Below are 57,379 nucleotides of genomic sequence, written 5' to 3' on the forward strand. Positions count from 1 at the left end.
AGCCTGTTCCCGCTATAGATCTTAAAGAATATTTTCCCTTAGCTATCACGCTTTGTGAAATTATGAAATGCGCGATGTTGCCCTGATACCGCCAAAAATCGTAACAATTCCAGCGATTGCAGCCGCCAGTTGCAGTAAAACATCTGTTAGTGCTTCGGGATCTAGATGCCGTCCGCACTCCCGATAGCGCCCGCCAGCCCCTTAATTATCGGGACCTGACCGTGCGGGGAAAATACTAGGATTTGTAGTCCGTCACGTCGTTTCTCCAGAAATTATAGGCCAGCCGCCAGATTGAGTATAGCCGTATCACCAGCGTCGATTTCGTGCTGACCATCGCTACACCGACTGGAACGCATCCGCGTCGACGTCGGCGGCGCGAATTACCTTGGCATAGGTCCAGGACGGTACAGCGACCTGTTCGCTACGAACCGAAACGCCATTTTGCCAAATCTCAACTGCGTAATGTTCGCGTTCCTCGCCGAGCGGAATGTCTTCGCCAAGCGAGTTGTCGGCATCAACCCGCCCGTGCCGCCAAATAGGTGAGAACGGATTTTAGTCGAGCGAGAGCGATTGCGAGAACGTAATGTGCATATTGCGCGTTAGCGCAGAGCTAAGCTGAAAGCGCCACGCTCACTCACCCCTCGCCGTCTAAGCCAGAAATGTTTTGTAGCCCAAAAAAGCCGCGGTCGATCTCACATCATCCAGCCTTAGCGATGAGCGTTTGGCTTCGAACATCCGGCTTCCCCATTGGAGCTCCTTGCAGAAGGTAAAATGCCCGGTAGGGCCGCATTTTTAAGTCGTTCGCTGAAACGCTTACACACCCCAAGAGCCGACCAGGAGGCAAGGCTCGCCGAAGTCGATCCTATGAGCATTAGTTCCGTTCGTCCAAGTACCGCTTCAAGCGCTAACGCTTTCGTGATCTTGACGCTTGCAGCGCCACCGAAAACTATGCCGCAGATAATGCCGACCACGAAGCGGGCCGCCGCCTCTCGTCTGCCATGCGGCGGCATATAGAAAAGAGATATAATCGCGCCTGCAATTGAACCTGCCACCTTGGAGAACCACAGCCAGGCGATGTCGGACGCAAAAAAAGTGTCGTTCAGGGTGCTCATAACGACCTCCAATCTTGTTGTGAGGCTTATAGACAACCGCGCGCCTCTTCTCGTCGAGGAGAACAGGGCACACGCAAATGGCTGCGGCGGGTCGTGCGCTGGGAGTTCTGCGATAACGTTAGGTAGTAAGGAAGGCGAGAATTCTGCCCGAAAGCACCCCTGCAGCGCTGAAAGCCTTGGCTTTATGCCCATCCAAGGCAGCACCGTCCGCCGGAACGAAGACCGACAGTCTATTCGAAATTGAGCTAGTTGTTGTCACAGGGAATTCCGAGCAGCATGTGCGGGGTTTCTTAGACCGTTACTCGGTGCATAAACCCGTACGCTTAATGCGCCTGCTGAATGCCCAGCAACGTCGTTTTCCCGTACGCCCGCAGCATTATGCGAACCAAGCGCCATCAGCGCGGCTTGCAGCGGCACGGAAGCAAAAAACGTAAAGCGGGATAAAGAGATGCCAACCACCACCAAGCAAAATCCGCCACGCCTGTCTTGTCGTGATATCCAACTGCGGCACCTGTGCTCATAAAAACCCCGGAAGCGCGAGCGCCTTCGGGGTTATGAACATGTTTGGTTCGACAAGTTAATCCCGCAGTCAGCGACTGCGGTTACACTTCTTCGACCGTACCGAATGACTACCAAAGCACCGTTACGCAGTCAAGGACTTTTTTCCTATTTAACGAATATTTTCCTGTTTTATGATATGGGCTGCAAATTCCATATTTAAGCATATACTTGAAAATAACATCTGCCCGGAACATCCGCTTCACCCTCAGCTCAAAGCGCCGAATTATAAAATAGCGGGCAACATTATGTTTCTGCTGCTTTTTCACGATTGCCATTAAAAATTTGCTCCTCCCTCCTTTGGCAACCAATCGTCAACTTCCACCCACTAGGCTCCTGGCCTATTAGTTTGCTATAATAAAAGAGCAAGTTCAGTGCATTTCCCAATTCTCTAGTGCCGAAGTCAGAGTTTATGCGTCATACGGCAGACAAAGATTCCGGAAAAAAAGCAGCGGAAACCCTTCCGGGTTTCGCGCCTGATTGGACTCGACGCCTGGATTGATTCAGGCCTGTACAATCTGCATTTCCGTCTCGGCGAATGGTGGGAAAACATAACCATCTTTTCGCGCCGTTTTCGTGTGCGCGGTTTCCGGCGCTTTGTCGTCGAGGTTCTGGACGAGGGTTTTACGCTCGGCGTCGCGGGTTCTGTCGTGCTTTTGATGCTGGCGCTGCCCGCTTTTGAGGAAACCAAGAAAGACTGGCGCGCGCAGGACGATTATGCCGTCACTTTCCTTGACCGTTACGGCAATGAAATCGGCCAGCGCGGCATTCTCCACCGTCAGGCCGTGCCCATCGATGAATTGCCGGATCATGTCATCAAGGCGGTACTGGGCACCGAAGACCGGCGCTTCTTCGACCATTATGGCATCGATTTCTGGGGCCTCAGCCGTGCGCTCAGCCAGAACATGCGCGCCAATGGCGTTGTGCAGGGCGGCTCGACGATTACCCAGCAGCTTGCAAAAAACCTGTTTCTCTCCAACGAACGAACGCTGGAACGCAAGATCAAGGAAGCCTTTCTGGCGCTCTGGCTGGAAAGCAATCTGAGCAAGAAGGAAATCCTTCAGCTCTATCTCGACCGCGCCTATATGGGCGGCGGCACATTCGGTATTGCAGCCGCGTCCGAATTCTATTTCGGCAAGAACATCAAGGATGTCTCGCTCGCGGAAGCCGCCATGCTGGCGGGTCTGTTCAAGGCACCGGCCAAATTCGCGCCACATGTCAATCTGCCCGCTGCACGCGCACGCGCCAATGTCGTCTTGTCCAATATGGTGGAAAGCGGTTTTCTGAGCGAAGGTCAGGTCGCCGTCGCCCGCCGTCATCCGGCGAGTGTCATCGACCGCGCCAAGAATGAAAGCCCGGACTATTTCCTCGACTGGGCCTTCGATGAGGTGAAGCGCGTGGCAGGCCAGATGCCGCAGCACACGCTGATCGTGCGCACCACGCTGGACAGCAATATCCAGCGGGCAGCGGAGGAATCGCTCGAATATCACCTGCGCCAATATGGCAAGGACTATAATGTTGCGGAGGCCGCAACTGTGGTTCTCGCCAATGACGGCTCGGTGCGGGCGCTTGTCGGCGGGCGCGACTATGGCGAAAGCCAGTTCAACCGCGCTACCCGTGCGCTGCGTCAGGCGGGCTCGTCCTTCAAGCCTTATGTCTATGCGGCAGCAATGGAAAAGGGTCTGACGCCCAAAACCATCGTCTCCGATGCGCCCGTCAGCTGGGGCAACTGGTCGCCGCGCAATTATGGCCGCAGCTTCGCGGGTCGGGTCGACCTGACGACGGCACTCGTGCGCTCGCTGAACAGCGTGCCGGTGCGCCTCGCCAAGGATTATCTGACCACGGCACCGATTGTCGCCTTGACCAAGGCGATGGGTGTGGAATCGCCGATCTCCTCGCACAAGACGATGGTGCTTGGCACATCCGAAATGACGGTGATGGATCAGGCCACCGGCTTCAATGTGTTTCCGAATGGTGGCATGGCGGGCAATCGTCACGCCTTCACGCAGATCGTTTCTTCGGACGGTCGTGTATTGTGGGATTTCACCCGCGATGCGCCAAAGCCGCACCGCGCTCTGTCTGAAAAGGCCGCTTTCGAGATGAACTCGATGCTGGTTCAGGTGCCGGAGCGCGGGACGGGCCGTCGCGCCGCGCTGCCCATGACCCGCGTGGGCGGCAAGACCGGCACGACGCAGAACTATCGCGATGCCTGGTTTGTCGGCTTCACCGGCAATTTCACGGCGGCGGTCTGGTTCGGCAATGACAATTTCACGCCGATGAAGGATTTGACCGGCGGCATTCTGCCTGCCATGGCATGGCAGCGCATGATGTCCTATGCGCATCAAAACGTCGAACTGAAGCCGATACCCGGCGTCACGCCGCCTTTCCCCGCCCAGCCGAAAAACCCTGCGCCACAGGTGGCCAACGCCAAGCCGGAAGAAACCATGGCAGCGCCGCCACGGGTTCTTTCTCCGATGGCAACCAAGGTTCTCAAGGAGTTGCACGACCGTTTCATGGCCGCACCGCCTCTGCCGAAAATTGCCGAGCGGACCAAGATTTCGGTGCTTTGAGGATATATGCTTAAAACCATTCTCAAAGCTGCTTTTGTACTGGCGCTTGCGCTCGGCGGGGGCATATTCAGCGTCCATTTCATCCTCGACCGTTTCAACGGTTTTGGAGAATTGCAGGTTGGTGCCTGGACCGCATTTCCCGACGATGGGACGGCGAATGCCGATCCCTACTCGCGCGCCCGCGCCGCCCGCAAGGCCTATCTGGCGCTTGGCGCCGCAGAGGGGCTGCCCTTCTTTGCGCGCCGCGACAGCAGCGGACGCGACTTGCAACGCGGCTGCACCTATCGCCTGACCGGAGCCACGCCGCCAGCCCGTTTCTGGACGATCTATCCGGCCACGCCCAACCTCACTCCGATCAAGCCGCGTGACGGCCTGCAAGCAGCGCTTCATTCAAGAGAAGTCCTCTATGAAAGCGACGGCAGTGTTTCCATCACCATTGGGCCCGATGCCCGCCCCGGCAACTGGCTGCCGGTGGAAGGCCGTGGAGGCCTTATTCTCGTCATGACGCTTTACGACACGCCCGCCGCAAGCTCGTCGGGCCTGTCCGATCTCGTCATGCCTGTACTCGTGCGCACGGGGGACGACTGCCATGGGTAGGATCATCCGTCTCATCCTGCTCGGCCTCGTCGGCGCAGCCATCGTCCATATCTGTGTGCTGTTGCTGGTCCCGGTCTATTCCGACACGAATGCGTGGGCGCGTATCGAAAGCGCCACCACGCCCTATCGTTTCTTCGCTCTCGACGAGAACAAAGGCCCGGTCGGCGACAGCGACCCGCTGGTCAAGGAAGCGACCTGCCGTTTCGATCTGGCCGACGGGCCGGTTCATATGACCACGGCGGGCATTGTCCCCTACTGGTCCTTGTCGGTCTATGCGCCGAATGGCGACAATCTCTACAGCATCAACGATAACGTCTCCAATGAGCGCAAGCTTGATCTCATCATCGCCGATCCCGTCGGCATGGCGAGCCTCAAGGCGGACGGGTCGCAGATTGATGCGCAATCTCTGGCCGTCGAGCAGAACATTGGCGAAGGGGCTGCCGTGTTGCGTGTTTTCATGCCCGACGCGACCTGGAAGAAAGAGGTGCAACGCTTCTTCGATGACGCCCAGTGCGCGCCCTTCGAGGGCAGCTAAAGGCATCCAGATCTTCTGCGGCACGGTTAATGAGTTGCTAAGGCTTCATGCCTATTATCCGGTGTGCTGACCATTGCGGGGACCTTTGATGGCAGCGAGTGTATGCCTACCGGAGTATTCTGCGTGACAAATGATCAGTTCCGCGCCCTGGAGGAAATTTCAGGCAACCGGAGCCCGTCGAATTCAAAAGCGGGGAGCAAAGCGGACGACCTTCTGGCGGCCGCGATTTCTGCGTTCGCCGGTATCACGCGCCCCGGTCGTCAGGACATGCAACAGCTGGAAGATCTGGTCACGCCGCTTTTGCAGTGCGCGACCACGCGCGGCAAGCGTCACGCAGCCAATGCCCTTGCCCAGTTGGAAGAAGCCCCGCGCCGCATCATTCTCGCGCTTGCCGCCGAGCCGGTGGAAATCTCGGCCCCCATTCTCCTGCGTTCGCCGCTATTGCGTCCGGGCGACCTGATCGATCTCATCGGCCAGAACGGGCTTGCCCATGCCCGCGCCATTGCCCGCCGTCAGTCCGGCGATATTCTGCTGCAAGGCGTGTTGCGCAGCTTCGCCGATCCGGTGATCGACCGCACGCTGACGCTGCAGGACAATCTCGCGAATATCGAAGCCGAGCCGCTTGAAAAGCCGCAAATACCCGATCTGTCGGCAGCGAAAGCGCCGCTGATGAGCGGCGGCAGCTCGGAACGTCTCGCGCGCACGCTGCAACAGCCCTTCTTCAATGCGGGAACCTTGATCGGCTCTGACCGCCTGATCGAAACGGCGCTTTTGATCGACAGCCAGTTTTTCCGCAACGCGCTTGCCGATGCGCTCGACCTGTCGTTCGAGCGTGCTGACGCCGTCATCGGCAGATGGCCGGAGTCGCATCTGCCGATTGCTTTGAAGGCGCTTGGCCTCCCCGCCGCCGAATGCTTTCTGGTGATGACCGCTGTTCTGGGAACCATCGACACCGATCGCGACGGGCTGCGCGAATTCGTGCAAATCTACCGTTCCATCGATCGGGAAAAAGCCATGGCGCTGGTGCGCCGCTGGAAAGCCGAGGATATGTCGGCCATGCTGCGCAGTAAATTGCGTGAAATGGCTCATGATGATGAACCGCTGGCCGAGGCCGCCAACAGCGATGGACCGGCTGCGGATAGCAGGTTCGCCAAGTAAAGTTCAGAACGTCTCGCCGTCCTGCGCGATAGTGAAGAACAGAGACGCGTCGGTCACATCTTCCAGTTCGACCAGCCACAGGTCCGGATCAAAACGGATTTCCCGCTGCATCCTGTCGCCTGCCGCTATGTCGTCGGCATCGTGGAGAATGCGCAGAAACTTGCGCTCGCCATCATTGTCTTCTTCATAGGACGTCTGCGGCGCAGGCGAATAAAGATCGCATGTGCCGAAACGCGAACTGACCTTGATGAATATCGCGCCTGCTTCCGTCGAACCGCGCCGGGCGAGATAGGCAAAGCCACCCTCACCCTGCACTCGGCGGATCAATGCGGAAACCCAGAAATCCGATGTCAGTCGCATGGCCGCGTAACTACTTTTCTTTCGCATTATCCGACGCAAAACCGCTTCGCACTTTTGCTGGAAATGCTTCTAGCTGATGAGCCCGATTTCACGCATCTTGGCAATGAGCGTGGAATCGATTTCGCCTGTCTGGCGCATGCCGAACAGCTTCTGGAACTCGCGAATGGCTGATTCCGTCGCCTTGCCCGGCTGGCCATTGACCGGCACCATATCATTGCCGAAAGCCTTCAGCCCGGCCTGCACGCGGATGATATCCTGCGAAGAGATTTTCCCCGCCGGACCTGCCGGTGCGCCAGCCGGTTCGCTCTTCTGAACCGGCTTTTGATAGGCGGCAAGATCAGGCTTCGGCTTGGCCGGCGTCTCGCTTTTCAACACAGCCGGTTGTGCGGATAGTTGCGGGCGCGGCGTCGGCACAGCCACGACTTCGATAGCCTTGGCGACCTCATCCTGTTGCGCAGGCGCCGGGCTTTCGACCTGCGCCGGAACGCTGGCCTGCTGCACGCCCAGTTTCTGCTGCAAGGCGCGCCAGCGATCCACAGCCTCGCGGGTCTGCGGGCCGGTAAAGCCATCCACCGGGCCTTTATAGACGCCAAGCATGGAAAGACGCTGTTGCAGACGGGCAATCTCCAGATCGGCATTCGGCGCAAGCGCAGGCAGCATATCGTCGGTGGCCGTGACCGGCATGCGATCTGCCGAAAGGTCGGCATCGCTCACGCCCTGCGTGGTCGTCTTGCCCGTTGCCTGCGGGTCAGCCGTTGCCGTTTCTACTGGCTTTGTTTCCTGCTGACTGGCGGCGGCGGTGCCGGGCAGAACGGCGCGTGGCGTCGGCTTGAAAACGAAATCAGGTCTCGTACGGAAGAACACGGCATTATGCGCCTCCGGCTGATACCAGAGCGCATTGGCCGACACGAAACTCATTACCACGAGAAAGGCCGTCGCTCCGCCGGTCAGAACCGGATTGCGCACGACAAAGTCACCGGCAACGATCGCCAGTGCCGAGGCCGAGTTGAAGAAGAATTGGAGGAGCCGTGTCCCCAGACTACGCTGTTTTGCGGGTCTGCGTGTGGAGCGGTTCTGCGATCCGCTCTGGGTTCTGCTCCCGGTCTTCGTCGTTCTGCCAGTCATTGCGCCTTTCTCCCTGGTGACGGTGCATATCGATCACCGTGCCAAGTTCCTGTTGTTCGTCATCTCCCGCGAGATATTGCGGACCTGTCACCGGAAGACGGACGGTCACAACCGTGCCTTCGCCGGGACAGCTCTTGAGGTTCATCGATCCCTGATGCAATTCCACGAGGCCCTTGACCACGGATAGTCCAAGGCCACTTCCTTCCTGAGCGCGCGTATAGCTGTTATCGGCGCGCACAAAAGGCATGCCGATGCGCTGCAAATCTTCCGGCTCGATACCGATGCCGGTGTCCGAAACGCTGATTTCCAGCATAGCGCGACCGTCAGCCACCACACGGGCGGCGTCAATGGTGACGCAACCGCCGGTCTCGGTGAACTTCACGGCATTGGCCGCCAGATTGAGCAGGATCTGCTGCACCGCGCGACGGTCGGCCATCAGTTCGCCAACGCCGTTGCCGACGCGATGGCAGAAGGCAACGCCCTTCTTTTCCGCCTGCGGCAGCATGACCGAGGTGCACATTTCGGCCACGTCGCGGAAGGCAAAGTTCTGCGGCGCAATCCCGTAAGTGCCGGTTTCCAGCCGCGAATTGTCGAGAACCGCATTCACCAACTCCAGCAGATAATGCCCCGACTGATGGATCAGGCCCGCATATTCGCGCTGCTTTTCATTGGCGAGCTGACCACCCACCCCATGCGACAGCATGTCGGAGAAACCGATGATGGAATTGAGCGGCGTGCGCAGTTCGTGGCTGACCGAGGCGAGCAGACGGCCCTTGCCGACGCGCTCCGATTCCAGCTCCGCCTTCAAGGTTGCGATTTCATCCAGAAGCTTTTGTTCGCCTTCCAGCGACCGACCGACCAGCGTGATTACGCCAGCGGCAGTCAGCCCTTCCAGACGATAGGCACGGAAAACCGGGCTTCCAGCTTCGATGGAGCGCAGACGGATATCGACACGTTTCGATGCAATCCCCGAACGCAGATCGGCCAGAAGCGAGAGATATTGCACGCGGTCGGCAACATGGACGCGGTCGACCAGAGCGGTCGTTTCCAGCATTTTTGGCTGCATGCCGAGAAGCTTTGCGGTCTTGTCGCCGACCGATGCGATGACGCCTTCTGCATCCAGTACGAACTGCACGTCGCCCTCGGCAATAGCAACCTGCGGCATGGCGGTTTCATTGTTCTGTGGCTTGACGGCCAGACCCACGCTGCGCGCGACAAGGCTTGCCGCATAAAGAACCAGCACTGTGACGGAGGCCAGCGAACCACCGGCAATCACGCCGCCGTTTGTCATCGCAAAAGCGCCGACAATGGCAAGTGCTGCAACAGCGCCAGCAATTGCGGCAGCAGGCTTGCGGCTGACAAGCCAGATTTCCAGCGGCAAGGCAGCCGCCATCAGCCACAGAGCGGCATCGCTACTGGAGACCATGCCAATGGCGGCAAGTCCCGCGCCATAGGCGACAAAATTCAATGTTCCGAGGAGAGCGGCGCTCAATCCCATCAGTGAGAGAGCGCAGAAAATCATCGCCATACCGGCGAAGCTGGCGGCGAGAATGGCAAATTCAGTCGGCCCGGATGCGAGACCGGAAGCCAGAACGGCAGCAACAAGCAGCAGCGGCACAACAACGACCGAACCGACAACACGCATAGCCGTCGCGTCGGGCGTGTTCACCCAGCGGCGGCAAAAACGTTCGTAAAAACGGCCGAGCGTCTGCACACCAGTGCGAACGGTCTTAGCTGCTTTCAAAAGAATGGCGTTCAACGTGCGCTACTCACTCAAACTCATACACATACTCATCCGCCCGAAACATTCGGAAAAGAACATTCCCGGCGATCTTCAGATTGCAGGTGAGGCTTTAAGGAAACGATAAAACGAGGCCCATGAATGCAGATAAGCATCGCGGGAGCCGTGCTTTTCGACCTATGGTAAACAGAGGGTAGCGATTGCTTGTACGAAAGCGCGAAGATTGCACAATCTTCCGCCTACCACTGCGCACATCACAGAATTGCGAATCGCGCGGTTACGGAATCTTTTCGATTTCATCGGACATTGGCGACATCGTTCGATTAGCTGAAGGCGAGCAACAGCAACAAGGCCATGATCCGTTTCCTCATCAAATCCGCTATCTGGCTGTCGCTGGCATTCATTGTAATGCCGCGCTTTTTCCCAGCGGAACAGGAAAACAAAAGTGCCGAAAAGCCCGCTGCCATCGCTGAGACGCGTGGCGAGCCGAGTACCGTGGATCAGCTTTTGGCCAATGGCAAAACGGCGATTGAGATCGGCAAACTCTGCATGAACAATCCGAGTTTCTGCGAGAATGGCACGTCGATGATTTCAAGTGCGGGCAGCGGTTTGCTCAAGGGCAGCGGCCAGATGCTCGATTATCTGAGCCAGCGTTTCGGCAACAAAAGCGAAACGCCTGCTGACCCGCAACCCGTAGCCGTCGCTGAAAAACCCGAAACGACAGTCTCCGAAATCCTGTCCGAGCAAGCCGCTCCTCAAACAAGCGGTTTGATCAATATCCCGATCCCGACCTCTCGTGCGGCAGCCTTGCGGGCACTGGATCGCCGGACGACTGGCGCGATCCCTGCAAAACACTGATCTTTCCCGTGACCTTACCACCATTCATGACTATATAAGCGGCACAACACCCCAAAGACGGCATTTCAGGCGAGTATCATGACGACCACAATCGATAGCATCATGTCCGACTTCGAATTTCTCGACGACTGGGAAGATCGCTATCGCTATGTCATCGATCTCGGCAAGGAACTGTCGCCCTATCCAGATGACGCGCGCGATGCAGAACATAAGGTTCAGGGCTGCGTCAGTCAGGTCTGGCTCAAGACCATGCCGCATAGCGGCGCAGATCCGGTGATCGAATTTCTGGGCGATTCCGATGCGCATATCGTGCGTGGTCTGGTCGCCATCGTTCTGGCGCTCTATTCCGGCAAACGCGCCTCGGAAATTCTCGCCATCGAGCCGGAAAGTGTGCTGAAAACGCTTGGCCTTGACGAGCATCTGACCCCACAGCGCTCAAACGGTCTGCGCGCCATGGTCGCCCGCATCCGCCGTGAAGCGGAAGCGGCCAAGCTCTCAGCCTAGTACCTTTTCCACCGACAGAGCAGCTGCAAGCAGGTTTTTGTCGGTGTCGCCGCGTGCGGTCAGCATCAGGCCTGTCGGCAGCTTCATGTCCGGCATAGGCAGCGTGATGCTGCACAGATCGAACTGATTGCCGACCTGCGTATCGCGTAGCGTCAGACCTTCCACACGATCATATTCGTCCTCGTCGTGACTGACCGAAGCAATCGTCGGCGCGACAATCGGTGTGGCGGGCGTGGCGAATGCATCGAAGCCATTCAACCGCTCATCCATCTCGCGGATCAGCTGATTTCGGGTTTCCACCATGGCGCGATAGGTTTCATCCGGCACGTGCAGGCGCACCGATAGCGGGCGCTTCACCCGCAGATCGACATTGGCGTCGGGGTCGCGCAGCCAAGTGTCGGCATGAATGCGGCTGGCCTCGATGCCGACAATCGACCCGGAGCTGCTTGCCTCTCGCCAGCGCTGGATCAAATCGTCCAGCATGATATCGACAAGCTTTACGCCTGCCTTTTCAAGCACCGCCAGCGACGCCCCGAAATGCGCAGCCACATCCGGCTCCATGGCGTCCAGCAAATAGCCCCTCGGCACGGCGATCCGCAGGCTGGAAAGCGGCACCGCATCCGGCAGAATCGGTGTTTCGCCCGCCATCACGGCATCGGTCAAAATGGCATCCGCCACCGTCCTGGTGAGCGGCCCAATGGAATCAAGCGAAGGCGCCAGCGGAAAAGCGCCATCCAACGGAATGCGCCGCGCCGTCGGCTTGAAACCGACAATGCCGTTCAGCGCCGCGGGAATGCGCACCGAACCGCCCGTATCCGACCCGATGGCGATTTCGCTGGTGCCTTCCGCTGCCGAGACCGCTGCGCCCGACGACGACCCACCCGGAATGCGCGTCGGATCGACGGCATTGCCCGGCTCCCCATAATGCGGGTTGAGACCGACTGGCGTGAAAGCAAATTCAGTCATATGCGTCTTGCCGACGATCACCGCTCCCGCCTCGCGCAGCCGCTGCACGATGGTCGCATCCTGGACCGCAGGTGCGGCTGTGCGCCGAACCACAGACCCGGCCAGCGTCGGTTCGCCCGCGACATCGAAGAGATCCTTGATCGAGACAATGCGGCCATCCAGCGGACCAAGGGCCTGCCCTGCTCCAAGCCGTGCATCAGCGGCATCTGCTTCCGCCCGCGCCCGCTCCGCATAAACCTTGCTGAAAACACGCTCATGATCGCGGCGGGCCTCAAGCCGCGTCAGAATAGTTTCCAGCCGATCCCGGACATTCGACGACATGCAAATTCTCCCCAATTTCCCCGCCCGGTCACACCGGCTTTTCCCTTGCGATAAGGTGGTGTTCGGTCACTGTCAATCGGGGGTATCTGGCCCCGCCTGAAATGACCGTGCGGCAAAACAGTCGCGGATTGCGGGCAGCGCTTCCCTCCCCGTTTGCGTGGTTGGACCACTGGTCGGATAGGCCAGCACCAGACGCTGGCGCAGCGTTTCATCCTCAATCGGCAGGCACACGACTTTTCGTCCATCATGGCTGAAATCGTGGCCGGGCCGCGTGAAAAGCAGCGACACGCCGAGACCATTCGCCACCATGCCGCGCACCATCTCCACCGAGGTGGTCCGCAGCACGATATTCGGCGACAGACCCTGCTGCCAAAATGGCACCAGCAGAAATTCGCGGCTGAGCGGCAGATCGACAAGAATGAACGGATAGCGCGCCAGTTCCGCCAGCGTCACGCTCTGCTTCGCGGCCAATGGATTGTCCGGCGGAACGACCGCATGCGGTGCGTAAGACAGCATGGTTTCCCATGTGACTGTCTCCGGCAGACCGACATCATAGGTAATGCCGAGATCGACAATGCCTTTTTCCAGCGCCCGCGCCATGCCTTCCAGATCGAACTCGCGCAGCTTCACGCGCATATCGGGAAACGCCTGTTTCAAATGGCCCAATATGCCCGGAACACAGACCGGCCCCAGCGTGCTGAAATAACCGAGCGTCAACCGTGCCGCACCCTCACCCTTGCCCGATAGAGCAAAATCTTCCGCGCCAGCCAGAAGCAGCCGCGCCTCTTGCAGCTTGCGACTGCCGAAAGGCGTCAGCTCCAGCCCCTAGCCTGCCGCCGCTCGAAAAGCGGTTGCCCCAGATCATGTTCCAGATCGCGGATTGCCGCCGATATGGAGGGCTGCGAAACATTGAGCTTTTCGGCAGCGCCCGTTGCGCTGCCAGCCTCGGCGGCAGTGACGAAATAGTGGAGTTGACGAAGCGATATCATTAGAGGATTTTCCTATAATGACTGCTCGATTTCAATTCTTTTTCCGATACTGAACTGCGTTTAGCCTCCCCTTAAATTAAACAATAAGGGGATACGAACATGTTCAACGAAAGGGCGCCGTGCCTCGACGGGATTCGCGTTTTGGATTTCACGCGCGTTCTGGCCGGGCCGTTTTGTACGGCCTTGCTTGGCGATCTGGGCGCGGAAGTCATCAAGATCGAAAGTCCGGAAGGCGACGATTACCGGCACATCACGCCGGGCACAACCGACGGCGGTGGGCTGTTCCTGCTGATGAACCGCAACAAGAAGAGCATCTCCATTGATCTGCGCAAGGAACGCGGGCGGGATATTGTCCGCCAACTGGCAAAGAATACCGATATCATCGTGGAGAATTTTCGCCCCGGCGTGATGGACCGGCTGGGGCTCGGGTTTGCCGAGCTTGCCAAAAACAATCCGCGCCTCATCCATGTGGCGATTTCCGGCTTCGGCCAGCAAAGCCCGATGGGCAATCTGCCTGCATATGATCTCGTCGTGCAGGCGGTAACCGGCTTCATGGATATTTCCGGCGAACCGGATGGCCCGCCGATGATGACCGGCGAATCCGTTGCCGATCTGACCGCCGGGCTTTTTGCGTCCTGGTCGGCGCTGGCCGCACTTCTTGCCCGCGAACGAACCGGCAAGGGCCAGTTTGTCGATGTCGCCATGTATGATTGCCTGTTCAATCTTCTGCCTGCGGCGCTGACCCAGCAGCTTTATGGCAGCAAATCGCCGAAGCGGGTCGGGAATCGCCATCCTTTGAGCGCGCCATTCGGTGTCTTTGCGGCAGCGGACGGCTATCTGACGATTGCCGTTTTGAGTTCGAAGCAATTTGCCGGTCTGGCCGAAGCTTTGGGCGAACCCCAGCTTGCGACCGACGAACGCTTTGCCACGGCAACCGCACGCAACGAAAACCATGCCGAGCTGAAGGCCATCATCGAAGCATGGAGCACGGCAATGGGTGTCGAACAGGTGATCGACGCCTTGCAGGCCCATGACGTGCCCTGCTCGCCGGTGCTTTCTGTCTCCGATGCAACCGCCAGCGAACAGGTGCGCGCGCGTGGTCTCCTGCCGGAAGTCACGTCCGCCAGCGGCCCGGTGCGCGTTCTGCGCCAGCCGGCCAAGTTTTCCGGCATGGATTGCCCCGCCCCGACACCGCCACCCGCACTGGGCGCGCATGCCACCGACATATTGCAGGAAAAACTGGAACTTACTGCCGACGATATCGAAAGCCTCGTGCGCGACGGCGTGTTGCACGGCCTGACATTGCAACCGCAGCAGCTTCTGAAGGAACCCAACCATGACGCATGATTGCCTGCTGACCGACGAACAACGGATGATCCGTGACAGTGCGCGCAGCTTCGCCCGTGAAAAACTGGCCCCAACCGCAGCCATGCGCGACCGTGAGCACCATTATTTTCCGCGCACCGAAATGCAGGAACTGGGAGAGCTGGGTTTTCTCGGCATGCTGGTTTCCGAGGAATGGGGCGGCGTTGCAACCGACCATCTGAGCTATGTTCTGGCGCTGGAAGAAATCGCCGCCGCCGATGGCAGCATCGGCGCGATGATGGCGCTGCACAATGGTCTCATTTCGACTCCCTTGCGCGTACATGGGAGCGATCGGCAGAAGGAACTTTATCTGCGTCCGCTGGCGGAAGGTCGCTTCAACGGTGCTTTTGGCCTGACCGAACCGGAAGCAGGGTCCAATGCCTTTGCGATCCGTACCAAGGCGGTCCGGGTCGATGGCGGCTTTCGCCTCACCGGCGCAAAACAGTTCATGTCGAATGGCAAATCCGCCGATATCGCCATCATATTTGCGGCAACCGAGAGCGATGACCCGCGCCGCCGCATCACCGCGTTTCTGGTCTCCCCGACCGCGCCCGGTTATGTCTGCGTTCGCATCGAAGACAAGCTCGGCCTTGCGGCCTCGGAAACCTGTCAGGTGCAGCTTGACGATGTCTTCGTTGCCGACGACCATGTGCTGGGTGAAGTCGGCGGCGGCTATGCTCTGGCGATGAGCACGCTGGAACTCGGACGCCTTGGCATCGCGGCGCAGTCGCTTGGGCTGGCGCAGGCGGCCTTCGACCATGCCCATGCCTATGCGCTGGAACGGCAGACATTCGGCAAAGCCATCATCGAACATCAGGCAGTCGGTTTCCGGCTGGCAGAAATGCACACGCAAATCGAAGTGGCGCGCAGCTATCTGCATTATGTCGCAAGGCTGCGTGATGCAGGTCAGCCCTGCAAGACGGAAGCCGCCATGGCGAAACTGTTTGCCTCCGAGATTGCTGAAAAAGTCGCCTCTGAAGCGATCCAGGTGCACGGCGGCTATGGTTATCTCAAGGATTTCGCCGTCGAACGCATTTATCGCGATGCCCGGATCTGCCGCATCTACGAGGGAACCAGCGATATTCAAAAGCTGATTATCGCTGGGTCCCTCGCAAAGAAAGGCAAGGCCGTTTGACTGCCGAGTGCGGCCTCAACGCATCTGGGGCCGCGCTGCGGGGCGGTAGTCATCCGCCCCCCAATGCAGCACCACGCCCCGGCGACGATCACTGTCACGTGGCGGATTATAGTGCCGGTGCAGCATGGCGAGGCCCGCTTTCAGCATGACCTTGGCGGAACGCACCGGCCATTGACGCTCGCGCTCCACCCGCTCCAGCCCTTTCAGGAAACAGCAAACATCGACCAGCACGCGGCTTAATTCCGGCCCGACCGCCTCCAGCGCCCGCTCCACCCGCATTCGGCTCGCAAGTGCGATGTCGGTCAGTTCCGCCATGCCGCCTGCCCCACCGCGCCCGCCGCCGCCAACGCTGATATCCCAGCGCGACGTGATCGACGGCATCAGCGAACCCCGCGTGAAATCCGCCCGCAAGCGTTCTCCTGCGTGGAACTCATCCTCCGAAATGAAGGCATTGCCGTCAGGACCTTTACGGCGATAGAGCATGGCCAGCGGCGATTCCGCCAGATTGACCTCGACCTTCTCCCCCGATGCCAGTTCAATCAGCGCCGTCACCCGCCCGCCGCCATGATCTGGCTCAGGCGGCGCGATTTTGGTCGATTGCGTGCGCCTACGCCCATTACCGGAGAGCGCCAGCTTCTGACCGTCCATCCGCAGCAAACCTTCGCCGCACATGGCGGCGACTTCATCGCGGGCAACCGCAATCGTCCCCTGCTCGCCAACCAGCAGCATATGCGAATCGCGAACCGAATCCTGCATTTCGCAAGCACCTGTTTTGAGGAACCGCATCACGCGCATTTCGGACGTCGAGATCTGTGTGGTCATGCCGCCATCCTCCAGGTTGAAAAAGCCGAATTCACGATGCGCTCAAAGGCGGTCACGATGGCGTCGAAATCGACATCATCGCGCATATCTTCCACGAGATGGCAGGCATGCATCACCGTTGTGCGATCCCGCGCAAAGCCGGTGGCCACCTCCCGCATGGCCAGACCGAAGGACGTATGCGCCACATACATGCCGATCTGCCTGACCCGCGCCACATTGCGCCTGCACCGGGTTGGCGCACGCAGTTCCTTGCCATCCACACCGAACGACGCCACGAGGAGATCAATCAGCGTTTCGCACAATTGGACGCTGTATTCCTGCCGCTTTCGATCTGGCAATCCCTCAACGGGGTCGAGAAGAAGGGGCCTCCCATGTCGTGCCGCGATCAACCGCAAAGCATCAAAAGCATCTGCCCGCGTATGAATGACATCCGTTAGTTCCAAAGACATTCATCTTCCCTCATCTGAATAGGAATATCTTCTTATAATGAGAAAATTGCAAGGGAGGATAAGTTTGCGGGATAAAGTTTGGAGTGTCCGGCACCGCGTTGGAGGATGACGCTTCTGGCGCTTTGGCTTGAGCCACCTGACCGCCCACCCCAAGGGTTTCTCTAACTATTTGCTTTAGAGAGCGTTTTTCAACAGCCATCCGCAAGATCGGCGACACCGAGAGTAAACCGACCGTCCCTCCGCCCGTCAAACAGATTCACAGATTTTAGGAATATTATCCACACCATACAGAAATCGCCGATCCTGTTTGTATCGACAAACGAGGACAAGGCGTATGAAAACAGCGCTGGAACAGGCCCGCAGAATCTTTCTCGCCGAACGGGAGCAAGACCGGATGAGCGCCATGCAGCGCGTGGCCCTGCAAATCGTGGCGGGAATCGATATCGACTGGCTGGTGCAGGCATCGGAGACGGAAAAGCAGCAAGCAGCGCGCCGCCTCACGCGACTGATCGAACGCGAACGCCTCAAGGGCACCAGTGGTCACTGGAGTTATGATCTCAACCGCCACATTGCCTTAAAACAGGCGCTCGACAGGTTGGAAGGCAAAGCCGATCGTGATGTTGCTGCACATATACGCGGCCCGCGAAAGAGTTATAGTCAACGCCGACGCATTCGAACGACCGCGCCTGATAGCAATCACAAGCAAAAGCCCATCTCGATATAAAACAATCTTTGTCGCGTCCAAATCGAAAGCTCAAATACGAGAAGCACAGTGCTAAAACACAAAGAGCGCGCCCGGGCCTGCTCATGGCAGGTCAGGGCACGCTCCATATTTTTGCTTCAGGCACATTAATATCCGAAAACCGCTTCACGGTCTTCGCGATGCGCCGTCAGGATCGCTGATTAAGCGCCCTTCGGCTTGCGGCCGAGGCCCATCTTCTTTGCCAGACGCGAACGAGCGGCAGCATAGTTCGGAGCAACCATCGGGTAGTTAGGATCGAGATCCCACTTTTCGCGGTACTGTTCCGGGGTCATGTTGTAATGGGTCATCAGGTGACGCTTGAGCGACTTGAACTTCTTGCCGTCTTCGAGGCAGATGATGTAGTCGTCATGAACCGACTTCTTCGGATTGACGGCTGGCTTCGGCTTTTCAACAACAACCGGCGCTTCTTCACGTTCCACGTGACGCTTGAAAGCGGCATGAACATCAGCAATCAACAGCGGCAGCTCGCCCGCACGAATCGAATTATTGCCAACATAAGCAGCGACAACATCCGCGGTCAGGCTCAGAAGCAGTTCTGCGCTTTCGTCGTGCGTATCCAGATTTTCCATCGGTTTTCCTTTTTTTACTTCTTATGTTTTTGTTTTTCCGCAACTTTCGGCATCGATGACACATCTGAAGTCGGGATTGCGTATCTCAGAACTCTACCTAGCTCTTTTATGACCGCACTTAACAACTATCATGATCTTTTGCAATAGAATTGTTGTGCGAAACTACATTAATAATAGCCTATTATTCTTTAAGCCACAAATAAAAAGAACGAAAACAAAGCCTTTTCATGGAAATAGCACCCCGGCAATCTCACTGGCACAATCATGGCGCGCATCGTTTATTGACGATAAAGCAACCGCATATAGTTTTTCAGCAAGGCTCGCATAATTTGCATGACCAAGTTTAGCAACCGTTTTTGCTTTAAGCTATGATCTGGCCTCGCGAAACAAACACATTTTGCTGATTGCAGCACTGCCTCTAAAATCGGGCGCGAAAAAGGCATAGCTTAAATATATTTCATTGAAATCAACTCGCTTTCGACCGTGCCTGAAACTATATATGCCTCAATATCCGCCTTTCCAAAGGGTCGTTAAAGCGATCCGCAACAATTTGAAACAATGTTCATCGGATTTCAGAATGCCTCATAACGCTCGCCCGCCACAGCCTCCGCACGCCCCGAAACATCCGCATAGCGACACCCGCCACGGCATCACCCGCACCGACGATTACGCCTGGCTTCGTGCGGAAAACTGGCAGGACGTCTTCAAGGACCCGTCGGTTCTTTCCCCGGAAATACGCAAACATCTCGATGCCGAGAACGCCTATCAGGCAAGCCTGATGCAGAACACGGAAGCCCTGCAGAAAGAGCTTTTCGCGGAGATGCGCGGCCGCATCAAGGAAGATGATTCGTCGGTTCCGTTGAAGGATGGCCCCTATGCTTACGGCGTTTCATACCGCACCGGCGGCGAGCAGCCCTATTTCATCCGCACGCCGCGCGACGGCGGTGCCGAAACAATCCTGCTCGACGGCGACAAGGAAGGCGAAGGCAAGGCCTATTTCCGTCTTGCTTCGGCAGACCATGCCCCCAATCACAATCTGTTGATCTGGGGCTATGACGACAAGGGATCGGAATTCTACAAGCTGAAGGTTCGCGATCTCACGACCATGGCGGAACTTTCGGACATCGTCACCGATACCAATGGTGGCGGCACGTGGGATGCGGAAAGCAAAGGCTTTTTCTATACACGGCTTGATGAAAACCATCGCCCATCGAAAGTATTCTATCACCGCATCGGCACCGACCAGTCCGAAGACCGACTGATCTTTGAAGAACAGGACGCTGGCTTCTTCCTCGGCGTCGGCGGCTCCGCGCTGGACGACTATATCTTCATCGATATTCACGACCACGAAACATCGGAATGCTGGCTGCTGCCCGCCAATGATCCGGCGGCCAAGCCGGAACTGATCATGGCGCGCAAAAGCGGCACGGAATACGACATTGCGCCGGGCGGCGATGAATTTTTCATTCTGACCAATGCCGATGGCGCGAAGGATTTCAAGATCTGCAAAGCGCCAGCCAGCGCGCCGCAGCCGGAAAACTGGGTGGATGTGGTGACGGAAAAGCCGGGCCGCCTGATCCTGTCCCACTCTGCCTACAAGCATCACCTCGTCTGGATCGAGCGGGACAACGGCCTGCCGCGCATCGTCATTCGGGATCGCAAGAGCGGCGAAGAACATGCCATTGCCTTTGACGAGGAAGCCTATTCGCTCGGCCTGCATGGCAGCGCCGAATACGACACCGAGGTCATCCGCTTCTCCTATTCGTCGATGACGACGCCGGAACAGCTCTTCGATTACAATATGCGCACCCGCGAGCGGACGCTTCTGAAGACGCAGGAAGTGCCGTCCGGCCATGATATCGACGATTATGTGACGCGCCGCATCCTTGCGCCCGCAGCCGATGGCGAGCTGGTGCCGGTCTCGATCCTTTATCACAAGGATACCAGGCTGGACGGTTCGGCTCCGTGCCTGCTCTACGGCTATGGCTCCTATGGCATCACCATTCCGGCAAGCTTCAGCACATCGCGCCTGTCGCTGGTGGATCGCGGCTTCGTCTACGCCATTGCGCATATTCGCGGCGGCAAGGACAAGGGCTTTGCCTGGTATGAAAACGGCAAGCGCGACAAGAAGACGAACACTTTTACCGACTTCATCGCCGCCGCCAAGCATTTGGTCAGCGAAGGTTTCACCAGTCATGACCGCATCGTCGCCCATGGCGGCTCCGCTGGCGGCATGTTGATGGGCGCGGTCGCCAATCTCGCGCCGGAAGCCTTTGGCGGGATTATCGCGGAAGTGCCGTTTGTCGACGTGCTGAACACCATGCTCGACGATACGCTGCCACTCACCCCGCCGGAATGGCCGGAATGGGGTAACCCGATTGCCTCGGAAGCGGATTATCGCACCATCGCCGCCTATTCGCCTTATGACAATGTGACGGCGCAAGCCTATCCGGCCATTCTGGCTGTTGCAGGCCTGACAGACCCGCGCGTCACCTATTGGGAACCGGCGAAATGGGTTGCCAAGCTGCGCGAGTTGAAAACCGATGACCACCCGGTGCTGTTCCGCATCAATATGGATGCCGGCCATGCGGGCGCTTCGGGCCGTTTTTCGCGGCTGGAAGAAGTCGCCTATACGCAGGCTTTCGCGCTGAAAGTCGTGGGCAAGGTTACAGGCTTCGAAGGTTGATACACGATCACGCTCCAGGGGGTTTATCTCGCTGGAGCAAATGAAAAGCAGCTACACGTTTGACAATCAACGCCCTATACTATCGCAGATTGAATGTCGTCATGGAGATTGCATCATGAAAACCGGATGCGTGACTTTTCTGGCGAGCTTGGCATTGGCGCTTCCAGCCCTTGTGCCCGCCACCACGGGCGCGAATGCGCAAGTGCGGAAAGACGTGAGCGAATATGCGGGACGGCGCTGCAGCGCGCCGCCAAAGGGCAGCGGCATTATTTTCGGTCAGTTCAGCGGTGTGGACGATTCCCCCATGGTCAGCATGGACGGCATCGTTCCAGTCGATCGCATGCGCTGCTTCACCAACCTGTCCGAGTGCAAAGGCTGGCTCTATACCATGCAGAGCAAATATACCAATGCCGGTCCGGCAACAGTTGCCCGCTGCATCAAGCGATAAACGCCGCCCAAAAAACTGCAATTTTTGGCAGCACCATAAAATGGCAATATCATTGTCGGACGATAAGCGCGGGGCCGCATAAGGGGAACGAGAAGAACACTATCGGGGGGCTGAAATCGATTTGGGAGGATCGACTATGCAGCAGGCGAGCTATGTTCATGGCGCGAGTGACCGGCTTCTGATCGGCGATACGATTGGCAATCATCTCGACCGCATCGCCCGGCAATATCCCGACCGGGCAGCAGTGGTCGTCCGTCACCAGAATATCCGCCTGACATATGCAGAATTGAACGCTCGCGTTGACGCCCTTGCAGAAGGGCTCCTCGCCATTGGCCTGCGCCCCGGCGAACGGGTCGGCATCTGGTCGCCAAACAATCTGGAATGGATATTGACCCAGTTTGCCACGGCGAAAGCGGGCCTGATCCTCGTCAATATCAATCCGGCCTATCGGACGCATGAATTGGAATATGTGCTTGCCAAGGTCGAATGTTCGGCGCTGATCCTCGCGCCATCGCTCAAGACCAGCAATTATCTGGATATATTGCGCTCTATCGTGCCGGAAATCGATAGCGCGCGGCCTGGCCATCTCGTGGCGGAACGGCTGCCTGCCCTGCGCTGTGTGATCCGGCTTGGCGAAGAACAGACCGCTGGCATGATGAATTTCGATGCGGTTGCCGTCGCAGGCGATGAGGCCGCGCGCGACGAACTGCGCCGGCTGTCGGAGGAGCTGCAATTCGACGATCCGATCAATATCCAGTTTACCAGCGGCACCACGGGCAGTCCCAAGGGTGCAACCCTCTCCCACCACAATATTCTCAATAACGGCTTTTTCGTCGGCGAAGCCATGCGCCTCACCGAACAGGACCGGCTGTGCATTCCCGTACCATTCTACCACTGCTTCGGCATGGTGCTCGGCAATCTGGCCTGCATGACCCATGCCGCCTGCATGGTGATCCCGAATGACAGTTTCGATCCGCTTCTGACATTGCAGACGGTGCAGGATGAACAATGCACCGGACTGCATGGTGTGCCGACCATGTTCATCGCCATGCTGGATCATCCCGAGTTCGCAACCTTTGATCTTCAGAGCTTGCGCACCGGCATCATGGCCGGATCGCCGTGCCCGGTCGAAATCATGCGCCGGGTGATCAGCGAAATGCACCAGAGCGAAATCACCATCGCTTACGGCATGACCGAAACGAGCCCCGTCAGTTTTCAAAGCTCGACCAACGACCCGCTGGAAAGGCGCGTTTCAACCGTTGGCCGCATCCATCCGCATCTGGAAGTCAAGATTGTCGATGCAGATGGCCGGATTGTTCCACGCGGCGAAAAGGGCGAGTTGCTGACGCGAGGCTATAGCGTCATGCGCGGTTACTGGAACGATCCGCAAAGCTCGGCGGGCGCTGTCGATGATGCGGGCTGGATGCATACCGGCGACCTCGCCACCATCGATGCGGAGGGCTATTGCAACATTGTCGGGCGCATCAAGGACCTGATCATTCGCGGCGGCGAGAACATCTATCCCCGCGAGATCGAAGAGTTCCTGTTCACCCACCCGGCGATCAGCGATGTGCAGATTTTCGGTATTCCCGACCGCCGGTTTGGCGAGGTTATCTGCGCCTGGGTCAAGCTCAGTCAGGACGGACGCCTGAACGAAGCGGAACTGGTCAGCTTCTGCCAGCAGCGGATCGCCCATTATAAAATCCCGGCGCATATCCGCTTTGTCGATCAATTCCCCATGACCGTTACCGGGAAAATCCAGAAATTCGTCATGCGGCAAACCATGATCGAAGAACTCGAATTGGAAGAAATCAAAACCGCCTAAACCTGTTATTGCGTCTTATAGCCATTGGCATGCGGTGGAATGGCTTTCAGATAGGCTGCGATTGCAGCGCGGTCGGCCTCGGTCAGATGCGCCATATTGGACACCACGTCCGTCATCGATCCCCCAAGCGAATCGAAGTCGGGCGTGAAGCCGCTTTGCAGCGCATAGGCGATATCGTTTTCGCTCCAATCGCCAATACCGCCCTCGCCGGTGGTGATATTCGGAACCACGCTCTTCTTACCGTCGCTGCCGGTTTCCGCCGATAGCGCGCCCGCCAGCCATTGGCTGGTTTGCAGCCCGCCAATCAGATTGCGCGGGGTGTGGCACTCGCCGCAATGACCGAGCGCTTCGGTCAGATATTGTCCGCGCGTCACGAGGTCGGATGCATCGGCAATATCCACGGCGGGCGCATCCGACAGGTAAAGATGCTTCCAGATGCCGAGGCTGCGGCGAATATTGAAGGGAAATCCAAGCTTGTGGGGTGCTGCGACATTATCCGATGGCGGCAATGTCTTCATAAACGCGTAGAGGTCGGCCACATCCTGCGGCTCCATTCGGGTGTAGGATGTGTAGGGAAAGGACGGGTAGAGATGCTCGCCCTGCTTTCCGACGCCTTTGAGCATGGCATTGGCGAAATCCTGAATGGTCCAGGTGCCGATGCCCTGTTCGGACGGCGAAATATTGGGCACGACGAAGGTGCCGAAATCCGAGACCAGCTCATACCCGCCAGCAAGCACCTTGCGCGCATCGCCTGCAGCGCCCGGCGCCGCATGGCAAGAGGCGCAACCGCCCGCCCAGAAAACCTGTTCACCCCGCACCGCATCGCCGGGCTTCATGGAAGCCAGAACGGCGCTATCCACTTTTTGCGGCGTGGTCAGAATCCAGAAGGCGGCAGCGCCAATGACAAGCACAGCGCCCGCGGCATATGCCAGTTTGCGGACCATCCTACCCATTCCATTGTGGCAGTTTCGGTATCAAACGAAACTGCCGGTCTTGCAAAGCTGATCAGTTTTTCTTGACGCGATAGGCCTGATGGCAGGAACCGCAATTGGCAGCGACCTGCTGAAATGCCGTTTTCAGCGCATCTACATCCTGCGGCTTGGCAGCCAGAGCAGCGGCTGCATCGGTGCGGAATTTTTCGACATGCTTGACGAAATCGTCCTTGTTTTCCCAGATTTTCGGCGAAGCTTCGGTGTCGCCCTGATCTGACCCCGCCGGGAACAGCGTATCGACATCGAGCTTTTTGGCGTCGGCGTCAATTTTCTCAAGCGCCGCCAGAACCGCCGCTGCATCGAACGGCTTTTCGCCTTTGACCACCGGCGCGATCTGGCCAACCGAACGGCCCAGATCCTTCATGATGGCCTGACGATCAGCAATCGCATCGGCCTGTGCCAACCCGATACTGGCGACGAGCACTGCCGCAGAACCAAGTGCAGGAAAAAACAAGCGCATGTAGTCCTCCGCATTTCATTGAACAAAACCGATCTATTGGCAAAATATCCGATACAATCTCTGCCATTGCAACGATCGTTCCCAACATATCACCATCAAGAAAAGTAAAACGCGCACATTACAGAGGTTTATACAATTCCTTCACGATAACGTGAAAAACATGATAGAATTAGTACTGTTTAATTTGAGCATTTTACTGGACAGCTCAATAAGAAGAAAAAAGCCTCGCCATTCCGAATGCATACAAAAAAAGCCCCGCATGGACGGGGCTTTTTCCCATAACATCAATGGGTTGGCATTATGCCTGTTCGTACATTTCCAGCACGTAATCCCAGTTGATCAGGCTGTCGACGAAAGCTTCGAGATATTTCGGACGCAGGTTGCGATAATCGACATAGTAGGAGTGTTCCCACACGTCGACGCCGAGGATTGGCTTTGCGCCATGAACCAGCGGGTTTTCGCCATTCGGCGTCTTGGAGATTTCCAGCTTGCCGTCCTTGACCGAGAGCCATGCCCAGCCCGAACCGAATTGGCCGACGCCAGCAGCGATGAAATCTTCGCGGAACTTGGCGAAGCCGCCGAGATCGGATTCGATTGCCTTTTCAAGCTTGCCTGGCAGCTTGTTGCCGCCGCCGCCCTTCTTCATCCACTTCCAGAAATGGATGTGGTTGTAATGCTGGCCGGCATTGTTGAAGAGGCCCTGATTCTTGCCGTAGCTTTCCTTGACGATGTCTTCCAGGCTCTTGCCTTCGAGGCCGGAACCTTCAAGCAGCTTGTTGCCGTTGGTGACATAAGCCTGATGGTGCTTGTCGTGGTGGAGTTCAAGCGTCTCGCGCGACATGAAAGGCGCAAGTGCTTCATAGTCATATGGAAGGGCGGGCAGTTCGAAAGCCATTGGAAACTCTCCTCTTTATCTCTCAACGCGCGGCGGGCAATGGGGTTGCCTACCCGAAAAATTGCGTGCGGACTCTACATAGGCCCCAACCGCGTGAGCGGCAATGAAATATTATTGAAATCACAGTAGGATGAACCCCATTCAGGATTTCCGCATCGCCGCATCGATAAAGGGGTAACCGTGTCCGGTACAATTAGTTCCTATGTCTTCGACGCCTATGGCACATTGTTCGATGTCCATTCGGCGGTGCGGCGGCATGCGGACAAGGCCGGGCCCGACGGGCGCGCCTTTTCGGAACTGTGGCGCGCCAAGCAGCTTGAATATTCATGGGTGCTGAGCCTGATGGGCGCTTACAGCGACTTCTGGAAGCTGACGGAAGAGTCGCTGGATTTCGCCTTTGCGCGCTATCCTTCCGTCGATCCGTCGCTGCGCAACGACCTGCTCGACGCCTATTGGAAACTCGATTGTTATCCGGAAGTCCCCGCAGCGCTCAAAAATCTTAAGGATCGCGGCGCACGACTGGCCATCCTGTCGAACGGCTCGCCTGCCATGCTGGAAGCCGCCGTGAAATCGGCGGCCCTCGACGTTCTTCTCGATGATGTCATTTCGGTCGATGCCGTGCGCAAATACAAGACCTCGCCTTCGGCCTATGAGCTGATCACCATGCAATGGCGGCTTTATCCGTCCGCGATCTCCTTCCAGTCGTCCAATCGCTGGGATGTGGCGGGCGCGGTCAAGTTCGGCATGCGCGGCGTGTGGATCAATCGTTCGGGCCAACCGGACGAGTATAAAGCGTTCGCGCCTGCCCTGATTTTGCCGAGTCTCCAGCTTCTTGGCTGACACGCCAAGCGGCGAAAAAGAATATTTCACTAAAATTTGAATTACCGGGCTTCTTCCAAATAGGCTGATTGCCCGCAAAATTGTGTCGTGAGCGCAACACGCGTGCAACGGGGGGCTTTTCGCCACTTTTAGGCCCTATTCACACCGGCTCGGCGCCACAATTCTAGGGCGTTTTCCGGTCAGTCAAATCTTCAGGCTTCGGGAAACACTTACCCGAGTCCGTGCCTTCCACCCACGGCGCCTCTACCATATCTGGTTTGGTCGCACTTCGTTAACCCTGATTGTTGTATTCGTAACCCTCCCGTCACTAGTCTGGTTTTCTTATGCAAACGACCCTCACCCGCCGCTCTTTCCTGACGGCAATGACTGCCACTGCGGCTGCCGGTCTCGCCGGTTGCGCCCAGTTGGGACAGAATGTTCCTATCATCGATGTCGATGCGTCCGGCAACCCGATCAACAGAACGCCGCAGGCCAATGTGGATTCGTCCTTTGGCGGCTGGGAGCAGATGTATGCTTCCGTCAACGATGGCGGCTTCCAGCTTCCGGCGATCCCGATCCAGAAGATGGACAAGCGTTATCTGCGTCAGGTCGTACAGGACCCGACCGGCGAAATGCCCGGCACGCTGGTCATCGATACCTCCAACCGCTTCTGCTATCTCGTGCTCGATAATGGTCAGGCGCTGCGCTATGGCGTCGGCATCGGTCGAGAAGGCTTTGCATGGTCCGGTCGCGCTGTGATCCAGTACAAGCGCCAGTGGCCGCGCTGGACGCCGCCGGATGAAATGGTCGCCCGTCAGCCGGAACTGGTCCAGTACAGCGCTGCCAATGGCGGCATGGCTCCGGGCCTTAAGAACCCGCTTGGCGCGCGTGCGCTCTACATCTTCCAGGACGGCAAGGACACGCTCTATCGCCTGCACGGCAATCCGGAATGGTGGTCGATCGGCAAAGCGGTTTCGTCGGGCTGCGTGCGCTTCCTCAATCAGGATATCATCGATCTTTACGATCGCGTGCCGCCGAAGTCTCAGATCCTGGTGATGTGAGTTAAGGGAGTAGGGGAGTAAGGGAATAGGGCAGTATGTTTTTGCCGCCTGAAAATCTTATCCCTTACTCCCTTATTCCCCTATTCCCTTACTTCTTGAAACTGCCGAGAATGCCGCGCACCAATGCGCGACCCAGCGAATTGCCGACCGTACGCACGACGGACTTCATGGCTGTTTCCGCAACGGTCTGACGACCTGAGCGCTTGCCCGTGCCCAATGCCGTGCCGAGGAGGTCGCCAAGTATTCCGCCGCCACCTTCTTCCTCCTGCTTGGCTTTCTGTTGCTCGACCGTCGCGTTCTGCGCCTTGCGCGCCAGCATCTCGAATGCTGAATCGCGATCAACAACCGTATCGTACTGACCCGAGACCGGGCTTGCGGCGATGATCCTGGCGCGTTCTTCCGACGTCAGCGGGCCGATGCGCGACGATGGCGGGCGGATCAGGGTGCGCTGCACCATGGACGGCACGCCCTTGGCCTGCAAGGTCGAGACCAGCGCCTCGCCCGTCGCCAGATTGGTGATTGCATCGAAGGTCTTGAAATCCGGATTGGGACGGAACGTATCGGCGGCGGTTTTCACCGCATTGGTCTCGCGCGGCGTATAGGCGCGCAACGCATGCTGCACGCGGTTGCCGAGCTGCGCCAGAACCGTTTCCGGCACGTCGAGCGGGTTCTGCGTCACGAAATAGACGCCGACGCCCTTGGAACGGATCAGACGCACGACCTGTTCGACACGGTCGACCAGCGCTTTCGGCGCTTCATCGAACAGAAGATGCGCCTCGTCGAAGAAAAAGACCAGCCTTGGCTTGTCCGGGTCGCCCACTTCCGGCAGCGCTTCAAACAGTTCCGACATCAGCCAGAGTAGAAACGTCGAATAAAGGCGCGGGCTCATCATCAGCTTGTCGGCGGCAAGCACGCTGACCACGCCGCGCCCGTCCGTCGTCGTGCGCATCAGGTCGGCAATGGTCAAAGCCGGTTCGCCGAAGAATTTGGCCCCGCCCTGCTGTTCAAGCACCAGCAGCGAACGCTGCACCGCGCCGACCGACGCCTTGTTGACGTTGCCATATTTTCCGGAAAGCTCGGCGGAACGATCCGCCATTTCCTTGAGGATCGCCTGAAGATCCTTGAGGTCAAGCAGCAGAAGGCCTTCTTCGTCCGAGAGGCGGAAAGCGATATTCAACACGCCTTCCTGCGCTTCCGTGAGATTCATCAGGCGCGACAGCAGCAGCGGCCCCATTTCGGAAATGGTGGCGCGAACCGGGTGTCCCTGCTCGCCGAAAATATCCCAGAAAATGACCGGCGATGCGCGCAGCTCGTAAGGCTTGAGCTTGATTTCCTCGGCCCGCTTGTTCAGGCCGTCATTTGCAACGCCGATAGCGGCAATGCCCGACAGATCGCCCTTGATATCGGCACAGAAGACCGGCACCCCGGCGGCGGAAAAGCTTTCCGCCAACACCTGCAAGGTCACGGTCTTACCCGTACCCGTCGCGCCGGTGACCAGACCGTGCCTGTTGCCATATTTCAGCGCCAGATATTCCGGCTGCTGGTAGGAATCGTCGGGCTTGCGGCTTGCGCCAAGGAAAATTGCATCGTCAGCAGTCATCAGGCGATTTGCTCCTCATTTCGACCGGCACATCCACAGCGCAGTTTTTTCAGATATAACTGCCGCATCGTCATGCGACAACGATAAAGCCCATGCTCCACAGAGAGAACCGGTTTTGCTGTCACAAAAGCTGAAAAATTTCCCTATATTTTTGATCCGGACAAGCTTGCAAAGCGATAGCGAGAATGCATATTACGTAAACGTAAGATTTTTGGGAGAGTTTCCATGGAAGAACTGATCGCACGCATCACCTCGAATGTCGGCATCGATGCCGCGACGGCAGAAAAGTCTGTCGGCATGATCCTCGCATTCCTTCAGAAGGAAGGCCCGGCGGATCAGGTTCAGCAGCTTCTGGCCGCTATTCCGGGTGCGGAAGAAGCCGTTGCGCAGGTCAAGGGCGGCGGCTTTCTGTCCAACCTGATGGGTGGCGTGATGGGCCTTGGCTCGCAGCTCATGGGCGCTGGTCTCGGCATGGGTGAAATTTCCGGCGTCGCCAAAGAAACCATCCGCTTCGCCAAGGAAAAGGCCGGCGATGCACCGGTCGATGCGGTGATCGGCTCGATCCCGGGTCTCGGCCAGTTCGTCTGAGAACGAACACTCTGTAATGAAAAAACCCCGGCAATGCCGGGGTTTTTGTTTATGCCTCTTTGTTTATCGTTCTCGCCCCCACATGGCGGGCGCGTCCTGACAGCCAGCCATTAATACTGGCCCCGATCCACAGAATCACAAAGAAAAGGCCGCTTGCGGCAAAGCTTCCCGTCGCGCTGTGAATCATGCCGACGACCAGCGGCCCGATGGCCGCGAGAATGTAGCCGACGCATTGCGCCATGCCGGACAGATGCGCCGCCGTATGCGAATCCGGCGAGCGCAGCACGATCACCATCATTGCAGCGGCAATCAATCCGCCCTGCCCGATGCCCTGAATGATTGCCAGTATCCAGAAGCTCCATTGCGGCAGATAGAGAAAGCCGATCAGCGCAAGCGATGCACAGGCGCAGAGAAAGACATTGATAAAGCTCTGGCTTTTCTGACGCACCGCAATGGACGGGATCAGCAGGCATGTCACGACCTGCGCCATGATCGAAAACGACACCAGACCGCCCGCCGCAGCCGGGCTCATACCCCGCTCGCGCAGGATCGGCGCCAGCCAGCCGAACACGATATAGGCCGTCGACGATTGCAGCCCCATGAAAAGCGTCACCTGCCAGGCAAGCGGATCTTTCCAAAGGCCCACGACGCGGAAGCCCGAATGCGCGACATTGTGCTTGCTGCGCAGCGCCTGCGGCAGCCACAACACCAGAACCAGCGCCGCCGGAATGGCCCAGAACGCCAGAGCGAGATTCCACGAGCCGCCAAGCATGTTCTTGATCGGGATCGTGAAGCCCGCCGCCGAAGCTGCACCACCGCAAAGCGCCATGGTGTAAAGACCGGTCATGATCGCGGCGGTCTTCGGAAAATCGCGCTTCACCACCCCTGGCAGCAGCACATTGCCCATGGCAATCGCCGCCCCGGCGAGTGTTGCGCCCATATAGAGCGACCAGAAAGACCCGACACCACGCAGCGCCGTGCCGATGGTCAGCACAACCAGCACGGCCAGCAGCACACGCTCGGCGCCGAAACGCTGGGCGAGACGCGGCGCGAAAGGCGCGAACGCGCCAAGGCAGACAACCGGCAAAGTCGTCAGCACGCCCGCGGCCAGCGACGACATGCCGGTTCCATCGATGATTTCCGGCAAAAGCACCGAAACACTGGAGAAAACCGGCCGCAAATTGGCGGCAATCAGCACCAGGCTCAGCCCCAGCAGGATGCGTGAAGCCTTGCTCGGCATTTGCGGCGCAGAGGGCGGCGGAACGCTGTCCGCTTCAGCATCAACAAGCTGTTCCGGCTGCGATGGCATGGTGTACTCCACCCGTGCTGCGGGAGGCACGGCATTGATGCGGCTCATGATGCGAGCAACCTTTCCAGTTCTTCAATCAGCGGCGCCATAAAACGACGAACCGTCGCGCTGGCCTTGTCCGGGTCGCCGGTCGCGATGGCATCAACGATCTGGCGATGCGCCTCATAATCCGGTTCCGGCAGTTCGCCATCCAGCGTGGCTTCAATCGATTCGCGGATCGATGCGGAAAAGAAGCCATAAACTTCGATCAGCGCATCGTTGCCGGAAGCTGCGGCGATGGCTTCATGGAATGCAAAATCGCGCTCAACGAACGTCGCCCGGTCGGTCTCCTCGCGCAGACCGCGTGAAGCCAGCATAGATTCCAGATGCGCAATCGTCTGCGGCGTTATGCGTTGCGCGGCCAGGCGCGCAGCCTCCACTTCCAGCGCCGCACGCATTTCAAGCCGGTCGCGCAAGCTTGTATGGCGTATGCGGTTCAGACTCCGCGCCGTGTCGGCCTTAGAACGAACATAGGTGCCCGAGCCCTGACGTGTCTCCAGCATGCCCTGTGCCACAAGCGCCCGGACGGCCTCGCGCACCGTGCCACGACTGACACCAAGCCGCGCCGAAAGCTGGGCTTCATTCGGCAGTTGCTCGCCCACAGCCCAGCGCCCCGACGTGATTTCGGAACGAATGGATTGCGTCGCCGCTTCCGTCAGGCTTTTGCGTGAAACCGTCTTCATAGAGCTTGCCAAATTCATCGGATGACTTGATGAATTAGCGGAGCGCGCTAAACCTGTCAACAGGCGCGATTATCTTGTCACAGTCCGGGCTAATCCCGCACTTGCGTGCGCCCAAATATTTTCATTTGGCTTCAAAATGCTCTAACAATTTTCGCGCAGATTGTATTTTCATTCGCAGCCAGCAGGTGCCAGCATGATCACGCTCTACAGCCTTTCCGGAGATCACCTTGAGAAAACGGAAGTCGAACCGGGCACACCATTACCGGACAGCGTGATCTGGATCGATCTTTCCACACCCGGCGTCAATGAAGATCATATTGTCGAGGCGTGGACCGGCATTGCCATCCCCACCCGCGAAGACATGACCGAGATCGAGGAATCGAGCCGCTTTTACATGGAAAACGGCGCACAATATCTCACCGTGCCCATCCTCCATGCCGTCGATCTCGATCATCGCGAACTCGCGCCGGTGACCTTCATATTGCACGGCTCGCGCCTGATTACCGTGCGCTATGCCGACCCCAAATCCTTCACCACCTATATTCTGCGCTCCACCAAGCCGGGTAACGGGCTGATTTCCGCCAAATGCACCGGGCTTTCGATCATGCTCGGCATCACCGAAGCCACCACCAATCGCCTGGCGGATATTCTGGAAGGTGTGGCGGGCAAGATTGACGCCGCTTCGCACTCCATCTATCGCCGCCAGCCGAAGGCGCGACCAATGACGACGCAGGATTTCCGGCACATATTGACCCAGATCGGCGGTCAGGGAACCTTTCTGTCGCGCATGCGTGAAAGTCTTGCAGGCATAAGCCGCATGCTGGTCTATCTTTCAGCAACCAGCAATCCGGCGACGGGAAAAAGGAAACCCGCTCCTGGATCAAGTCCCTGGAACGCGACATGCAATCGCTGACTGCCTATGTGGATTTTCTGTCCAACAAAGTCACCTTCCTGCTCGACACCATCGTCGGACTAATTTCGGTTGAGCAGAATGCCATCATCAAGATATTCTCCGTCGCCGCCGTGGGCTTCATGCCGCCAACGCTGGTCGCGTCCATCTACGGCATGAACTTTTCCTTCATGCCGGAACTAACATCGCCCTGGGGCTATCCGATGGCGCTCGGATTGATGGTCGCCTCGGCCCTGCTGCCGCTCTATTATTTCCGCCGCAAAGGCTGGCTCTGAGCCCTCTTCTCGACAAGAGTGCAAATATGTTATATCATCGGTTATAACATAGGAGAAAAGCCATGAACGTCACTTTGCGCAAGATCGGCAATTCCGAAGGCGTGATCCTGCCCAAGGAAGTGCTCGAACGGCTAAATTTGAAAACCGGCGACAAGCTGCAACTCGTCGAGACGCAGAGCGGTCTTTCGCTGGAACCCGTAGACGACAGTTTCGAGCAGCAGATGGAAGCGGCTCGCAGAGTCATGGACAAATATAAGGTCGCCTTGCAGAAGCTCGCCGAATGAGCTGGCATTTTCTGTCACGTCGCGTTGTTGAAGCCATCCATGTCGAGCAGTTGCAGCGGCATGGAGGCGCGCAGGGGCTGCGCGATGAAAACGCGCTCGAATCCGCGCTGGGGTGGGCGCAGAACAAAGTTGTCTACGGCGATCCCGATCATGCCGACATCGCTGCGGCCTATGTCTTCGGACTGGGTCGCAACCATGCTTTCGTGGATGGCAACAAGCGCACGGCAATTGTTACCGCGGTCACCTTTCTGGCGATCAACGGTTATATGCTCACCGCCGATGACGGTCTGCTCTACAGTTTTACAATGGGTATAGCATCCGGTGAAATCGACGAAAATGGTGCTGCCGCCTTCTTCCGCGATCACAGCGTGGTGGTGGAAGACTAAATTTGAGCCTTGATCGACACGATTTCCCAATCCTTGCCGTTGATCTTCAGCACATCGCCAGCAGGCTTACCGAACAGCATGATGGCGACCGGCGCGACATGCGAGATCTTTCCGCTTGACGGATCGGCCTCATCTTCGCCCACGATGGTCCATGTCCGGCTGTTGCCATCGTCCAGATTTTCCAGCTCCACGGTCATGCCGAACCGCACCACATCGCTGTCGGTATCCGGCACGGACAATTCCGCCGTTTCGCGCCGCACCGTCCAATAGCGCAGGTCACGCGATATGCGCGCGATGGCCGAGCGTTCACCGGCGACATTGGCTTCTGCAAGTTCACGCTGGAGACGCGCAATCTCGTCATCCATCATCTTCAGGCCGGTCGGCGTGACAAGATTGCGATGCGGACTGATCGGACGCTCGCCGAGATCGGTCGGCGCATCATCCTGTTCTTTTGTAAAAGCTCTGCTCATTTCATGAATGTAGGCGGCGCGTAACGCCCCGGCAAGCCTTCTCCCCGCTCGGTCCGCGCCATCCAAACCAAGGCACAGTTTTTATTGATTGATGAGTCAATCAAAGATAAAATAGCTCAACAGGTCTGAAAATCGGACAAGGATTGAGACGATGCCGAAGATCGGGATGGAACCCCTGCGGCGGCGTGAACTGATCGACGCTGCCATACGCACCATCGGACAACGCGGTTCGCTGGATGTGACCGTTGCGCAGATCGCCCATGAAGCGGGCGTCTCGCCTGCGCTCGCGCATCATTATTTCGGCGGTAAGGACAAGCTCATCCTCGCCACGATGCGCCATTTGCTGCGCGAACTGGGCCGCGATCTCAATGAGGCTGTGAAGCTGACGGAAACGCCGCGCGAACGCATTGCAGCCATCATCGCCGTCAATTTTTCCGCTGCGCAGTTCACGCAGGAAACCATCGCCGCCTGGTTGACATTCTATGTGCACGCCCAGCAGTCGGAAGACACGCGGCGACTTTTGCGCATTTATGCGCGCCGCCTGCATTCCAATCTGGTCTTCGCGCTGGAGCAACTCACGGGCCGCGAGCGGGCGCAACGCATTGCTGAAGGTGCGGGCGCGATGATCGACGGGCTTTACATTCGTCATGCGCTCGGTGCCGACGCGCCCGACGCCCAATCCGCCATTGCATTGGTGGAAGATTATATTGCAGTTCAGCTGTCGGTGGGAACATGAGCATGGAAGCGGATTTCGTCATCATCGGCTCCGGCTCCGCCGGTTCGGCCATGGCCTATCGCCTGTCGGAAGACGGGCGCTATTCGGTAATCGTTATTGAATATGGCGTCCCGGATGTCGGGCCTCTGATCCAGATGCCCGCCGCCCTCTCCTTTCCGATGAATATGGAAACCTATGACTGGGGTTTTTCCACCGAGCCGGAACCGCATATTGGCGGGCGCAGCCTTGTCACGCCGCGCGGCAAGGTGCTGGGCGGTTCGTCCTCGATCAACGGTATGGTGTATGTGCGCGGCCATGCCCGCGATTACGACTTCTGGTCGGAAAGCGGCGCGCAGGGCTGGGCCTATGCCGATGTGCTCCCCTATTTCAAGCGCATGGAAAACGCGCATGGTGGGCAAGAAGGCTGGCGCGGAACCGACGGGCCGTTGCATGTCCAACGCGGTAAGCGCGACAATCCGTTGTTTCATGCCTTTGTCGAAGCGGGCCATCAGGCCGGGTTTGAAGTGACGGAAGATTATAACGGCCAGAAGCAGGAAGGCTTCGGACCCATGGAGCAGACGATCTATAATGGTCGTCGCTGGTCTGCGGCCAATGCCTATCTGAAACCGGCGCTGAAGCGCCCGAATGTCAAGCTGGTCAAGGGGCTTGCGCGCAAGATCGTGCTTGAAGGCAAGCGCGCCGTTGGCGTGGAGATCGAGGCGGGACGCAGTTTCTCGACCATCCACGTGCGGCGCGAGGTGATCATCGCCGCTTCCTCCATCAACTCGCCGAAGCTTTTGATGTTGTCCGGCATCGGTCCGGCGGCGCATCTGAAAGAACACGGCATCGAGGTAGTAGCGGACCGCCCCGGCGTCGGGCAGAACCTGCAAGACCATCTGGAAGTCTATATCCAGCAGGAATGCACCCAACCCATCACGCTTTATTCCAAGCTGAACCTGTTCTCTAAAGCGAAGATCGGAGCCGAATGGCTGTTCTTCAAAACCGGCGACGGCGCGACCAACCATTTTGAATCCGCCGCCTTCGTGCGCTCCAAAGCGGGCGTGGAATATCCTGATATTCAGTATCACTTCCTGCCGGTGGCGATCCGCTATGACGGCAAGGCCGCAGCGCAATCGCACGGTTTCCAGGCCCATGTCGGGCCCATGCGCTCCAAGTCGCGTGGCAGCGTGACGTTGCGTTCCGCCAACCCGCGTGAAAAGCCTGTCATCCAATTCAATTATATGTCGCATGAAGACGACTGGGCCGATTTCCGCCACTGCGTGCGACTGACCCGCGAGATTTTCGGGCAAGCGGCCTTCGACCCCTATCGCGGTGCGGAAATCCAGCCCGGCGCGCAAGTGCAGACCGATGATGAAATCGACAATTTCATCCGCGAGCATGTCGAAAGTGCATTCCACCCGTGCGGCACGGTCAAGATGGGCGCGGTTGACGATCCGTTTGCGGTGGTCGATCCTGAATGCCGCGTGATCGGCGTTGAAGGTTTGCGCGTGGCGGATTCATCCATCTTCCCGCGCATCACCAATGGCAATCTCAACGGGCCATCGATCATGGTCGGCGAAAAAGCGTCCGATCATATCCTTGGCCGCACACCGCTGGCACGCTCCAATCAGGAGCCGTGGATCAATCCGCGCTGGCAGGTGTCGGACCGCTAGTTAGGGGAGTAAGGGAATAGGGGAATAAGGGAGTATGTTGTTCGCAGCCAAAACATACTCCCTTATTCCCCTACTGCCCTATTCCCTTCTTTTCGAAGGAACACACCATGAAAGCACAACCCAAGGCCTCGCACTTCATCGGCGGGTCATACGTGGAAGACAAAAACGGCAAGCCGCTTCCCGTGATTTATCCGGCGACCGGCGAACAGATCGCCAAGCTTTATTCCGCCACGCCAAGCGTGATCGAAAGCGCCTATGCGGCGGCGATGAAGGCGCAGGAAGCATGGGCGGCGTTGAAGCCCGTCGAACGCGGTCGCATCTTGCGGCGGACGGCGGAAATTCTGCGCGAGAAGAACAAGAAGCTCTCTAAGCTCGAAACGCTCGATACCGGCAAAGCGCTTCAAGAAACGCTGGTTGCGGATGCGGCCTCGGCTGCCGATGCGCTGGAGTTTTTCGGCGGCATTATTTCCGGCTTCAACGGTGAATTCGTGGAACTCGGCGGTTCCTTCGCTTATACGCGGCGCGAAGCGCTGGGCATTTGCGTCGGTATCGGCGCGTGGAACTATCCGATCCAGATCGCCGCGTGGAAATCCGCTCCCGCACTCGCCATGGGCAACGCCTTCATCTTCAAACCATCGGAAAACACGCCCCTCTCGGCCCTTGCTTTGGCGGAAGCCTATCAGGAAGCTGGGCTGCCCGATGGCCTCTTCAATGTCGTTCAGGGCTACGGCGATGTGGGCGCGGCGCTCGTCAATCATCGCCAGACGGCCAAGGTCTCGTTGACCGGCTCGGTTCCGACCGGCAAACGCATCATGGCGCAGGCAGGCGAACATCTGAAACACGTCACGATGGAACTAGGCGGAAAGTCGCCCCTGATCGTGTTCGACGATGCCGATCTCGAAAGCGCCATCGGCGGTGCGATGCTGGGCAATTTCTACTCGACCGGACAGGTCTGTTCCAACGGCACCCGCGTCTTCGTGCATAAGAAGGTTCGCGAACGTTTTGTCGAGCGGCTGGTCGAGCGCACGCGCAAGATTCGCATCGGCGACCCGCTGGATGAAGCCACCCAGATGGGGCCGCTCGTCAACAGCGCCCAGCGCGACAAGGTTCTCTCCTATATCGAAAAAGGCAAAGCCGAAGGCGCAACGCTTGCCTGCGGCGGCGGCATTCCCAAGCTACAGGGCTTCGATAAGGGTTACTTCATCGAACCGACCGTCTTTACCGACGTGACCGACACCATGACCATCGCGCGCGAAGAAATCTTCGGACCGGTCATGAGCGTTCTGGAATTTTCGGACGAAGATGAAGTCATCGCACGGGCTAACGATACCGAATTCGGTCTGGCGGCGGGTGTTTTCACCGCCGATATCGCGCGCGGTCACCGCGTGATCGGCCAGATCAAGGCAGGCACCTGCTGGATCAACGCCTATAACCTGACGCCCGTGGAAGTGCCGTTCGGCGGTTACAAGCAGTCCGGTATCGGGCGCGAAAACGGCGTTGCAGCCCTTGCCCATTACAGCCAGATCAAGACCGTCTATGTCGAGATGGGCAACGTCGACAGCCCTTATTGAGCATTCAGGTAACGTGCGCGGCGGCATACCCGCCGCGCAAATCGATAAAATCAGATCAGGCCACGCGATGCGAGATTACGCATCAGATGCGACGAGCCGAACCGCCACGGGCTGCATTCCGTCGACAGGCGCACGGTGTTGGTCAGCGCACCAAGCTGCGGATTGGAGATGGTCACCACATCGCCGATCTTGTGAGTAAAGCCCTGCCCCGGCGTGTCGCGGTCTTCGACCGGCGCAAACAGTGTTCCCATGAACAGCACGAATCCATCCGGATACTGATGGTGCTTGCCGATGGTCTGGGCAACCAGATCCAGCGGATCACGGCTGATTTCCTTCATGGTGCTGCGGCCATTGAGAACATAGCCATCCGGTCCTTCGACCTTCAGCGCCAATTCCGCCGAGCGCACATCTTCCATCGAATAGGTTTCGTCAAACAGGCGGATGAACGGACCCACCGCGCAAGATGCATTGTTGTCCTTGGCCTTGCCGAGCAGCAATGCCGAGCGGCCTTCAACATCACGCAGGTTCACGTCGTTGCCAAGCGTCGCGCCTTTGACCTGACCCTGGCTGTTGACCGCAAGTACCACTTCCGGCTCCGGGTTGTTCCAGGTCGAAATCGGGTGCAGGCCCACTTCTGCACCATGGCCGACAGCCGACATCGGCTGGCTCTTGGTGAAGACTTCCGCATCGGGACCAATACCGACTTCAAGATATTGCGACCAGACGCCCTCTTCGATCAGTGCTGCCTTGACGCGGGCCGCTTCTTCCGAGCCTGCCTTGAGGTTGCGCAGGCTGTCGCCGATGATTGCGCCGACGCGCTCACGGATTTTCAGCGCCAGGTCGGGATTGCCAGCCGCACGTTCCTCGATCACGCGCTCGACCATGGAGCGAGCGAAGGTGACGCCGCAAGCCTTGATCGATTGCAGATCGTTCGGCGCCAGAAGGTGAAGGGTATTTTCATCGCCGGGCTTGCCCGCAAACAATGTCTCCAGCGTACCGACATCCTGTCCGGCGGTTGCACGCACATGAGCCAGCGCATCGTCCAGTTCGAGCAGGTCACGCATTGTCGGTGCAGTTTTGGTGGTAATGTCGATGACGCGCCCTGCGCGCAAAGTCACCAGAACCGGCCCTTTGGCCGTCGGGCTCCATGCGCGCCCGACAAAAGTTCCCGAAGCGAAAGTTTCATTGCTGCTCACGGTAGAATGCTCCTCACCGATGTTGTGCGCGGCGCTCCACACCGCATGCTTTCACTGAATCTAAACCGCACTATCACACCCGAAAAGCTTTACCGTTTTGGGTGATTGTCCACTAACAGTTCAGTCAGTGCTTAAGGCATAAGACAAGGAACATATTTGCGCAAAGCAAAAAACGCGGTGACGGTCATCAACCGCACCGCGTTTCTCAAATTCAGACTTGATTGATTACGACAGACGCGCCACGACCTCGGCCAGCGAAGCCTGCCAATGCGGCATGGACCAGCCAAATGTCGTCGTGAACTTCTCCGTTGAAAGGCGTGAATTGGCAGGGCGCGCCGCCTTGGTCGGATAAGCCGCAGTAGCAATATCCGTCACTTCGGCAGTCGGGCCGCCATGTTTTGCGCTTTCAACGAAAATCCCGCGCGCAAAACCGCTCCAGTTGATATCGCCCGTGCCTGCAAGATGGTAGACGCCGTAATCGGCGAAATCCTGTTTTGCCGCCAGATGATCCGCCACGCGGATAATCGCTTCGGCAATATCAAGCGCGGACGTCGGGTTGCCCCACTGGTCGGACACGACCGACAGGCCATCGCGGGTTTCTGCAAGGCGCAGCATCGTCTTGACGAAGTTCTTGCCGAACGGGCTGTAGACCCATGCCGTGCGCAAAATGATATGCTGCGGATTGGCCGCAGCAACCAGCCTTTCGCCTTCAAGCTTGGAACTGCCATAGACACTGCGGGGACCAGTCGGATCGGTCTCGACATAGGGCCTGTCGCTATTGCCCGCGAAAACATAATCCGTCGACAAATGAATAACCGGAGCGCCGCACGCTTTCGCCGACTCGGCAACGGCAGCAGCGCCAGCCGCATTCACCGCCAAGGCGATTTCCGGCTCGTCCTCGGCCTGATCGACAGCCGTATAGGCCGCGGCCGACACGACGACATCGGGCTTGGCATTGACAATCGCTTTGCGGATGGTTGCGGGGTCGGCCAGATCGAGTTCCGGTCTTCCCAACGCAATCACTTCGAGATCCGGGTGCTGAGCAGCCTTTTCCAGAAGGCTCTGAACGACCTGCCCTTCCCGCCCGGTGACGACCATCTTCATACGGCACCTGCTTTGGCCGCACCACCGCCCAGACGCTCACCGGCATAAGTGCCGCTGCGGATCGGCTCCCACCACCAGCCATTGTCGAGATACCACTGAATGGTCTTCTCAAGGCCGGTTTCGAAAGTTTCCTGCGGCGTCCATCCGAGGTCCCGCTCGATCTTCGAGGCGTCGATGGCGTAACGGCGGTCATGCCCGGGACGATCCGTCACGAAGGTGATCAGGTCGCGATATTTCTTGCCATTGGCACGTGGGCGCTTCTTGTCGAGAATGGCGCATATCGTTTCCACGACATTGAGGTTGGTGCGCTCTGAACGTCCGCCGATATTGTAGCTTTCGCCGATCTTGCCGGTCGTCGCGACCAAGGCCAGCGCGCGGGCATGGTCCTCGACATAAAGCCAGTCGCGCACATTCGCCCCTGCCCCATATACCGGCAGCGGCTTTTCATCGAGCGCATTGAGAATCACCAGCGGAATGAGCTTTTCCGGGAAATGGAACGGACCATAATTGTTCGAGCAGTTCGAGAGAACGACCGGCAATCCATAGGTCTCGTGCCATGCGCGCACCAGATGATCCGACGCAGCCTTCGAAGCCGAATAAGGCGACGACGGCTTATAGGGCGTTTCTTCCGTGAATATCCCGCTGTCGAACGGCAGATCGCCAAACACTTCATCGGTCGAGATATGGTGGAAGCGGAAGTTCGACTTGCGCGGTTCCGGCAGTTCACGCCAGTAAGCGAGAGCCGCATTAAGCAGACGGAATGTACCGATAATATTGGTTTCGATGAAAGCCGCCGGACCGTCGATGGAACGGTCCACATGGCTTTCAGCAGCCAGATGCATGACGATATCGACATCATTCGAACGCAACGTGTCCAGAATGAGATTGTCGTCGCAGATATCGGCCTGCAGGAAACTGTAATTCGGGTGGTTTTCGATCTGACGCAGCGAAGCGAGATTGCCCGCATAGGTCAGTTTGTCGAGATTGAGAACATTGACCTTCGGATCAGCGGCCAGATGACGGCATACCGCCGAACCGATGAAGCCTGCACCGCCAGTGACGAGAATATTCATATCATTCCTCAAGCAAAAACTTCTGCGTCGGCGAAAAGCGGCGCTTTCTGATCCTTGTCGGAAAGCTGGACGCCCGAAGAAGGAAGTGGCCATTCAATGCCGATAGCCGGATCATCAAAACGGATCGAGCGATCATGCTCCGGCGAATAATAATCCGTAACCTTGTAGATAACCTCGGTGTTCTCAACGAGCGTCATGAAACCATGGGCAAAGCCTTTAGGCACCAGAATCTGGTTCCACTTTTCGGCTGAAACTTCCAGCGCAACCCACCTCCCGAATGTCGGCGAGCTTTTGCGAATATCGACCGCAACATCGAGAATGGCGCCGCGAATCACACGGACGAGCTTGTCCTGCGCGCGCGTTGGCAATTGGTAATGCAGACCGCGAACCACGCCCTTCGCTGCCGAAAACGAGTGATTATCCTGTACGAAGGTCAGGTCGATACCAGAATCGGCAAATGATTTGGCATTATAGGTTTCCGAAAAGAAGCCGCGATCATCGCCGAATTTACGGGGGATGATTTCGAACACTCCATCAAGACCAAGCGAGCGGACTTCCATTATTGATTTCCCAGTTCGTTTACACGGCGGCGCAAATAGGCCGCATATTCGGTTTTACCCAGTTTTCCGGCACGTTCCAACACGGCATCGCCCGAAATCCAGCCCTTTTCCAGACCGATTTCCTCGGGGCAGGCAATCTTGATTCCCTGGCGCTTCTCGATGGTGCGCACAAACGACGATGCTTCGTGCAGGCTGTCATGCGTGCCGGTATCGAGCCAGGCATAGCCGCGTCCGAGTTGTTGCACATTCAATTCGCCGCGCTCGAGATAGATATTGTTGACCGTCGTGATCTCCAGCTCTCCGCGTTCGGACGGCTTGATCGAATGGGCGATATCGACAACCTGATTGTCGTAGAAATAGAGTCCGGTAACCGCCCAGTGCGACTTCGGCTTTGAAGGCTTCTCTTCAATCGACAGAGCCTTGCCCGTCGCCTTATCAAAATCAACAACGCCATAGCGCTCAGGATCGTCAACGTGATAGGCGAAGACCGTACCGCCCTTGGTCGCGGTTGCCGAAATCTCGCAGAGCTTGGACAGGCCGTCACCGAAATAGATGTTATCGCCGAGAATCATCGCGACGCTGTCATTGCCAATAAACTCGCGCCCGATGATGAAGGCTTCGGCCAAACCATTGGGATGCGGTTGCTCGGCATAGGAGAAGTTCACGCCAAACTCGCTGCCATCGCCCAAGAGCTTCTGGAATAGCGGCAAATCCTGTGGCGTCGAGATGATCAGGATATCCTGAATCCCCGCGAGCATGAGAACGCTCAGCGGATAATAGATCATTGGCTTGTCGTAGATCGGAAGGATTTGTTTGGAAACGGCTATTGTGAGAGGATAAAGCCGTGTGCCGCTTCCTCCAGCCAGGATAATGCCCTTCATGTAACTTCCCTTAACAACATTGGAATACTGGCTATTGCCCTAGCACTTTGACATCGGTATGGCGAATAAATATGTGAGAGGCTTGACTTTCATTTGACCAGAAGAACGAACCGATAAACGTGCTTAAAACTTGAAACTCTGTGAACGAATCGTTCTATTGATAAGCATCGAGAAGACCGGAAGGGATCAGTGTGAAGTTGAAATCGCCGCATAAGTCTATACCTGCATCATCTCAATAAATCACCGGTAAAATCGGCTTTTTTCATCCTTTACAAAAATAGTCTACCAAAAAAAGACCAACAACATTCAATTTTTAGCCTAAAATCTTCAAATTCATCTGGCGGAATTAAGTAATCCATGACATTCAGCATCCAGCCTACTGCTACCAAAAAATGGTTACTTACAATTTCCATTGTCACCTACCGCCCTGACCTGAATGAGCTGAAAAAAACCTTTTTCGCCTTAAGCGACGCTCTCGCTAACCTAGGCCTGCCATCAGTTGCAATCACTATCGTCGACAATTCAAGCGACGACTTGGTATCATCTGTTATCAATGCGTGTCTGCTTGAATGGCCAACGCGATTGATCCAGGGGCAAGGAAACGTTGGTTTTGGTCAAGGGCACAATCTGGCGTTAGCTGAGGTGGGAGAGTTTCACCTCGTTCTCAACCCTGATATCCAGATGGATCATCTGGCGTTACGCAACTCCATCGACTTCATGCGCAACAATCCTAACTGTGGGCTTTTGTCACCCCTGGCTCACTGGCCAGATGGCGAACGCCAATACCTCTGCAAGCGTTACCCCGCCATTTTGGATCTCGTCTTAAGAGGTTTTGCGCCAAGGAAAATCCAAACCTTTTTCGACGCAAGACTAGCGCACTATGAGATGCGTTCGGAAACGCAGAACAAAACATATTGGAATCCACTGATAATTAGCGGATGCTTCATGCTGTTTCGCGGAGAAGTGCTCGAGAAGACAAGAGGCTTCAACCCGAATTATTTTCTTTATTTTGAAGATTTCGATCTATCGATCAGATCAGGCGAAGTGACAGATATTGCGTATGTTCCAAGCGTTAAAGTGGTTCACACAGGCGGCCACGCGTCCCGGAAAGGACCTTGGCATATTTGGCAGTTTTTAAAGTCGAGTTTGAGATTCTATATGCGTCATGGATTTCACTTTTTTTTGACGTTGTAATGGTTATTCCCCCGTTTTTAAGGGGGCTCGGCGGTAGAATTCACGCTGCCATTTTCAGTTTCTGTGCGGGTGTAATGCCACCGATGCCCATGTTGGGCCGTTCATTGTTGTAGGTCCATAGCCACTGCGTGGCAAACTCTTGTGCCTCCTCAATGCTTTCGATGATGTGCTGGTCGAGCCATTCGTGCCGGACCGTGCGGTTATAGATTACCTAATCACTCAACCTTTCAGCCCGTAACAGTCTCTACAGCAGAGAAAATCGAAGCAGATACCTGACAGAAAAAATAAAAGTTATCCCCGGTGATGCTCAAACACCGCGCGTACGCTGACGACTAGCGAGCGCGGCTAAGATCAAAGGATCCGTTTTTCATGCTAAGCGCCTAGCAACAATCTGTTCTGTTAGATATCGTCATTTCCTCACGCACAAACTCTTGCTCTCAACTCTGTAGAAACTGTCAAAAACTAACATCGAAATGTGGCGTTTAACCGGAGTACATCAACGGGAACCGGTCACTCTAAGCAAATAACGACCGAGCCAACGATATGGAGCAGTTATTCTCCAACTCGTGGATTTGTTTATTGCGTCCAACGAAACAGTTAATCTATTAATCTCTTCGGAGAGCCGTACGGCTTCTTCCTTGGACTCTATAATCAATAGACGCTGAGCGTCCTCAAGAGTTCCAACCTGTTCCGATAGAGTGTCGACTTGCGCCGATAACGAATCCCGCGAGAGCTCAAGCTCTTCAATTCGAGCTGACTGCGACTCTGTAATTCGCTCCAGTCTGCCAGTGTTCTTGCTCGCAGAACGAAGAGATATCCAGACATCCTCAGCGGATTTGAGATCAGTATAGCGAGTAGCAGAGCCGGCCTGCGGTGAAGGCGTACCGGCAGCTTCAGCAAAAGCTTCATAAAACCGTTCATTGCCCACATCATTATAGTAAGAAGTGAACTCGTCACAATCTAACGAAGCAGCGGCAGGATTCTTGATCGCCAAATGTAAATCATCTGCTGATACTGGCTTACAGAACTTATAATCAAATTTATTTCCGGTATCGTACTGTATACAACGACGCCCTAGAATTGCACCGTCGAGCAATAGCGTTGAAAGGGACGATACGACTGTAGAAATCCCACCGAGCAGCCTGGAAACAGGCAGATCTATGCAGCTCAATAGAATATCATCTAAAATAATTGTATTGGGCGCCCTCAGGTGTTCATACTCAAAATGTCGCTCTGACGGATGGGGTTTCACTATGAACAGCTTTTCGGGGCTGGATCGGATCATGTCTTGAATGCCACCCAACACATTCGACCTCTCGCCCCGGTGTTGACCCCATTTCAAGTTGGTTCCAACCAGCACGTGCTCGTCAAATCGGGAGATATCGACGCCAAAACGCCAACGAAGCACCTCGGGATTCGTTTTTAATAAGGAATCAGCAAACTTCGCGCAGCCAGCTGGCTTGACCTGCATATTGCCTAGGGACCCATACGACCTGCAAACTCCCGCCACTGTATGAAGTCCTTCGTTGAAGAAACGCTCGTGTTCCATTCCCCATGTCAAAACAATGTCGGACGCAAAAGTAATCTCGCGATCTTGCATCGGCTCGATCCAAATCCCATGCTGCAGAAGCACCGTATTGATGCCCTGTAATTTCGCAGCTTCAACGAGTTGAGAACTCAGGATGTGGTTCACCGCCGCAGATGATTCAGCAGCAGACACGAGCGTTCGTACAGATAATAATCGCCAATCAATATCGGCAACTTTTTTGGTAGATTATAACGGGACAACCGTTTCGTTGAAAAAAACTAACAATTAGAGACATTTCGTCGTCGTTCAATGCTTCCTGACGTATCAGCGAGGAACACTGCCCCCTTGGAATAATATCAAGGAGAGGACGAATATTCAAAAAATCCTGGAAGTGACTTATGTTAAAAGCAATAGCCTGCAAACGTTCCGAATTGAATGCCGCTCGTTTCTGCTTTCTATATGCAATATCAAGTACTGATTCTACTTTATGCAGCCAATCCTCCCTGTCATTCGGTCGATGAGCTTTACGTACTAAAAGATATGTTGGCTCTCCATCCAATCGATCTTTAAATATATCTGCCTGGGCCCAATGAGAAACAATTCTCAATTGTGGATCGTCGTTTGCCAGCGGAACAATCCGACGCCCCTCTGAACAAAAATGCGCGTCAAGAATCTCAAAACCGGAGAGCTCAAACAGATGCTTCCAAGTCCCAAGAGGTAAAACCGTAGAATGGTATTTGTTTCCACGACTGCTAGGACGTGTTGATATGGAAACAACTAAAAAATTGCTGACTATCGAGTGTAGATTCCATAGCGCGCTGGAGACATCTTCAATGTCAATATGTTCCAAAACATCAAGACATGTAGCAATATATTCTGCTGAGCCAATTCGATCAACAATCTGACTATATAAATCCGTCGCCGCGCTCGGGTCACACATTGATAAATCAAAATGAAATGCTTCTTTATCTACTGGATCAAAATCGCAGGTAAAAACCTTCATCTTCACTGATTCAGCTGAGTTCTTTAGTTTGCCACTACCGGATCCAATGTCCACCAACGAAGCAATGCCATTTGATTTACAGAATTCGAAGAAAACATGCTCGAACGCGCTCCCATTAAAGCTCGCACTTCCTTGCAATTTACCAAAGTAGTCTGCAGAATACAGCTTAGAATAATCTGTCTTCGATGCCCACATGTTTCGTTCCATCAACTTTGCCAAACGCTCACTCCTCGACTGTCGTTAGAGAAAGCACATTTTTGATCGGGACCATTTTCATATAAGTAAATTCTAACAATAACTGATTCACATAAATGAGCCATTCTTAAGTTCTAAATCATTCGAAAAGAGGACCTACTTACCTCTCTGGCCATCAACAAAATACATAATCAATCTCTGGAATTCGAAATTATTCGATTCGGCTCTAACCCGAAAGAAGAAAGATTATTGGCACCTACTTAAAATCCATGAATTTCAAATCTAACTTCCATCATAATATAAGTATTGCCAGAGTCCACTCACGGCAACACTAATGAAGCTGTTCGAAATATATGAACCATCAATAATAAACGACGCGTCGCGCAAGAGTGTTCATAGGAGTAAGCTCTTCCAACGCATCCGTTTCCAAATGGTGCCAACCTTCAGCACGGAGCAGCATTGGAACTGATCGCTCCAAAGCATGTCCAAGTGTTCCGTCGCGCTGCCCACCTTCAGTTTCAAAGCTGTTAATATCGACATTCAGGAATGCGCGCTTTGCGCACTGCGAACGAATCCAAAACATGGTCCCAGCGAAGAAACCCAGGTCTTCGTCCCGAAGCTCATGACCATGCAGCTGTAACAGCTCACGCACTTTTTCTCTGTTTGCCCCCCAGTACTCATTATTACTAACGAAAGAGTTTGGAGAACCGAGTATGGCCAGCTTCGGATCGCTTTCAAAAAGATCCAGAATTTGCTCCGTATCAGCGGGCAGAAGGCTTTTCAACAAATCCCGGCGCCAAGAATCGCCGCTGGGAGAATAGAGACTGCGTTTGCCATGAATCTTCAAAATTGGCACATCGTCCGCGATACATAGCTGCTGAAGCACATGAATAAACGGCCTAACATCCCGGCCCCAGTTCTCGATAGCAACAACGTGGAGATGGATTCTCGTCCTTCTCCAGCCCAGTTTGAATTTTGTAAGAACTTCAGAATTAGAAGAGGTCACATATATCTCGCACCCGTCAACCAGATTATCGAGCGCATCGATCAGTTCGTCCACCACCTCAATATAATGACAATGCACAATTGCGATCGCTTTTGGTCGACTTACGGGTCTATCCGCGATGCGATTGCTAAGTGATAGCTTGAACTGTTCCGCATGTTGATCGACGAGCTTCGAATTTTCTAAATTGTTTGGGTTATTGAGCAAGCGTTCGATCTTGGCAAAACCGTACTGACGTATGATCTCATCGGCGAAATACTGAGTTGGGTTGAGTTCGCTTGGCGCTTCGCCCGCCCTCAAACTAGCAAGCTTGTCGGATTCGATGACAGCAGACCAGTGAATGCCCAGTTCCTGCAGCTTTCGCGTCAACCCCAACTCATAGGAAAGAATTATTTCCATCTTGGTGGGAAGCGGCCTGATGAAAGTAAAAAAAATCCTGAAACGCGGCTCTGTTGAAGACAGCGGGCTTGATCGCAAAACAAAAGCTCTGTCCATGGGTAGCGATCTGATTGGATTTTGTCAGAAAAGTAACGTCTTCGGGCGAAGACAAAACCTGATCCAATGTACGTGCAAATGTGCTCCGATCCGCAACATATAGACTGTCATTGCAGATGAGGCGAGTGGTTAAGGGGGGGCACATCCTTTGACGCGGACACCCCAACAGCATAGCTCAGAAAGTCGTAGCCCACGTTATCACGCCGGATTACCCGAAAACCACGAGCACGTGCAGCAGAGATATCCGCATCACAAATGCCCGTTGAGACAACGACACCCGAGCTACAGACGTCCGAGATACAGTCCAGTAACACGGCCCAGTTGTCTGACTTTTTGCCGTCTGGATCAAAATGCGCAATAACTGCAAAACTATCGCCCACCATTAACCGACAATCTTTTTATAAGCTCGATAACATGACCGAGCAAACTTATAAATAATAGGTCTTGAGCGAAGGCCACTAGCAACACCACTGGCAAATGAACTTTTTAAAGGAGCTTCTACCCCCTTAAACTGTGCAAGTTCATTCAAGGCTTCGTGATATGAGTATTCTAGTTCCGTAAAGTACTTGACGTCTTCCTTCTCAAAAGAATCTATCGCAGCCAACGCGCCGATTGCTGAACTCATCGGCAGATTAGGAGTTGTGTACCTGTCTACCTGAACCGCACGTTTCACGGCATGCAGATGTTCGTGCCCGTATTTTAGACACGGCTCAAGATGAGCTCCTTCTGCCCATTCGTTCCAGGCATTAATGAATACGAATTTTTCTTTGTTTTTGTCGTCATGCATTGTTTTAACGCTTTGACGACGCAACCAATATTCAAATAATTCCGGCGAAGCGTTTGCGAACGTAAAGCCATCATTCTGTCGACGAGCTGTGTTGTCCCAAGAAGGCATTGTGCCGTGAAAGAAAAGGAAGTCGTCGTGATTCCGATTGATGGATTCAGCCATGACTGAACGATAATCCATCACATTGCCGCGAAAATCAGGATTGGTGATATGCGGCATCTTCCGAATGAACGAATTAGAAAGGTACTGATGCGGCGGAAACTCGACAAGTGCATCCGCACCACATTCGGCTGGGTGACGAACAAAAAAGGCCACAGATACGATGAAGAGGCCAGCAAATCCCTCTTCCTTCGCGCGCTTTCGCCAATGATCGAATGTGCGCTTGGAATCGGTTAGAATATCGGGCCGATAGACCACGATAACAGGACTTCCATCATAAGTGATGTAACGACCATCCCGCATATACGCGAAGATGTCCTCAATAAATCTATTGTCGTTCTCCACAGAATGCTCGTTCTCGAGCAAAATTTCATTATTCCCGCCATCCCATCGCTTTGTCCAATTTTCATTGGCCCAGCAGAAGCAAAATGGAAAATCTATACCCGAATTAAAAAATACATCGATTGGCTTTTCTAAAATTCTACGCCCAGAAAACCAATAATAGTAAAAGCAAAAACCAAATATAGAATTTTTTTTTAGCAAGCTCGACCTGAGCTTGAAATGTTTCTGGCATACGCAGATCATAAAAACCCAGATCCCTCGGTATCTGCGGCTGATAATGGCCTACGTAGTTGGGTCGCGCCTTCGCGACATTCGTCCATTCTGTGAAACCCGGCCCCCACCATTCCGAATTCTCTTTCACGGGATGAAACTGAGGAAGATAAAAAGCAATAGGCTTGATCATATAGCTGAATCTCATTGCCGGGGGGTTTTGGTAGTAGGATTTGGCCTTCCTATAAACACTGAACGCCCGTGCAATGCAACTCAAGTCATACCATTAATCAGCACGCAATGGAGTAAATGTGACGGCCTCGAGTTCGTGGTATTGATCGTCCAATTCGAATCCATTTCAACCAAAAGAACACAAACCGCCTCCAGTAAAAATAGATATCTTTCCTGCCGGGTATGACATCAAATAAAATACCAATAATGATCTCAAATGTAAGCGGTCAGCCGATGGCGTTAGACTTGAAGTTCCAAGGCATAAGGGCTTCGATTTCAGTTACAGGCCAGCCTTGAGCGATGCGGCTTAGTATTTGGGATAGCCAGTCGAGCGGATCGACGCTGTTCATTTTGCATGTCTGGAGAAGCGTGGCCAGTGTAGCCCAGGTCCGTCCACCGCCTTCGCTTCCGGCAAACAGGCTGTTTTTCCTCGTGATTGTCTGTGGTCTGATCGCACGCTCGACAATGTTGCTATCGATTTCGACCCGGCCATCGGTGAGGAAGCGCTCCAGAGCCTCGCGCCGGGTGAACGCGTAGCGGATCGCCTCGGCGGTTTTGGACTTGCCCGAGACTTTACCCAGTTCCTTTTCCCACAGGTCGAAGAGGCGGGCGACAATGGTTTCGGACTGTTCCTGACGGAACGCGGCGCGGATGTCGGCATTCTTGCCGCGAACCTCATCCTCGATCTTCCACAATTTGGTCATGGCGATGACCGTATCTGTTGCAGCCTGCGAGATCCCGCTGACGTGCAGATCGTAAAATTTGCGGCGCAGATGTGCCCAGCAGCCTGCGAGCTGTATCTGTTCGTTGCGCCCAGCCTTGGCTTGCGCCTTGATCATGCTCGTATAGGCGCCATATCCGTCCACCTGCAGGATTCCGTTGAACCCGGCAAGATGCCGCGCCACGCATTCTGCGCCCCGACTGTCTTCAAAGCGATAGGCCACCATTGGTGGACTGCTCCCACCATAGGGGCGATCATCGCGTGCATAAGCCCAAAGCCATGCCTTAGTGGCTTTTCCCGAACCGGGAGCCAGGGTAGGCAAGGTCGTCTCATCGGCGAAGACCCTTTCACCTTTCTTGACCCGCTCCAGGATATAATCAGCGCATATCTGAAGCTCGAAGCCCAGATGCCCCATCCATTGCGCCATCAAACTCCGGCTGATCTCGACCCCATCACGCAAATAGATTGCTTCCTGACGGTAAAGTGGAAGGCCATCGGCGTACTTGGAGACGGCGATATAGGCGAGCAGGCGCTCTGTCGGCAGACCACTCTCGATAATATGTGCAGGCGCGAGTGCCTGAACCACACCATCATGGTTCCGGAATGCATATTTGGGGCGACGTGTCACGATAACCCGGAACTTCGGGGGCACGACGTCCAGGCGTTCCGAGCGATCCTCGCCGATCAGGACCTTTTCCAGCCCCTCGCAACCAGCTGGAATCTCCGGTTCGATGACTTCCTCAATGCGTTCGAGATGGGCCGCAAAACCCTTGCGCGGACGTGATGCCCGTTTCGGCTTGTCCCTGGCCGCATCGTCAAGTTCGCTCTGGATCGCCGAGAGACCGGTTTCCACTTCCTCGAAAGCAAACGATACCTGTTCATCGCTAACACCAAGGCGTAATCGTTCAGAGCGCCGGCCGTGCTGGGTGCGCTGCAAAACCTTCATGATGGATGTCAGGTTGGCAATCCGTTCGTTGGCGCTCTTCTCCACTGCCTCCAGCCGGGCAATCTCAGCTTCAGCAGCCTTCAACCGGGCTTCCTTTTCAGCCTGCTCACGTGCCATCGCGAGCACCATGGCTTTCAGTGCGTCAACGTCATCCGGCAGATCGTGAAGCGGTAAATCCATGAGGCTGAGTAGAGCATAAAAGCGGCCGTTTTCCCAACCATTACAGCATCATGAATCATCTTGCCGCAGGCGCTATCACCCCGTCAGCAAAGGGCGTCTTGTCCTGTTCGGGCGGATCTTTTTCCAGTCCATTCCGGCCAACAAAGCCATGAGCTGGGAATGGTCCAGACGTATCCTCGCAACTGACAGGCCCGGCCAGCAAAAGCCACGGTCCTCAAGCGTTTTCGAATAAAGGCAAACGCCACTTCCATCCCACCACACAATCCGGACCCGGTCGGCACGTTTTGACCGGAAGACATAAAGCGCTCCATTGAACGGGTCGAGACCGCCATCACGGACAACTGCCATCAGGGAAGCGGCTCCCTTGCGGAAGTCGACGGGCTGGCAGGACACATAAACCACCACACCGCTGGAAATCATGCCTTGCGAGCCGCCCTCAGAACCTTCACCAGGTGATCCGGATCGAAGGCTGAACCGACGCGAACTACCATGTCGGCGACAACAATATCGATCGAAGCGCTACTCGTCGTTTCAACCCGTGCAAACCTGGCCGGACTGGCCGGTCCCGCTGTTACCGGTGAAACAACACCAGATGCAAGCGCCTTACGACGCCATCCATAAAGTTGCGAGGGATCCAGTCCTTCAGACCGTGCAACCGCCGAGACGTTGGCCCCGGGCTGCAACGACGCAGCCACGATCCGCGCTTTCTCGTCATCCGACCAGTCACGCGGCCGCCGTCGGCTTCGCACGGGTTCCGCCGTCAAAACCTCGAATGTCCGGGGCTGATTCACAGTGTCGCTCATAGGATTCTCCGCATGATTCATGCAGAAAATCGCCCATCACACCGACGAAAGATACGTGGGGTAGCCTACCCGCTTACTCTCAAATACACTGCAATTCATCAATAACAACGTAATTTAAGTACCTCTAGTGAAATCAGCATGAACATTCTCTATTTTCATTTATTTAGATCGCACCAATCTTGCGCCAAAGCCTCAATTTTCCGCTGCGCTTCCGCAATCATTGGAGCATAACGTACATTTTCGAACCCCCACAACGTAGACGTTGCATCCTCTTTATGGCCAACAATAAATGGTACAGAGACGACCACCCTCAAATTGTCTTTTTTCTCTATATATCGATCAATCGTATTGTTAACTGCATCAGTATCCGTCGGATCCCAATCAGATAAAATTTTCAAAGCTGACCTATTGTAAATATTGAATACGGTACTGGTCATCTTATCAATTGTCACATATTTACGCCCATTCACGAAGTCTACAGAAACAACAGATGCATCTGGATGCACATCGGCCATCAACCCAGAAAATATATCCCATGGTTCTCGTCGCCCAAGTAGGTAGTCAAGAATTTCAACGACGGCTTCATTAAAATCGGGAGGTAGAAGAACATCATCTTCTATAACAAGCATTCTCTCCTGATTGCGACTCAGAGCATGCCGCGCCAATATGTTGAAACTGCTACCACAACCTATCCACCCGAGCGCATTTCTCACTCCATCGAAGACCACACTGTTATCCGGCCGATTGAATTCAATTGCCCTCCTCCGCTCAATCGTTTCCGGTAAAGAAAGAACAAAAAAATCACTTTCTGCTGAAAGATATATGGGCGACTTGAGAATGGCGTCCGCTGGCACAGCCCCGATCGCAGCCAGGAACCGATCAAACATAAAGTTGAAACGTTTAGCGCTCAACAACGCGGCATCTGTGGTTGAAGCTCGATAGGCTTCAACATCATCAAGCAGTTCCGCAGCAGCCTGCATCATCCGATCAACGGAACCCTCGTCGAAAAATTTAACAGCACCTTCTAGTTCGGGATAATCATACTGATCTATGGTACTTTCAGACAGTACCGGCACCCCCAGCGAGATGCACTCACAAATGCGAGGCGTCTCCAATAGCGCACCTTCGTAATAGTGAATATTGATAACGGCTTTTGCCTGCCGAATTATTTCATACATCTCCTCCCCGAAAATATTGTTACATATCTTAACATTGTACTTCTTTTGCAATTGCTCCAAAAATCTACGGCGACGCTCAGAACTCAAACTGTCGCCATAAAAAACAAAGTCATATTTCTTGGAAAGAGCATTGCCTTCGAACTCATCAAGCGCAACTGCACCAATCGGAAGATAATGTACTTTTGGATACGAAACCTTTTTGGTCTCCAGAAAAGAGACGTTTTGAAGAGAATACTCAAGAACTGCAAATGAATCATTTAATATTCTAATGTAATTCTTGTTAAACCAACGAGAACTAACAGATTGCTCTAACTGAAACACAGCGCGGCGGTTTGCCGGTGGCAACTGCTTAAACATTTGAGGACAAAGAACGACATAAAAATCATGATCAAATTGATCTATCTCGCCAATTATCACCTCGCTGCCAATTCCATTATCAAAGAGGCGCCCGGATATCGCTCTCGCAATAAACTCGGTGTGCGGTGTGCACAATACCCCCCAAACCGCGCCGTTCTCCTTAGCTAATAGGCGGCGCACCTTAATATTGGACCTCTCGCGCGCGTACCATTTCAGACGGCGCAACAAACCTGACAAATCCCCACGCTTCAAATAGCGCAACCCATTTGTCAACATTGTCAGAGAGTTTCCCAATTTCGTCATAATGAAAAAGCCCTACTATGCGAAAGTTCGCTGGAGATTTCTGCCTATTCAAAACACGAGACAACGTTGTGCTGAAAGACAAGCGCGATGTGTTGGAGCTACCCGCTGTTGAATCGATACTGTCGCCACGTCTACACGAGAATGTGAAAAATACGAAACTCCGCAGCCCGACACCCCGGCCGAGATGCACTAAGGAACCGCACCCGAAATCTCATGGACGAAGTATTGCCATCCCCCAAAAGCTCCAGTCCCAATCACAATTTGTCATGCATGTCGTTTGAAGGAATACCTCATTCGTGTCTCCCGGCAAATCAACCGTCACAAATTGCTCCCCGCGGTCATTTTGATTTTCACGTGGCTTAAGGCAACGATTCATCAGGGTCTCTGATGCAGTGCTAATATCAAAACAAACTCCTTCGGTTTGCCCAACCCCCTGCCAAGCTCCATCACGAATGCCGAAACTGGCATTTAACTTCCGAGCATTTCCCAGTGGCAATCTTAGGCGTGAAGGAGCGTGAGCCTGCAGCCCTTCCGGAACCCGTTCAACTCCCTGACCAAGCGGAGTATTGGCCTTTATTAAGAGTGATAGACTTTCCTGGCGCTTGACATACTCATCAACGAGATCGCCAGAATAGCCATTGGCAAGAACGTTGTTGTTTAGCTCCGAGAACTTAATCTGCATCTGAGGCTCATAAGATAGGCTGCCGCCAAAGCCTACCTGCACTCTTATGCTCTTGGCATGGTTCAATTCCGGGTTATCAGAGTGTCCTGTAGAAACAAGTAAATAATCATCTGATGTCCGGACCAGCGGAGAGACGAGGAAGCCTTCGCTCGCCATTGCCGGTATCAAACGATATTTCTCTACAGTGCCATTCTCGTATGCTACCGACAATTGTGAGAGTGGCGGGCGATAGAAGAAATCGAGTAATTTACCTATTATTGTTGGCTTCATTGCGATTGAAACCATAATTGGCGCCCGAGTATTCGGCAGAGGGATTTCATCTCCTATCGAGGCGGTGACAATAGTGCCTTCTCCAGCAACGCGATTGAGCGCACTATTACGTTGATGCAAGACCAGATAATCGCGCCGGTAGAGGTAAGGCTCATATTTGGAGAAAAATAACGGCCATAAAGCACCTTCGGCCGACGCAGGATGGCGGAGATCAATTGAACCAGGCGTCATAATTAGAAAATCCGGTGCCCGAGCACTTTCAAAGAACGAACGATTGCGGGCAATCAGGGCAGGTGAATAAGTAGTATATTCTTGGAGAGTAGGACGAGGACGATAATCGAGTCCATTAGCTATAGCTAAAGATTGATCCGACTGGATCATATCAACAGTTCCAGGCAGTTGAGGAAGCGGATAACGAGCTTTAATCGCTGCTAATGATGCAATCGTCTGGCGCTCCAATTCCTTTTTCCAGCTTTCAGGAGTGGCTGAAAAGGCCACTATTCCGGCAAGCTGCCGCTCTATATCGTTTGGCAAGCGTATTACACCAGAAAACGGTATTTTGCCCAAAGCTCTATACAAGGCGACATGTCCGGGTATGACACTAAGCAAAGCAAGAGCGATAAGAATCCCAATCTGACTTCGCTTCGCGACCTCTCCTGTCAGAACCACAAGAATAGCTGCATTCAAAGCACTCCACGAAATCAACATATGGAGATCATGCCGCACGAATCCGGCTTTGAACGCAATAAATAGAAACCATGAAATCACGATTACTTTTGCAGAAAGAACAACCCTGCGATCACTATTATTGGAAACAAAAACACCGGCTACGAGAAAGTATAGCATTATTGCCGCAACGAAAATCCAGCTTAGAATATCTGGAACATGGGTAGGTAAGCTCATGGCTGATGAATAGCCAGCCGACACTTGCAAGCTACTTTGAATGAACGCAGGTAATTGTTTCAAAGGCTGCCCAACGACATAAAATGCCAGGGTGAAGCTCAAAAAGAAAATCAACAAACAAATAGGCGCTTGCCGTCGCCGCAAACGGATAAAATCCAGAATTAGTATAATAGGCACAGCCAAAGGAAATATTGAGAACTTAGCCAATAATAAAAAACCGGAAATAAAGGATCCTAGGAAAACAATAAAAGTATTTTTTCTCGAATGATTTTCAATCCCATATAAAGCCGTACATAGAGGAACCAGAAACAAAAAAGTATCCCCTGCTATTACCGACAGGGAAAAGATGGATGTCACTATAACTGCGATCCATTTTTTGCAGAAACGTAACCGAAGTGCAAAGAAAACTGCGACATACATCACGACCAATAAAGAAAAAAATGCCAACAGATAAGCGTTATTTGGTTCGAACTGTCGATTATGGATTCCAGCGAGTGGCCCTGCAGTAAAAGCTATATCCGTACCGAAAAGAAGCCCCGTTTCAGCTGCAAATGCAAGTGCGGCCCGCCAACTTTGGTCTAACCCTAATCCAACATCTGTAAAATTGACCGGTTGGAATTTTAAAAAGAAAACCAACGTCAGCGTCAAAAAGAAAGCAATACAAAACCAGACTGGTTGTCGAATCTCTGAAGTATTCAACATTTTTTCTCACCCCACCGAAAACGTAAAATACTTATGCATGAAATAACTCGTCGCGATCGGGCTGAGAACACCGATTACATGCGCGGTCGTTTCTGCATAATAGCTATAGCCCAGCGCCGGAAACGCGTATTTCGCCAACAACATGCTGACAGCCCATACCTGGACGAGCGCAACAGCGTTGACCAGT

The 57,379-nt window shown here is 55.2% G+C and carries 52 protein-coding genes and 4 pseudogenes (1 of these 56 running past the window's edge); 22 read left to right on the forward strand and 34 right to left on the reverse strand.

Annotated elements, in window-relative coordinates:
- Positions 1-707 precede the first annotated feature (707 nt).
- On the reverse strand, positions 708-1,112 hold the full coding sequence (locus QLQ11_RS05220) for a DUF6107 family protein (RefSeq protein WP_109368602.1): 405 nt from the start codon (positions 1,110-1,112) through the stop codon (positions 708-710).
- 970 nt (positions 1,113-2,082) lie between these two features.
- On the opposite strand from QLQ11_RS05220, the pseudogene QLQ11_RS05225 reads away from it, so the two are divergent.
- The 4 genes and pseudogenes from QLQ11_RS05225 to QLQ11_RS05240 all read left to right on the forward strand — a co-directional run bounded on the left by QLQ11_RS05225 (position 2,083) and on the right by QLQ11_RS05240 (position 6,530).
- A pseudogene (locus QLQ11_RS05225) lies at positions 2,083-4,240 on the forward strand (transglycosylase domain-containing protein).
- Positions 4,241-4,246: 6 nt separating this feature from the next.
- Entirely contained in the window at positions 4,247-4,837 is a 591-nt protein-coding gene (locus QLQ11_RS05230) for a DUF1214 domain-containing protein (protein ID WP_121535507.1), read from the forward strand.
- The gene (locus QLQ11_RS05235; protein WP_121535504.1) at positions 4,830-5,372 is read left to right on the forward strand and encodes a hypothetical protein; all 543 of its coding nucleotides are present in this window, start codon (positions 4,830-4,832) and stop codon (positions 5,370-5,372) included. Before QLQ11_RS05230 ends, QLQ11_RS05235 begins: the two co-directional genes overlap by 8 nt.
- Positions 5,373-5,495: 123 nt before the next feature.
- On the forward strand, positions 5,496-6,530 hold the full coding sequence (locus QLQ11_RS05240; RefSeq protein WP_121535501.1) for a DUF2336 domain-containing protein: 1,035 nt from the start codon (positions 5,496-5,498) through the stop codon (positions 6,528-6,530).
- A gap of 3 nt (positions 6,531-6,533) precedes the next feature.
- Here the strand turns inward: QLQ11_RS05240 and QLQ11_RS05245 are convergent, their stop codons facing one another.
- The 3 genes from QLQ11_RS05245 to QLQ11_RS05255 all read right to left on the reverse strand — a co-directional run bounded on the left by QLQ11_RS05245 (position 6,534) and on the right by QLQ11_RS05255 (position 9,774).
- Positions 6,534-6,890 carry a DUF1491 family protein gene (locus QLQ11_RS05245; RefSeq protein ID WP_121535498.1) on the reverse strand — a complete coding sequence of 119 codons (357 nt, stop codon included), beginning with the start codon at positions 6,888-6,890 and terminating at the stop codon, positions 6,534-6,536.
- A 69-nt stretch (positions 6,891-6,959) separates the two neighbouring features.
- On the reverse strand, positions 6,960-8,015 hold the full coding sequence (locus tag QLQ11_RS05250; protein ID WP_121535495.1) for a peptidoglycan-binding protein: 1,056 nt from the start codon (positions 8,013-8,015) through the stop codon (positions 6,960-6,962).
- The gene (locus QLQ11_RS05255; RefSeq protein WP_121535492.1) at positions 7,930-9,774 is read right to left on the reverse strand and encodes a HAMP domain-containing sensor histidine kinase; all 1,845 of its coding nucleotides are present in this window, start codon (positions 9,772-9,774) and stop codon (positions 7,930-7,932) included. The genes QLQ11_RS05250 and QLQ11_RS05255 overlap by 86 nt, the downstream gene beginning before the upstream one ends.
- A gap of 336 nt (positions 9,775-10,110) precedes the next feature.
- On the opposite strand from QLQ11_RS05255, the gene QLQ11_RS05260 reads away from it, so the two are divergent.
- Entirely contained in the window at positions 10,111-10,614 is a 504-nt protein-coding gene (locus tag QLQ11_RS05260) for a hypothetical protein (protein ID WP_121535489.1), read from the forward strand.
- Between the two features lie 78 nt (positions 10,615-10,692).
- Positions 10,693-11,118, forward strand: a complete 426-nt coding sequence (locus QLQ11_RS05265) for a SufE family protein (RefSeq protein ID WP_078340179.1) — start codon at positions 10,693-10,695, stop codon at positions 11,116-11,118.
- On the opposite strand, the gene QLQ11_RS05270 is transcribed toward QLQ11_RS05265, so the two are convergent.
- From QLQ11_RS05270 to QLQ11_RS05280, 3 genes are all read right to left on the reverse strand, one after another.
- Complete coding sequence (locus QLQ11_RS05270; protein ID WP_121535486.1) at positions 11,110-12,405, reverse strand: amidase; 1,296 nt, start codon at positions 12,403-12,405, stop codon at positions 11,110-11,112. The genes QLQ11_RS05265 and QLQ11_RS05270 overlap by 9 nt on opposite strands.
- A 72-nt stretch (positions 12,406-12,477) precedes the next feature.
- On the reverse strand, positions 12,478-13,227 hold the full coding sequence (locus tag QLQ11_RS05275; RefSeq protein WP_371835945.1) for a LysR substrate-binding domain-containing protein: 750 nt from the start codon (positions 13,225-13,227) through the stop codon (positions 12,478-12,480).
- On the reverse strand, positions 13,218-13,394 hold the full coding sequence (locus QLQ11_RS05280; protein WP_371835931.1) for a LysR family transcriptional regulator: 177 nt from the start codon (positions 13,392-13,394) through the stop codon (positions 13,218-13,220). The genes QLQ11_RS05275 and QLQ11_RS05280 overlap by 10 nt, the downstream gene beginning before the upstream one ends.
- Before the next feature lie 99 nt (positions 13,395-13,493).
- On the opposite strand from QLQ11_RS05280, the gene QLQ11_RS05285 reads away from it, so the two are divergent.
- Positions 13,494-14,741: a CaiB/BaiF CoA-transferase family protein gene (locus QLQ11_RS05285; protein WP_121535480.1), complete on the forward strand. Its 1,248-nt coding sequence runs from the start codon at positions 13,494-13,496 to the stop codon at positions 14,739-14,741.
- Positions 14,731-15,894, forward strand: coding sequence for an acyl-CoA dehydrogenase family protein (locus tag QLQ11_RS05290; RefSeq protein ID WP_121535477.1), 1,164 nt, complete (start codon positions 14,731-14,733; stop codon positions 15,892-15,894). The genes QLQ11_RS05285 and QLQ11_RS05290 overlap by 11 nt, the downstream gene beginning before the upstream one ends.
- A 15-nt stretch (positions 15,895-15,909) precedes the next feature.
- Here the strand turns inward: QLQ11_RS05290 and QLQ11_RS05295 are convergent, their stop codons facing one another.
- Together QLQ11_RS05295 and QLQ11_RS05300 are read right to left on the reverse strand one after the other, a co-directional pair.
- Positions 15,910-16,716 carry a DUF6456 domain-containing protein gene (locus QLQ11_RS05295; RefSeq protein ID WP_283736102.1) on the reverse strand — a complete coding sequence of 269 codons (807 nt, stop codon included), beginning with the start codon at positions 16,714-16,716 and terminating at the stop codon, positions 15,910-15,912.
- Positions 16,713-17,159, reverse strand: coding sequence for a helix-turn-helix domain-containing protein (locus QLQ11_RS05300; protein ID WP_121536280.1), 447 nt, complete (start codon positions 17,157-17,159; stop codon positions 16,713-16,715). Before QLQ11_RS05300 ends, QLQ11_RS05295 begins: the two co-directional genes overlap by 4 nt.
- Positions 17,160-17,499: 340 nt before the next feature.
- On the opposite strand from QLQ11_RS05300, the pseudogene QLQ11_RS05305 reads away from it, so the two are divergent.
- A pseudogene (locus tag QLQ11_RS05305) lies at positions 17,500-17,781 on the forward strand (cytoplasmic protein); the annotation flags it as partial.
- A gap of 287 nt (positions 17,782-18,068) precedes the next feature.
- Here QLQ11_RS05305 and QLQ11_RS05310 read toward each other — a convergent pair.
- Positions 18,069-18,497: a MucR family transcriptional regulator gene (locus QLQ11_RS05310; RefSeq protein ID WP_109368585.1), complete on the reverse strand. Its 429-nt coding sequence runs from the start codon at positions 18,495-18,497 to the stop codon at positions 18,069-18,071.
- A 577-nt stretch (positions 18,498-19,074) separates the two neighbouring features.
- Here QLQ11_RS05310 and QLQ11_RS05315 point away from each other — a divergent pair.
- From QLQ11_RS05315 to QLQ11_RS05325, 3 genes are all read left to right on the forward strand, one after another.
- Complete coding sequence (locus QLQ11_RS05315; protein WP_283736101.1) at positions 19,075-21,183, forward strand: S9 family peptidase; 2,109 nt, start codon at positions 19,075-19,077, stop codon at positions 21,181-21,183.
- A 115-nt stretch (positions 21,184-21,298) separates the two neighbouring features.
- Entirely contained in the window at positions 21,299-21,631 is a 333-nt protein-coding gene (locus QLQ11_RS05320; protein WP_121535468.1) for a metallophosphoesterase, read from the forward strand.
- Between the two features lie 136 nt (positions 21,632-21,767).
- A complete protein-coding gene (locus tag QLQ11_RS05325) occupies positions 21,768-23,456 on the forward strand; it encodes an AMP-binding protein (protein ID WP_121535465.1) in 1,689 nt (562 codons plus the stop codon).
- A 5-nt stretch (positions 23,457-23,461) separates the two neighbouring features.
- Here QLQ11_RS05325 and QLQ11_RS05330 read toward each other — a convergent pair whose 3' ends face one another.
- From QLQ11_RS05330 to QLQ11_RS05340, 3 genes are all read right to left on the reverse strand, one after another.
- A complete protein-coding gene (locus QLQ11_RS05330) occupies positions 23,462-24,400 on the reverse strand; it encodes a cytochrome c (RefSeq protein WP_121535462.1) in 939 nt (312 codons plus the stop codon).
- Between the two features lie 61 nt (positions 24,401-24,461).
- A complete protein-coding gene (locus QLQ11_RS05335; protein WP_109368580.1) occupies positions 24,462-24,908 on the reverse strand; it encodes a cytochrome c in 447 nt (148 codons plus the stop codon).
- A gap of 298 nt (positions 24,909-25,206) precedes the next feature.
- Positions 25,207-25,803: a superoxide dismutase gene (locus tag QLQ11_RS05340; protein WP_121535459.1), complete on the reverse strand. Its 597-nt coding sequence runs from the start codon at positions 25,801-25,803 to the stop codon at positions 25,207-25,209.
- Positions 25,804-25,983: 180 nt separating this feature from the next.
- Here QLQ11_RS05340 and QLQ11_RS05345 point away from each other — a divergent pair, with 180 nt between their 5' ends.
- Together QLQ11_RS05345 and QLQ11_RS05350 are read left to right on the forward strand one after the other, a co-directional pair.
- Positions 25,984-26,643, forward strand: a complete 660-nt coding sequence (locus QLQ11_RS05345) for a haloacid dehalogenase type II (RefSeq protein WP_235858862.1) — start codon at positions 25,984-25,986, stop codon at positions 26,641-26,643.
- 323 nt (positions 26,644-26,966) lie between these two features.
- The gene (locus tag QLQ11_RS05350; protein ID WP_109368578.1) at positions 26,967-27,683 is read left to right on the forward strand and encodes a L,D-transpeptidase; all 717 of its coding nucleotides are present in this window, start codon (positions 26,967-26,969) and stop codon (positions 27,681-27,683) included.
- An 88-nt stretch (positions 27,684-27,771) separates the two neighbouring features.
- Here the strand turns inward: QLQ11_RS05350 and QLQ11_RS05355 are convergent, their stop codons facing one another.
- A complete protein-coding gene (locus QLQ11_RS05355) occupies positions 27,772-29,283 on the reverse strand; it encodes a helicase HerA-like C-terminal domain-containing protein (protein ID WP_121535456.1) in 1,512 nt (503 codons plus the stop codon).
- Positions 29,284-29,508: 225 nt separating this feature from the next.
- On the opposite strand from QLQ11_RS05355, the gene QLQ11_RS05360 reads away from it, so the two are divergent.
- The gene (locus tag QLQ11_RS05360; RefSeq protein WP_109368576.1) at positions 29,509-29,871 is read left to right on the forward strand and encodes a hypothetical protein; all 363 of its coding nucleotides are present in this window, start codon (positions 29,509-29,511) and stop codon (positions 29,869-29,871) included.
- A gap of 49 nt (positions 29,872-29,920) precedes the next feature.
- Here the strand turns inward: QLQ11_RS05360 and QLQ11_RS05365 are convergent, their stop codons facing one another.
- Together QLQ11_RS05365 and QLQ11_RS05370 are read right to left on the reverse strand one after the other, a co-directional pair.
- A complete protein-coding gene (locus tag QLQ11_RS05365) occupies positions 29,921-31,180 on the reverse strand; it encodes a CynX/NimT family MFS transporter (RefSeq protein WP_371835946.1) in 1,260 nt (419 codons plus the stop codon).
- Between the two features lie 44 nt (positions 31,181-31,224).
- Entirely contained in the window at positions 31,225-31,902 is a 678-nt protein-coding gene (locus tag QLQ11_RS05370; protein WP_109368574.1) for a FadR/GntR family transcriptional regulator, read from the reverse strand.
- A gap of 193 nt (positions 31,903-32,095) precedes the next feature.
- Between QLQ11_RS05370 and QLQ11_RS05375 the strand changes: the two are divergent.
- The 3 genes and pseudogenes from QLQ11_RS05375 (at position 32,096) to QLQ11_RS05385 (ending at position 33,757) form a co-directional block, all read left to right on the forward strand.
- Positions 32,096-33,087 (forward strand): annotated as a pseudogene (locus tag QLQ11_RS05375) (magnesium transporter CorA family protein).
- Between the two features lie 62 nt (positions 33,088-33,149).
- Positions 33,150-33,371, forward strand: a complete 222-nt coding sequence (locus tag QLQ11_RS05380; protein WP_109368573.1) for an AbrB/MazE/SpoVT family DNA-binding domain-containing protein — start codon at positions 33,150-33,152, stop codon at positions 33,369-33,371.
- Positions 33,368-33,757 (forward strand): type II toxin-antitoxin system death-on-curing family toxin, encoded by a 390-nt coding sequence (locus QLQ11_RS05385; RefSeq protein WP_121535450.1) that lies wholly within the window; start codon positions 33,368-33,370, stop codon positions 33,755-33,757. The genes QLQ11_RS05380 and QLQ11_RS05385 overlap by 4 nt, the downstream gene beginning before the upstream one ends.
- Here QLQ11_RS05385 and QLQ11_RS05390 read toward each other — a convergent pair.
- A complete protein-coding gene (locus tag QLQ11_RS05390) occupies positions 33,754-34,227 on the reverse strand; it encodes a GreA/GreB family elongation factor (protein ID WP_121535447.1) in 474 nt (157 codons plus the stop codon). The genes QLQ11_RS05385 and QLQ11_RS05390 overlap by 4 nt on opposite strands.
- 151 nt (positions 34,228-34,378) lie before the next feature.
- On the opposite strand from QLQ11_RS05390, the gene betI reads away from it, so the two are divergent.
- From betI to betB, 3 genes are all read left to right on the forward strand, one after another.
- Positions 34,379-34,963 (forward strand): transcriptional regulator BetI, encoded by a 585-nt coding sequence (gene betI, locus QLQ11_RS05395; RefSeq protein WP_121535444.1) that lies wholly within the window; start codon positions 34,379-34,381, stop codon positions 34,961-34,963.
- A gap of 2 nt (positions 34,964-34,965) precedes the next feature.
- Entirely contained in the window at positions 34,966-36,615 is a 1,650-nt protein-coding gene (gene betA / locus QLQ11_RS05400) for a choline dehydrogenase (RefSeq protein WP_283736098.1), read from the forward strand.
- A gap of 107 nt (positions 36,616-36,722) precedes the next feature.
- Positions 36,723-38,186, forward strand: a complete 1,464-nt coding sequence (betB, locus tag QLQ11_RS05405; protein ID WP_121535438.1) for a betaine-aldehyde dehydrogenase — start codon at positions 36,723-36,725, stop codon at positions 38,184-38,186.
- 50 nt (positions 38,187-38,236) lie between these two features.
- On the opposite strand, the gene QLQ11_RS05410 is transcribed toward betB, so the two are convergent.
- The 5 genes from QLQ11_RS05410 to rfbA all read right to left on the reverse strand — a co-directional run bounded on the left by QLQ11_RS05410 (position 38,237) and on the right by rfbA (position 43,000).
- Entirely contained in the window at positions 38,237-39,382 is a 1,146-nt protein-coding gene (locus QLQ11_RS05410; RefSeq protein WP_283736097.1) for a fumarylacetoacetate hydrolase family protein, read from the reverse strand.
- A 225-nt stretch (positions 39,383-39,607) separates the two neighbouring features.
- Positions 39,608-40,486, reverse strand: a complete 879-nt coding sequence (rfbD, locus tag QLQ11_RS05415; RefSeq protein WP_283736096.1) for a dTDP-4-dehydrorhamnose reductase — start codon at positions 40,484-40,486, stop codon at positions 39,608-39,610.
- The gene (rfbB, locus tag QLQ11_RS05420) at positions 40,483-41,559 is read right to left on the reverse strand and encodes a dTDP-glucose 4,6-dehydratase (protein WP_283736095.1); all 1,077 of its coding nucleotides are present in this window, start codon (positions 41,557-41,559) and stop codon (positions 40,483-40,485) included. Before rfbB ends, rfbD begins: the two co-directional genes overlap by 4 nt.
- Before the next feature lie 8 nt (positions 41,560-41,567).
- On the reverse strand, positions 41,568-42,119 hold the full coding sequence (rfbC, locus tag QLQ11_RS05425; RefSeq protein ID WP_283736094.1) for a dTDP-4-dehydrorhamnose 3,5-epimerase: 552 nt from the start codon (positions 42,117-42,119) through the stop codon (positions 41,568-41,570).
- Positions 42,119-43,000 carry a glucose-1-phosphate thymidylyltransferase RfbA gene (gene rfbA / locus QLQ11_RS05430; RefSeq protein ID WP_283736093.1) on the reverse strand — a complete coding sequence of 294 codons (882 nt, stop codon included), beginning with the start codon at positions 42,998-43,000 and terminating at the stop codon, positions 42,119-42,121. Before rfbA ends, rfbC begins: the two co-directional genes overlap by 1 nt.
- Positions 43,001-43,357: 357 nt before the next feature.
- On the opposite strand from rfbA, the gene QLQ11_RS05435 reads away from it, so the two are divergent.
- A complete protein-coding gene (locus tag QLQ11_RS05435; RefSeq protein WP_283736092.1) occupies positions 43,358-44,194 on the forward strand; it encodes a glycosyltransferase family 2 protein in 837 nt (278 codons plus the stop codon).
- A gap of 40 nt (positions 44,195-44,234) precedes the next feature.
- On the opposite strand, the pseudogene QLQ11_RS05440 reads toward QLQ11_RS05435, so the two are convergent.
- The 12 genes and pseudogenes from QLQ11_RS05440 to QLQ11_RS05495 form a co-directional block, all read right to left on the reverse strand.
- Positions 44,235-44,399, reverse strand: a pseudogene (locus QLQ11_RS05440) (integrase core domain-containing protein); the annotation flags it as partial.
- Positions 44,400-44,690: 291 nt separating this feature from the next.
- On the reverse strand, positions 44,691-45,914 hold the full coding sequence (locus QLQ11_RS05445; RefSeq protein WP_283736091.1) for a hypothetical protein: 1,224 nt from the start codon (positions 45,912-45,914) through the stop codon (positions 44,691-44,693).
- Positions 45,915-45,942: 28 nt separating this feature from the next.
- Positions 45,943-46,944, reverse strand: coding sequence for a hypothetical protein (locus tag QLQ11_RS05450; protein ID WP_371835932.1), 1,002 nt, complete (start codon positions 46,942-46,944; stop codon positions 45,943-45,945).
- 337 nt (positions 46,945-47,281) lie between these two features.
- Positions 47,282-48,418 (reverse strand): rhamnan synthesis F family protein, encoded by a 1,137-nt coding sequence (locus tag QLQ11_RS05455; protein ID WP_371835933.1) that lies wholly within the window; start codon positions 48,416-48,418, stop codon positions 47,282-47,284.
- 382 nt (positions 48,419-48,800) lie between these two features.
- Positions 48,801-49,949 (reverse strand): glycoside hydrolase family 99-like domain-containing protein, encoded by a 1,149-nt coding sequence (locus tag QLQ11_RS05460; protein WP_283736088.1) that lies wholly within the window; start codon positions 49,947-49,949, stop codon positions 48,801-48,803.
- Positions 49,846-50,109 carry a glycoside hydrolase family 99-like domain-containing protein gene (locus QLQ11_RS05465; protein ID WP_283736087.1) on the reverse strand — a complete coding sequence of 88 codons (264 nt, stop codon included), beginning with the start codon at positions 50,107-50,109 and terminating at the stop codon, positions 49,846-49,848. The genes QLQ11_RS05460 and QLQ11_RS05465 overlap by 104 nt, the downstream gene beginning before the upstream one ends.
- Before the next feature lie 265 nt (positions 50,110-50,374).
- Positions 50,375-51,994, reverse strand: a complete 1,620-nt coding sequence (locus tag QLQ11_RS05470; RefSeq protein WP_283736086.1) for an IS66 family transposase — start codon at positions 51,992-51,994, stop codon at positions 50,375-50,377.
- A gap of 75 nt (positions 51,995-52,069) precedes the next feature.
- Positions 52,070-52,414, reverse strand: coding sequence for an IS66 family insertion sequence element accessory protein TnpB (tnpB, locus tag QLQ11_RS05475; protein ID WP_100649048.1), 345 nt, complete (start codon positions 52,412-52,414; stop codon positions 52,070-52,072).
- Positions 52,411-52,797 carry a transposase gene (locus QLQ11_RS05480; RefSeq protein WP_121539538.1) on the reverse strand — a complete coding sequence of 129 codons (387 nt, stop codon included), beginning with the start codon at positions 52,795-52,797 and terminating at the stop codon, positions 52,411-52,413. Before QLQ11_RS05480 ends, tnpB begins: the two co-directional genes overlap by 4 nt.
- 155 nt (positions 52,798-52,952) lie before the next feature.
- Positions 52,953-54,608, reverse strand: a complete 1,656-nt coding sequence (locus QLQ11_RS05485; RefSeq protein WP_371835934.1) for a methyltransferase type 11 — start codon at positions 54,606-54,608, stop codon at positions 52,953-52,955.
- 238 nt (positions 54,609-54,846) lie between these two features.
- Positions 54,847-57,192: a hypothetical protein gene (locus QLQ11_RS05490; RefSeq protein ID WP_283736083.1), complete on the reverse strand. Its 2,346-nt coding sequence runs from the start codon at positions 57,190-57,192 to the stop codon at positions 54,847-54,849.
- A gap of 6 nt (positions 57,193-57,198) precedes the next feature.
- On the reverse strand, positions 57,199-57,379 hold the final stretch of the coding sequence (locus QLQ11_RS05495; RefSeq protein ID WP_283736082.1) for a GtrA family protein. The gene runs 236 nt beyond the window's last position; the window shows 181 of its 417 coding nt (coding positions 237-417); its start codon lies beyond the right edge, outside the window; its stop codon occupies positions 57,199-57,201.

Source organism: Ochrobactrum sp. SSR, assembly GCF_030067775.1.
GTDB lineage: Bacteria > Pseudomonadota > Alphaproteobacteria > Rhizobiales > Rhizobiaceae > Brucella > Brucella teleogrylli.

Bases quoted from the DNA above. Each gene is read 5' to 3' on its own strand.
- QLQ11_RS05220 (WP_109368602.1), bottom strand. From the start codon at position 1,112: ATGAGCACCCTGAACGACACTTTTTTTGCGTCCGACATCGCCTGGCTG.
- QLQ11_RS05230 (WP_121535507.1), top strand. From the start codon at position 4,247: ATGCTTAAAACCATTCTCAAAGCTGCTTTTGTACTGGCGCTTGCGCTC.
- QLQ11_RS05235 (WP_121535504.1), top strand. From the start codon at position 4,830: ATGGGTAGGATCATCCGTCTCATCCTGCTCGGCCTCGTCGGCGCAGCC.
- QLQ11_RS05245 (WP_121535498.1), bottom strand. From the start codon at position 6,890: ATGCGACTGACATCGGATTTCTGGGTTTCCGCATTGATCCGCCGAGTG.
- QLQ11_RS05250 (WP_121535495.1), bottom strand. From the start codon at position 8,015: ATGACTGGCAGAACGACGAAGACCGGGAGCAGAACCCAGAGCGGATCG.
- QLQ11_RS05260 (WP_121535489.1), top strand. From the start codon at position 10,111: ATGATCCGTTTCCTCATCAAATCCGCTATCTGGCTGTCGCTGGCATTC.
- QLQ11_RS05265 (WP_078340179.1), top strand. From the start codon at position 10,693: ATGACGACCACAATCGATAGCATCATGTCCGACTTCGAATTTCTCGAC.
- QLQ11_RS05270 (WP_121535486.1), bottom strand. From the start codon at position 12,405: ATGTCGTCGAATGTCCGGGATCGGCTGGAAACTATTCTGACGCGGCTT.
- QLQ11_RS05280 (WP_371835931.1), bottom strand. From the start codon at position 13,394: ATGATATCGCTTCGTCAACTCCACTATTTCGTCACTGCCGCCGAGGCT.
- QLQ11_RS05285 (WP_121535480.1), top strand. From the start codon at position 13,494: ATGTTCAACGAAAGGGCGCCGTGCCTCGACGGGATTCGCGTTTTGGAT.
- QLQ11_RS05290 (WP_121535477.1), top strand. From the start codon at position 14,731: ATGACGCATGATTGCCTGCTGACCGACGAACAACGGATGATCCGTGAC.
- QLQ11_RS05295 (WP_283736102.1), bottom strand. From the start codon at position 16,716: ATGACCACACAGATCTCGACGTCCGAAATGCGCGTGATGCGGTTCCTC.
- QLQ11_RS05310 (WP_109368585.1), bottom strand. From the start codon at position 18,497: ATGGAAAATCTGGATACGCACGACGAAAGCGCAGAACTGCTTCTGAGC.
- QLQ11_RS05315 (WP_283736101.1), top strand. From the start codon at position 19,075: ATGCCTCATAACGCTCGCCCGCCACAGCCTCCGCACGCCCCGAAACAT.
- QLQ11_RS05320 (WP_121535468.1), top strand. From the start codon at position 21,299: ATGAAAACCGGATGCGTGACTTTTCTGGCGAGCTTGGCATTGGCGCTT.
- QLQ11_RS05325 (WP_121535465.1), top strand. From the start codon at position 21,768: ATGCAGCAGGCGAGCTATGTTCATGGCGCGAGTGACCGGCTTCTGATC.
- QLQ11_RS05330 (WP_121535462.1), bottom strand. From the start codon at position 24,400: ATGGTCCGCAAACTGGCATATGCCGCGGGCGCTGTGCTTGTCATTGGC.
- QLQ11_RS05335 (WP_109368580.1), bottom strand. From the start codon at position 24,908: ATGCGCTTGTTTTTTCCTGCACTTGGTTCTGCGGCAGTGCTCGTCGCC.
- QLQ11_RS05340 (WP_121535459.1), bottom strand. From the start codon at position 25,803: ATGGCTTTCGAACTGCCCGCCCTTCCATATGACTATGAAGCACTTGCG.
- QLQ11_RS05350 (WP_109368578.1), top strand. From the start codon at position 26,967: ATGCAAACGACCCTCACCCGCCGCTCTTTCCTGACGGCAATGACTGCC.
- QLQ11_RS05355 (WP_121535456.1), bottom strand. From the start codon at position 29,283: ATGACTGCTGACGATGCAATTTTCCTTGGCGCAAGCCGCAAGCCCGAC.
- QLQ11_RS05360 (WP_109368576.1), top strand. From the start codon at position 29,509: ATGGAAGAACTGATCGCACGCATCACCTCGAATGTCGGCATCGATGCC.
- QLQ11_RS05365 (WP_371835946.1), bottom strand. From the start codon at position 31,180: ATGCCATCGCAGCCGGAACAGCTTGTTGATGCTGAAGCGGACAGCGTT.
- QLQ11_RS05370 (WP_109368574.1), bottom strand. From the start codon at position 31,902: ATGAAGACGGTTTCACGCAAAAGCCTGACGGAAGCGGCGACGCAATCC.
- QLQ11_RS05380 (WP_109368573.1), top strand. From the start codon at position 33,150: ATGAACGTCACTTTGCGCAAGATCGGCAATTCCGAAGGCGTGATCCTG.
- QLQ11_RS05385 (WP_121535450.1), top strand. From the start codon at position 33,368: ATGAGCTGGCATTTTCTGTCACGTCGCGTTGTTGAAGCCATCCATGTC.
- QLQ11_RS05390 (WP_121535447.1), bottom strand. From the start codon at position 34,227: ATGAGCAGAGCTTTTACAAAAGAACAGGATGATGCGCCGACCGATCTC.
- betI (WP_121535444.1), top strand. From the start codon at position 34,379: ATGCCGAAGATCGGGATGGAACCCCTGCGGCGGCGTGAACTGATCGAC.
- betA (WP_283736098.1), top strand. From the start codon at position 34,966: ATGGAAGCGGATTTCGTCATCATCGGCTCCGGCTCCGCCGGTTCGGCC.
- betB (WP_121535438.1), top strand. From the start codon at position 36,723: ATGAAAGCACAACCCAAGGCCTCGCACTTCATCGGCGGGTCATACGTG.
- rfbD (WP_283736096.1), bottom strand. From the start codon at position 40,486: ATGAAGATGGTCGTCACCGGGCGGGAAGGGCAGGTCGTTCAGAGCCTT.
- rfbB (WP_283736095.1), bottom strand. From the start codon at position 41,559: ATGAATATTCTCGTCACTGGCGGTGCAGGCTTCATCGGTTCGGCGGTA.
- rfbC (WP_283736094.1), bottom strand. From the start codon at position 42,119: ATGGAAGTCCGCTCGCTTGGTCTTGATGGAGTGTTCGAAATCATCCCC.
- rfbA (WP_283736093.1), bottom strand. From the start codon at position 43,000: ATGAAGGGCATTATCCTGGCTGGAGGAAGCGGCACACGGCTTTATCCT.
- QLQ11_RS05435 (WP_283736092.1), top strand. From the start codon at position 43,358: ATGACATTCAGCATCCAGCCTACTGCTACCAAAAAATGGTTACTTACA.
- QLQ11_RS05455 (WP_371835933.1), bottom strand. From the start codon at position 48,418: ATGGACAGAGCTTTTGTTTTGCGATCAAGCCCGCTGTCTTCAACAGAG.
- QLQ11_RS05460 (WP_283736088.1), bottom strand. From the start codon at position 49,949: ATGATCTGCGTATGCCAGAAACATTTCAAGCTCAGGTCGAGCTTGCTA.
- QLQ11_RS05465 (WP_283736087.1), bottom strand. From the start codon at position 50,109: ATGATCAAGCCTATTGCTTTTTATCTTCCTCAGTTTCATCCCGTGAAA.
- QLQ11_RS05470 (WP_283736086.1), bottom strand. From the start codon at position 51,994: ATGGATTTACCGCTTCACGATCTGCCGGATGACGTTGACGCACTGAAA.
- tnpB (WP_100649048.1), bottom strand. From the start codon at position 52,414: ATGATTTCCAGCGGTGTGGTGGTTTATGTGTCCTGCCAGCCCGTCGAC.
- QLQ11_RS05480 (WP_121539538.1), bottom strand. From the start codon at position 52,797: ATGAGCGACACTGTGAATCAGCCCCGGACATTCGAGGTTTTGACGGCG.
- QLQ11_RS05485 (WP_371835934.1), bottom strand. From the start codon at position 54,608: ATGTTGACAAATGGGTTGCGCTATTTGAAGCGTGGGGATTTGTCAGGT.
- QLQ11_RS05490 (WP_283736083.1), bottom strand. From the start codon at position 57,192: ATGTTGAATACTTCAGAGATTCGACAACCAGTCTGGTTTTGTATTGCT.